Genomic DNA, 56,892 nt, shown 5'->3' with positions numbered 1-56,892 from the left:
CTCCTCGAAGCGCTCGGCGACAGCCCGGCGGCGGCCGGCGAACACGCCGCGGAGGTCGGCGAGAAGCTGCTCGCGAGCCTGCTCGGCAGCTACCAGATCGACCAGCACGAGCTGTCGGTCAGCGCCAGCATCGGCATCGCCCTGCACCCGCTGGGCACCCAGGGCGCCGCCGACGTGCTCAAACAGGCCGACACCGCGATGTACCGCGCCAAGCACGGCGGGCGCAACGCGCTGCACTTCTTCGCCCCGGAAATGCAGGCGGTGATCGACCAGCGCCTGCAGCTGCAGAGCGAACTCCGCCAGGCCATGGCGCGCGGCCAGCTGCACCTGGTGTTCCAGCCGCAACTGGCGCTGGCCACTGGCGAGGTGGCCGGTGCCGAGGTGCTGCTGCGCTGGCTGCATCCGGAGCGCGGCGAGATTCCGCCCAGCCAATTCATTCCCCTGGCCGAGGACACCGGGCTGATCCAGGAACTCGGCGCCTGGGTGCTGGAGAACGCCTGCGCGGTGCGGGCGCGCTGGCACGCGCAGTGGCCGCAACTGGTCCTGGCGGTCAACCTGAGCCCGCGCGAGCTGCGCCAGGCCGGCCTGGTGGCGCGGGTCAGCGACTGCCTGCAGCGCCATCGCCTGCCGGCCACCGCGCTGGAGCTGGAGATCACCGAGGGCGTGCTGCTCGAGGACGTCGACCAGTGCATCGCCGCCATGCACGCGCTGAAGGCGCTCGGCGTGCGCTTCGCGATCGACGATTTCGGTACCGGCTACTCCTCGCTGACCTACCTCAAGCGCCTGCCGCTGGACCGCCTGAAGATCGACCGCAGTTTCATCAGCGACCTGGAGAACGAAGGCAGCGACCGCATGCTGGTGGAGACCATCCTGGTGATCGCCCGCAACCTCGGCCTCGAGTGCATCGCCGAAGGCGTGGAGAACCATGCCCAGGCCGACCGCCTGCGCCTGCATGGCTGCACCCTGGGCCAGGGTTTCTACTTCGGCGAGCCGATGGACGAGGCGCAGTTCGCCGGCTGGCTCGGCGCCTACCGGCGCAGCCCGCTCCAGGTCTGAGGCGGGTGGCTGGCAATCCCTGTTCTTTTTCGATTAGGGTCGGCCCTTGGCATAGGCCAGCGTCGCGGCGAACACCCTCAAAGATGTGGTGCCGGATCAGGACAGCGGCCAGGTCCTGGCGCAGCTGATCATTCGTTAAAACAACAAGATTCCGGGGAGACGGGAATGACCACGATGTTGCTGTACAAGGAAATCAAGGCGCTCAACCGCGACGAGCACAAGACGCTGAAGCTCAAGCCGGCCGCCGACTGCGCCTTCGCCGCGCACACCCACCTGGTACCGCTGGCCGGGCTGGAGTTCTTCCAGGCCGCGCGGCATTACCCGATCATCTTCATCGGCCAGGGCGAGCAGCTGATGCCGATCGCTCTGCTCGGCCTGGCGGAAGGACAGAACACCTTCCTCGACGCCACGCTGCAGTGGCAGGCCAACACCTACGTGCCGGCGTTCGTGCGTCGCTACCCGTTCGTCATGGCGCAGGACGGCAGCGAGAACTTCACCGTGTGCTTCGACGCCGCCTACAGCGGCTGGAACGAGGAGGAGGGCCGCGAGCTGTTCGGCGCCGAGGGCGAGAACAGTGCCTATCTCAACGAGATGATCCAGTTCCTGCAGAACTTCACCCGCGAGATGGAGCGCACCCGCGAGCTGGTCAGCACCCTCAACACCCTGGAGCTGCTCACCCCGCGCACCCTGCAGCTGACCCACCCGAGCGGCGAGAGCTTCGTGCTGCGCGACTTCCAGGCGGTCGACGAGGCCAAGTTCGCCGCGCTGTCCGATGAGCAGGTGCTGAGCCTGCACAAGAGCGGCTTCCTCGGCTGGATCTACGCGCACCTGATGTCGCTGGGCAACGCCAACCTGCTGTTCGAGCGCTTCCTGGCCAACAAGGCGGCCGCCAGCGGCGCGGACGCGACCAAGCACTAAGCGGTTTGCGCCATAAAGAAGCCCCGCCTTGGCGGGGCTTTTTTATGGCGCGGCAGGGCGGTGGCCCTGGGTTGCGGAGACTGCCACTACGGCGCGGAGGGATGCGCTCGGGATGGCGTCCCTGGCGCAGCACCGACCGCCCATGAGGCACCGGCCCGGCCATCCCTGGCCGGTCGTTCGCCGGGGCAACGCAGGCGTTGCCTGATGCGGCTCAGCCCTTGCCCTTGGTGCGGGTCAGGCCGTACTCGGCGTTCTTTTCCAGATACTCGATGATGATCCCGGCGACGTCCTTGCCGGTGGTGATCTCGATGCCTTCCAGGCCCGGCGAGGAGTTCACCTCCATCACCAGCGGGCCGTGGTTGGAGCGCAGGATGTCGACCCCGGCCACCGACAGGCCCATGACCTTGGCGGCGCGGATCGCGGTCATGCGCTCTTCCGGGGTGATCTTGATCAGGCTGGCGGTGCCGCCGCGGTGCAGGTTGGAGCGGAATTCGCCGGCCTTGGCCTGGCGCTTCATCGACGCGATCACCTTGTCGCCGACCACGAAGCAGCGGATGTCGGCGCCGCCGGCTTCCTTGATGTACTCCTGGACCATGATGTCCTGCTTGAGGCCCATGAATGCCTCGATCACCGACTCGGCGGCCTTCTCGGTTTCGCAGAGCACCACGCCGATGCCCTGGGTGCCTTCAAGCACCTTGATCACCAGCGGTGCGCCGTTGACCATCTGGATCAGGTCGGGCACGTCGTCCGGCGAGTGGGCGAAGCCGGTCACCGGCAGGCCGATGCCCTTGCGCGAGAGCAGCTGCAGCGAGCGCAGCTTGTCGCGCGAGCGGCTGATCGCCACCGATTCGTTGAGCGGGAACACGCCCATCATCTCGAACTGGCGCAGCACCGCGCAGCCGTAGAAGGTCACCGAGGCGCCGATGCGCGGGATCACCGCGTCGAAGTCCACCAGTGGTTTGCCGCGGTAGTGGATCTGCGGCTTGTGGCTGGCGATGTTCATGTAGGCACGCAGGGTGTCGATGACCACCATTTCGTGGCCTCGTTGCTCGCCGGCTTCGACCAGGCGGCGGGTGGAGTACAGACGCGGATTGCGCGACAGCACAGCGATCTTCATTCGGCACCTGTGGGGGCGGAAGTGATGATGAGGGGTTTGTCTTGGACGTAGGTGAGTGCCGGGTTGACCACCAGCTGGCCGGCCACCAGCGCCTTGGAGCCGAGCAGTACGCGGTAGCGCATGTTCTTGCGGCAGGTCAGGGTGAAATCGACCGGCCAGGTGCGATCGCCGAGGCACATCTGGGTGTGGATCACGTAACGGGTCTGCGCCTCGCCGTTGGAGCTGCGGATGCGCTTGACCGAGACCAGCGGCGCCTCGCAGCGATGGCGGCGCTGCACCAGGGTGCCGAGGTGCGCGGTGAAGCGCACCCAGTCCTGGCCGTCGCGCTGGAACGGCTGAATCTCGCTGGCATGCAGCGTCGACGTGCTGGCGCCGGTGTCGATCTTGGCGCGCAGGCCGACCATGCCGAGGTCCGGCAGGTTGATCCACTCACGCAGGCCGATCACCGACAGATGGTCGAACGTCTTCAAATTGGGCGTACCAGAACGGACGGGGCGGAGCGCCCGGGGCGGCAGCTGCCGCGCCGAAACGGGCGCCGGGTGTCGGCATTCTAGACGCGCACCGTGACAACTGCACCCGCGCCGCAACGTGGTTTACCGCCGTCGCGAATCGTGGTGCGATGGTCGGTGAAACGCTGGGAGTTGGGCATGAGCGAGAAAGACGACGACAAGGTGCGCCTCGACAAATGGCTGTGGGCGGCGCGCTTCTACAAGACCCGCGCGCTGGCCAAGGCGGCCATCGAGGGCGGCAAGGTGCATTGCCGTGGCGAACGCTGCAAACCGAGCAAGGAGCCGAAGGTCGGCGACGAACTGACCCTGCGCACCGGCTTCGACGAACGCACCGTGGTGGTCGAGGCGCTGTCGGTGGTGCGCCGCGGCGCGCCGGAGGCGCAGACCCTGTACCGCGAGACCGAGGACAGCATCGCCCGCCGCGAAGCCGCCGCCGAACAGCGCAAGGCCGGCGCGCTGGGGGTGAGCACCGACGGTCGGCCGAGCAAGAAGCAGCGCCGCCAGCTGTTCACCTTCCGCGACAGCCGCGATCAATAGACGCGGCCATGCGCGCCGATAGACAGGAGGGCCTTGGTCGGGCCCGGCTTTGCGCCTAAAATCGCCGCCCCTGGTGATACTTGGCGAATCCGGCATGTCTGACTTTACCCAACGCTTCCTGTTCGACGACTTCGACGCGCGCGGCGAACTGGTCACGCTCGAGGGCAGCTATCGGCACGTGCTGGCCAAGCACCCCTATCCGGAGCCCGTGGCGCAGCTGCTCGGCGAACTGCTCGGCGCCGCCGCGCTGCTGATCGGCACCGTCAAGTTCGACGGCCTGCTGGTGCTGCAGGCGCGCTCCACCGGCGCGGTGCCGCTGCTGATGGTCGAGTGCTCGAGTGCCGGCGAACTGCGCGGCATCGCCCGCTACCACGCCGAGCAGATCGGCGACGCGCAGAGCCTCGGCGAGCTGATGCCCAACGGCGACCTGGCGATCACCATCGACCCGGCCAACGGCCAGCGCTACCAGGGCATCGTCGCCCTCGACGGGGCCAACCTGGCGGACTGCCTGTCGACCTACTTCGCCACCTCCGAGCAGCTGCCGACCCGTTTCTGGCTGTTCGCCGATGGCCAGCGCGCCTGCGGCCTGCTGCTCCAGCAACTGCCGGTCGACCGCCAGAAGGACCCCGAGGCGCGCGCCGCCAGCTGGGAGCACGTGGTGACCCTGGCCGACACCCTGACCGCCGAAGAGCTGCTCAGCCTGGACAGCGAGACCCTGCTGTACCGCCTGTACCACGAGGAAGCGGTGCGCCTGTTCGAACCGCGTGCCCTGCAGTTCCGCTGCAGCTGCTCGCGCGAGCGTTCGGCGCGCGCGCTGGTCAGCCTGGGCCGCGAGGACGCCGACCAGCTGCTCGCCGAGCAGGGCGGTACGGTGGTGATCGACTGCCAGTTCTGCAACCAGCGCTATCCGTTCGACGCCGCCGACATCGCCCAGCTGTTCGCCGGCGGTGGTGTCGAGCCGGCATCGGATACGCGGCACTGAGGAAACTTTGCCGCATTTGCCTGTCTGTGTATGACCGCCGATGGCCTGGCCAGCGGCTACACAGCGCGGTTTTCGGGCCCGGGGCGATGATCGCCCGTTGATCGGATCGGAGGCTGCACTTGGCCAGACCTTTTCTGGCATAATCCGCGCACTTTTTTTTCTGTAGTAGTGCTGTGGCTTTTACTACATCTTCGGAAGCCCGGCCCTGGAGCCGATGGGGACTCACATGACGCAAGCCAATACCGCCGTGTACACCGATATCAGCGCCGCCCAACTGGTCGAAGAGGCCATTCGCCGCGGCGAAGGCGAGCTGGCGGCCAACGGCTCGCTGGTGGTTCGCACCGGCCACCGCACCGGCCGCTCGCCGGCCGACCGTTTCATCGTCGACGAGCCGAGCACCAGCGCCGCAATTGGCTGGGGCCCGATCAACCGCAAGTTCCCGGCCGACAAGTTCGATGCCCTGTGGGCGCGCGTCGAGGCGTTCAACAACGCCCAAGACCACTTCGTTTCCCACGTCCATGTAGGTTCGGCCGCCGAGCACTACCTGGCCGTCAAGATGACCACCCAGACCGCCTGGCAGAACCTGTTCGGCCGTTGCCTGTTCATCAACCCGGCGCAGTACAACCCCGCTGGTCGCAGCGAGTGGCAAGTGCTCAACGTCGCCAACTTCGAGTGCGTACCGGAGCGTGACGGCACCAACTCCGACGGTTGCGTGATCATCAACTTCGCCCAGAAGAAAGTGCTGATCGCCGGCATGCGCTACGCCGGTGAAATGAAGAAGGCGATGTTCTCGGTGCAGAACTTCCTGCTCCCGGAAGCCGACGTGCTGCCGATGCACTGCGCCGCCAACATCGGCGAAGACGGCGACGTCACCCTGTTCTTCGGCCTGTCCGGCACCGGCAAGACCACCCTGTCCGCCGACCCGAGCCGTTACCTGATCGGTGACGACGAGCACGGCTGGGGTGAAGGCGTGGTGTTCAACATCGAAGGCGGTTGCTATGCCAAGTGCATCGACCTGTCCGAGAAGAACGAGCCGGTGATCTGGAAAGCCATCCAGTTCGGCGCCGTGCTGGAGAACGTGGTGCTCGACGAGAACCGCGTGCCGGACTACGCCGACGACAGCCTGACCCAGAACTCCCGCGCCGCTTACCCGCTGGAGCTGGTCGAGAAGCGCAGCGAAGAGAACCTCGGCGGCGAGCCGAACGCGGTGATCTTCCTGACCTGCGACCTGACTGGCGTACTGCCGCCGGTGTCGATCCTCAGCGAAGAGCAGGCGGCCTACCACTTCCTGTCCGGCTACACCGCGCTGGTCGGTTCCACCGAAATGGGTTCCGGCGGCGGCATCAAGTCGACCTTCTCCACCTGCTTCGGCGCGCCGTTCTTCCCGCGTCCGGCCGGCGTCTACGCCGAGCTGCTGATCAAGCGCATCAAGGCGTTCGGCTCCAAGGTCTACCTGGTCAACACCGGCTGGACCGGCGGTGGCTACGGTGTCGGCAAGCGCTTCAACATCCCCACCACGCGTGGCGTGATTGCGGCGATCCAGAGCGGCGCGCTGGTCGGCACCGAGACCGAGCACCTGCCGATCATCAACCTCGACGTGCCGAAGTCGGTACCGGGCGTGGAAACCAACCTGCTCAACCCGCGCAACACCTGGGCTGACCAGAACGCCTACGACGAGGCCGCCAAGGCCCTGGCCAAGCAGTTCGTCGACAACTTCACCAAGTTCGACGTCAGCGACGCCATCAAGAACGCCGGCCCGCAGCTGTAAGCTGTACCGCGTGATCTGACAAAGCCGCCCTCGGGCGGCTTTGTCGTTTTTGCGACCTGTATGCGTGGCCTGGCAACGGCGTGCGGAGACTGGGTAGGAGCGAATTCATTCGCGATGTAGCCGGCACCGAGGCACCCCCTTCGCGAATGAATTCGCTCCTACCCAAAGCATGTGCAGCGCGTTACGGTCAGCCACCGCGATTGCCGGCCACGGAGAGCGACACCTTATGTATGAAACCCTCGAACGCGTATTCGGCTTCCGCCAGCTGCGCCCCGGTCAGGCCGTCGCAATCGGCGCGGTGCTGGCCGGCCGCTCGGCGGCGGCGATCTTTCCCACCGGCTCGGGCAAGTCGCTGTGCTACCAGCTGCCGGCGTTGCAGTTGCCGCACCTGACCCTGGTGGTCTCGCCGCTGCTGGCGCTGATGCAGGACCAGCTGGCGTTCCTCGCCCGGCATGGCATCGCCGCGGCCAGCGTCGATTCGGCGCAGAGCCGCGAGCAGGTCGCCGAGACCATGCGCCGCGCCAAGGCCGGTGAGCTGAAGATCCTGATGATCTCGGTGGAACGCCTGAAGAACGAACGCTTCCGCCACTTCATCGCCCAGGTGCCGATCTCCCTGCTGGTGATCGACGAGGCGCACTGCATCTCCGAGTGGGGCCACAACTTTCGCCCCGACTACCTCAAGCTGCCCGACTACCAGCGCCAGTTCGGCATTCCCCAGGTGCTGCTGCTGACCGCCACGGCGACCCCGCCGGTGATCGCCGACATGCGCGCCAAGTTCGCCATCGCCGCCGAGGACGTGGTGACCACCGGCTTCTACCGCGCCAACCTCAACCTGCTGGTCGAACCGGTCAGTGGCGCCGACAAGCCGCGCCGGCTGGTCGAGTGGCTGGGCGCCAAGGCCGGGCAGCCGAGCATCGTCTACGTCACCCAGCATAAGACCGCCGAACAGGTCGCCGCCACGCTCAGCTCGCGCGGCATCCCGGCCAGCGCCTACCACGCCGGCATGGCCCACGAGCAGCGTGAGGCGATCCAGCGCCAGTTCATGGCCGGCCAACTCAACTGCATCGTCGCCACCATCGCCTTCGGCATGGGCATCGACAAGAGCGACATCCGCAACGTGGTGCACTTCGACCTGCCCAAGTCGATCGAGAACTACAGCCAGGAAATCGGCCGCGGCGGGCGCGATGGCCAGCCGTCCGACTGCCTGGTGCTGGCCAACCGCGACAGCCTCAATGTGCTGGAAAACTTCGTATACGGCGATACCCCGGAGCTGGCCGGCATCCGCAACGTGCTCGACGAGCTGCGCGGCGCCGCCGGCGAGTGGGAGTTCATGCTCAATGCGCTGAGCGAGCAGAGCAACATCCGCCCGCTGCCGCTGAAGACCCTGCTGGTGCAGCTCGAGCTGCGCGGCATCATCGCGCCGCGCTACGCCTATTTCGCCGAGTACCGCTTCAAGTACCTGCGCGAACCCGAGGCGCTGCTCGCCCAGTTCGACGGCGAGCGCCGACAGTTCCTCGCTGCCATCGTCGCCACCTCGGCGCGCGCGCGCACCTGGTGCACGGTGGATTTCGAGGCGCTGTACCAGCAGCACCGCGCCGAGCGCAGCCGGGTGGTCAAGGCGCTGGACTGGTTGCAGGAGCAGGGCTGGATCGAGCTGGAAAGCAAACAGATGACCGAGGTCTACGCGCTGCTCGACGCGAGCTTCGATCCCGCGGTGCTGGCCGCCGAGCTGCACGCGCATTTCCGCCAGCACGAGGCCAGCGAGATCGCCCGCATCCAGGCGATGCTCGGCCTGTTCGCCAGCGACACCTGCCTGAGTCAACGGCTGGCCGCCTACTTCGGCGACGCCCAGGCGCCGCAGCGCTGCGGGCATTGCTCGGTGTGCCGCGGCCAGGTCGCGCGGCTACCGGCGCCACCCGCGCTGCCGCCGCTGGCCGGCGACCTGCACAGTCGCTGCGGCGGCTTCCTGCAGCGCTATGCGGAGCTCAAGGGCGAGCCGCCGAGCGGCGAATGCCTGACGCGCTTCCTGTGCGGCATCAGCTCGCCGCTGTTGACCAAGCTTAAGGCGCGCCAGCTGGCCGGCTTCGCCACGCTGGAAGACTACCCCTACGCCACGGTGCGCGAGTGGCTCGCCGGGCAGTTGCTCGGCGCCGACTAAGCGAAGCGGTCAACATCCGGTTACATCTCCGCAAAGGCCCTGCTTATCGGCGCGCGGCCTAGTGCGGCGGGCCTTTCGGTCAGATGACGGGGTCTCGTCACGGGGTGCTGAACTAGACTTTAGTCCCCCCTCATCCCTGGTACCCATTCTCTTCGGGAGGGTTCTACCATGGCGATTTTCACTGGCACACCCAATGAAGACTTCCTGTTCGGCGGCGCGGAAGACGACCAGTTGTTCGGTCTCGGTGGCGCTGATTTTCTGCTCGGCGGCGGCGGCAACGACACGCTGTCCGGCGACGAAAGCTTCTTCGGCGCGCTGGGCGCCGACAGCCTGACCGGCGGGGCCGGCAACGACAGCTTCGCCTAGTCGGTCGGCAGCGGCGAGCAGTCGACCTTCGCGGTGCGTGACACGGTCACCGACTTCCAGGGCGCGGGCGTCGCCGGCGGCGACAGCCTGCAACTGTCGACCGGCTTCATCCTGCAGAGCCGACTGGTGTTCGAAGGCGCGCGCAGCACGCTGCCGACCCTCGGCGCCAACCTCGGTTTCGCCGGCAACGGCTTCACCGAGGTGTTCTATGCGCTCGGCGCGACGAGCACGCTGCTGTTCGCCGACTCCAACGACAACGGCGTGCTGGATGCCACCGACTTCACCGTGCAGCTGAGCGGCCGGCACAGCCTGGTCAAGGGCGACTTCGGCACCACGCCGTTCGTCACGCGCGGCAGCAACAGCGGTGACGTGATCAACGGCACGCCGGACAACGACACCATCTTCGGCCTCGGCGGCAACGACATCATCGACGGTGGCGCGGGCAACGATTCGCTGCTCACCGGTGGCGCCGGCAACGACATCATCAATGGCGGCGAGGGCCGCGACAACCTGACCGGCAACGACGGCAACGACATCCTCGACGGCGGCGCCGGCAACGACTCGCTGCTCTCCGGCGGCAACGGCAACGACATCGTGCGCGGCGGCGAGGGCAACGACACCCTCGATGGCGACGACGGCAACGACATGCTGTTCGGTGGCGTCGGCAACGACGACTTCTTCGGCGGCAACGGCAACGACGCGATCTTCGGCGAGGACGGCGACGACGAGCTGTTCGGCGATGCCGGTGCCGACAGCCTGTCCGGTGGCAACGGCGACGACGAGCTGGAAGGCGACGCCGGTGCCGACCTGCTCACCGGTGGCGCCGGCAACGACGAATTCATCTTCTTCCTCGGCGCGTTCAACCCCAGCTCGACGCTGGCCAGCTTCGACACCGTCACCGACTTCCAGGGCGCCGGAGCGGCGGTCGGCGACCTGCTCGATCTGAATGGCGAGTTCGTGTTCCGCGGCCAGCTGAGCTTCAACCCGCAACTCGGCGCGGCGCTGGGCGGCGCCGGCAACGGCGTCACCGAGCTGTTCTACACCATCCGCCAGGGCAACACCTGGCTGGTCGCCGACGAGGATGACGACGGCCTGCTGGGCAACAGCGACTTCACCCTGAAGTTCCTCGGCGCCCGGCAGCTGACCACCGACGACTTCAGTCGCTCGACGGTGTTCCTCACCGCCGGCACCGAAGGCGCTGACGTCATCGTCGGCACCGATGACGACGACCGCATCTTCGGCCTCGGCGGCAACGACCAGCTGAGCGGCGCGGCCGGCAACGACGTGGTCAACGGCGGCAACGGCGACGACCTGGTGCGCGGTGGCCCTGGCCAGGGTTTCGACGAGCTATTCGGTGGCAACGGTAACGACACCCTCGTCATCGACGGCGACTTTGGTGCCAACGCCTTCGGCGAGGCCGGCGACGACCTGCTGATCGGCAACACCGCGGAGTTCTCGTTCGACAGCCTGGATGGCGGCGACGGCAACGACACCCTGCAGGCCGGGGTATCGGGTGGCTCGCTGAGCGGCGGCGACGGTGATGACGTGCTGATCGGCGGCGCCCGTCAGGACTTCATGAGCGGCGGCGCCGGGGTCGACGTGTTCCAGTTCGGCGCGGTGTGGAGCGAGCCATTCTTCGACGACACCGTGCAGGACTTCGAGGACGGCGTGGAACGCCTCGACCTGAGCACCAGCGGCCTGGCCTTCGAGGACCTGGTGATCGAGGACTTCTTCGGCTTCAGTACGCTGATCAGCTCCTCGGCCGGGACCATCAACCTGGTCGGCGTGGCGGTGGCCAACGTCACCGCCGACGACTTCGTCTTCGCCTGACTGGGTGGGTGCGCCGCGCGCTTCGACACGGCGCGCGGCGGCACTTACAGGCGCACCCGGTAGGCGCGGTCCGAGTCGATTTCGCCGACCCCGCCCGGCGAGCCGAGCAGCAGCTCGTTGCCGTGCTGCACCACGCTGCTGAAGCTCGGCAGGTTGGCGCGTGCCGAGGCCTGCAGGGTTTCGCGCACCTGGCCCTGGGCGTCGAAGCGGAACACGTAGGGATACACCACCGGCTTGGTCAGCAGCGCGCGCGGCAGGCGCGCGGCGACCTGGCGGGCGAACGGCCAGGGACCCAGCGCGTCGAGCACGCGTTTGCGCGGCGAGAAGAACGAGCACCAGTAGCTGCCGTCCGGGGCGATCGACAGGTCGCCGGGGAAGCCGGGCAGGTTGTCGACCAGCACCTCGCGCTGCCCGGTGCGCGGGCCGCTCAGCCACAGGCGGGTGATCCGGTAGGCGCCGGTCTCGGCCACCAGCAGGTACGACTCATCGGGCGCCAGCACCACGCCGTTGGCGAACTCCAGGCCGTCGAGCAGCTGCTCGATGCGCCCGTCCGGATGGCGGACGAACACCTTGCCGTCGCCGCCATGCTCGAGCAGCGCCAGCTTGTTGTCGGCCAGCCCCCAGCGGCTCGAGGCCTCGCTGAAGAACAGCCGGCCGTCGCGGGCGAGGAACACGTCGTTGAGGAAGGTGAAGCGCTGTTGCGCCGAGCTCTGCACCACCACCTCGGCCTGGCCCTGCGGGGTGATCCGCCAGATCTGTGCGTTGGCCTCGTCGGCGGCGTAGAGGTCGCCGTTGCCGGCGAAGTTCATCCCCACCGGGCGGCCGGCCAGCTGCACGAAGGTCTGCGGCGCCTCGCCGGCGCGCCAGCGCACGATGCGCCCGTCGCCGATGCCGCTGTAGCGGCGCCCTTCGGCGTCCACCACCACGGTGTCCGGGCCGGGCAGGCCGGCCTGTTCGAGCACTGCGGCGTCGAGCCGCGCGTTGGGCGCCCACACGCCGCTGGCGTCCGGCAGCGGGCCGGGTTGCCAGGCCACCGGTCGCAGCGGCGTGGGCCAGAACAGCAGGTAGGCGAGGGCGGCGAGGACGAGGAGCAGCAACGGCTTGCGCATGGGCATCCCTTTATTCTTGTGGTCTGCGGCAAGCCTAGTGAAAGCCGGCGCCGTGGCGAATTCCCCGGCAGGCCAAAGCGCTGACTTTGCCGCTGCGCCAGGCGCCGCTTACCCATCCTAGGGTCGGGGACAAACCGTGCGGCGCCGGCGAATCTGGCGGATAGCGCGGCTTCGGTCTTGAATTGGCGGACCGGCCACGGACCCACCTGCCGAGGAGTGCCTCATGTCTGCCGAACACTTGGATGTACTGATCGTTGGCGCCGGCCTGTCCGGCATCGGCGCGGCCTATCACCTGCAACAGCAGTGCCCCGGCAAGCGCTTTGCCATCCTCGAAGGCCGCGCCGCGCTGGGCGGCACCTGGGACCTGTTCCGCTACCCGGGCATCCGCTCCGACTCGGACATGTTCACCCTCGGCTACAACTTCAAGCCGTGGAACGACCCGCAGGCCATCGCCGACGGTCCGTCGATCCGCCGCTACATCGAGGAAACCGCGCGCGAGAACGGCATCGACCGGCACATCCGCTACCGCCACAAGGTGCTCAAGGCCGACTGGTGCAGCGCCAGCGCCACCTGGAGTCTGGAGGTGCAGCGCGGCGACGAGGCCGAGCCGGTCAAACTGAGCTGCCAGTACCTGCTGATGTGCACCGGCTACTACCGCTACGAAGCCGGCTACACCCCGGACTTCCCCGGCCGCGAGCAGTTCCAGGGGCATTTCGTGCATCCGCAGCTGTGGCCGGAGCAACTCGACTACGCCGGCAAGCGCGTGGTGGTGATCGGCAGCGGGGCGACCGCGGTGACCCTGATCCCGTCGATGACCGACCAGGCCGCGCACGTCACCATGCTGCAGCGCTCGCCGTCCTACGTGATCAGCCTGCCCAAGGAGGACGTGATCTCCAACGCGCTGCGCCGCGTACTGCCGGAGAAATGGGTGTACCGCCTCGGACGCGCGCGCAACGTGACCATGCAGATGGTGTTCTTCAACCTGGCCAAGGCCTTCCCCAACCTGGTGCGCAAGGTGCTGCTCGGCCTGGCGCGTCGCCAGCTCGGCGCGGACTTCGACATGCGCCACTTCAGCCCGCGCTACAAGCCGTGGGACGAGCGGGTCTGCGTGGTGCCGGACGGCGACCTGTTCAAGGTGCTGCGCCAGGGCAAGGCCTCGGTGGTCACCGACCAGATCGACAGCTTCACCGCCGGCGGCATCCGCCTGAAGTCCGGCAGCGAGCTGCCGGCGGACATCGTGGTCAGCGCCACCGGCCTCGACCTGGTGCTGTTCGGCGGCATGCAGGTGTCGCTCGACGGCACACCGTTCGACGCCGCGCAGAGCATGGGCTACCGCGGCATCATGCTGCGCGACCTGCCCAACGCCGCGGTGGTGCTCGGCTACACCAACGCCAGCTGGACGCTCAAGGCCGACCTGTCCAGCGAGTACTTCTGCCGCCTGATCAACCACATGGACGCCATCGGCATGCGCCAGTGCACGCCGCGCGCCGGTGCCGACGCGATCGGCGAGGCGCCGTTCCTCAACCTCAACTCCGGCTACATCCAGCGCGTCGCCGACCAGCTGCCCAAGCAGGGCGACCGCTCGCCGTGGAAGCTCTATCAGAACTACCTGCTCGACCTGGCGCTGCTGCGCTTCGGCAAGGTCGAGGATGGCTACCTGCAGTTCAGCTCGCCGCAGGTCGCGAGCAAGCGCGAGGTGCCGCTGGAAGCGCTCGGCTGACCGCCGGTGTGGGCGGCATGACCGCAGGTCGGCTCGCGCCCTGAGGGGCAAGCGCCGGGTCGCGCGCAAGGCGCGGCACGGCAGGGGAGTTTCACTGGTACAGCGCTCGTGCGGCAATCGCGCGGGCGCCGGTGTGGCCGCCTCGAAAGGTGATGGCAGTTTGTATATATTGCCGGCCTGCACCACAGCAGCCTGTTAGCCCTGATCAGCCGCCGCCTTACCCTGCGGGAATTCCCCATGAAAACAACTACAAAGAAACCCGACTCCACTGTTTCCGAGCCGCGCACCACGCTGGCCCACACTGAACTCGAGCCGCGGTTGGCCGAAGCCCTGGCCGTACCGGCGCTGAGTGCCGGCGGCAAGCAGTACATGTACTTCACCGAGCGCGACATCGATCGCATCCTCGAGAACCTCGACGGCCTGCGCACCCGGGTGTTCCCCAAGCTGCCCAACGACAGCAACGACGAGTTGCGCAACAGCCAGCATTTTCCCTCGGTGTGCCTGATCGGCCTCGGCCGCTGCGGCTCCAACATCGCCCTGGACGTCGCCTCGCTGGTGTTCAACGCGCGCAAGTTCTACCTCAACGAGTTCAGCAGCCAGGACAAGCCGGCCACCGAACAGCGTCCGGCCAACTGGATCAAGAGCAGCCTGCGCCTGTCGTCCGGGCGCGGCGCCAAGCCGGTGTTCCTGGTCGAGCCGCTGGTGATGCTCGGCGACCTGGACAAGGACATCGAGGGACGCATCCGCTTCTCGCGCAAGGCCGAGACCGGCGGCTTCCTCGAGGACTACAGCAAGATGAAGATCATGGACCTCTCCGAGGTCCATGCCGGCGGCGCCGGTAACGCGCCGATCCTCGGCCAGTACCTGGCCAAGATCATCCTCAACAAGGACACCCAGCGCTTCTCCAACCCGGACTGGAAGTTCATCCACAGCTACCTGATCGACTCGTGCGGCATCAAGGCCAACCAGTCGCGGCTGTACTTCTACATCTTCAGCGCCGGCGGTGGTACCGGCTCGGGCATGGCCTCGGAATTCGGCCTGGCCCAGCAGTTCGCCTACATGAGCAAGACCTTCGAGACCAAGCAGGAGAGCAGCAGCGCGGACAACCGCGGGCACTCCTTCGTCTTCGAGCCGATCTTCACCAGCGGCATCTGCATCCTGCCGAACATCTCTGACCAGGGCATCGAGATGTCCGAGGCGCTGCACATCAACGCCGGCCGGCTGCTGTGCAAGTACCTGTCCGAGGAGTGGGACTTCTCCTACAACTTCGACAACGAGACGACCGGCGAGGAAAGCGTGATGCGCCGCATCCGCCCGTGGAACGCGATGATGCTGATCTCCAACGACATCATGCGTTACGCCGAGGAAAGCGACGCCGCGCACAGCCACAACATCGACGTGAACGCCATGGAGCGCCACGCCAACCAGTACATCTCGCAGCAGATCTTCAACATCCTCACCGCCCAGGCGGTGACCACCGACTACGACCAGACCTACTTCCGCCGCGCCGGCATCGACATCGGCGAAACCATCCGCCTGGATGCCAACGACCTGTTCATGAGCCTGGCCGGTCCGGTGGCGGTGGCCTACGCCGAGTCGGTGGTGGCCGAGCAGACCGAGAAGGCGCCGACCGAGAAGTTCAAGGTGTTCGAGAAAGAGCCGCCGAAGCTCGACATCGACGACCTGTTCTTCCGTTCCATCGACCTGCCGCACTTCAACAAATCGACCCAGGCCATCGAAGGCATCAGCCTGCTGCCGATCGAGGCCAAGCGCTACCGCGAGGCGCTGGACCGCTACAAGAAGAGCAACTACGACGCCAGCGCGCTGAGCGACCTGCATTTCTTCAAGAACTGCTCGTCGGTGGTGTCGATCGTCTCGCTGCCCAAGGACTACAAGCTCTCCTACATCGACCTCAACCGGCTCAAGACCCACCTCAACAGCCTGTTCCCCAACACCACCCTGAAGCGCTACGCGCTGGTGATCGGCGCCTCGGCGAACCTCTCGCTGACCACCCTGATCGTCAAGAGCCCGTGCCTGTCCGACGACTTCCTGACCCTGATCGTCGCCTTCATCAAGCGCTGCTTCGCCCGCGACCAGTTCCGCTACGACGACAGCCTGGACAACGCCATGCTCGACTTCATCGTCGCCGATGAACTGGATGAAGAGCGCATCGACGCCATGCTCAACGAGCACGAGAACCCGGCGAAGATCCTCGACACCAACTGGTACGCGATCAAGCCGATGTACGAGAAGAAGTACCGCGAGCTGATCCACGACGAGGGCAAGTTCGTCTCGATCAACGACATCCGCCTGTCGCGCGACAGCGTGAAGAAGGCGATCAAGTACCTGCGCGAAATCTACCGCCACCGCGTCGGCAAGACCCGGGTGATCTCGCTCAACGACTATCCGCAGTAAGGCGTCAGCCCGGCAGCGCGCTGCCGGGTGGGCTACGGTGTGCGGCTGGTCGCCGCGATTTGTCCGATCAGCCACTGCAGCGCGGCGTCGCGCTGGCGCTGGGTGAGGCTGACGATGTCCAGCTGGAAGCTGCCGACGTCGAGCGGCAGCGCATGGCGACTGAGCGGCAGCAGCGCGGTGAACTGCTCGGCCAGGCGCGTCGACAGCACCACCACCAGGTCGGTGCTGGCGGCGATGTGCGCGGCCTGCAGGTAGTTCGGCGTGGTGTAGTGGATGTCGCGGCGCAGGCCGTGCGCGCCGAGCCACTGGTCGACCATGCCGCGGGTCTGGCCGCCGTGTACCCACAGATGGCGCAACTGCAGGAAACGCTCGAGGTCCGGTGCTTCGCGCAGCAGCGGGTGGTCGCGGCGCGCCACCAGGCACAGGTTGTCGCTCATCCACGGCTGGCGGGTGAAGCGCTCGGGCAGGCTTTCGAAGCGGCCCACGGCGAGGTCGAGGTCGCCCTTGTCCAGCGCCTCGGCCGGCAGCTGCGGATCGAGCTGCTGGATTGCCAGGCTGATCCCCGGCGCCTGCTCGGCCAGTTCGCTGAGCAGGTGCGGCATGCACAGCAGCTCGGCGTAGTCGGTCATCGCAATGCTGAAGCGCTGGCGGCTGCGCGCCGGGTCGAACTGTTCGGCGCCGCTCAGGCTCTGCTCGATCTGCGCCAGCGCGGCGCGGATCGGCGCCTCCAGGCTCAGCGCTCGCGGGGTCGGCTGCATGCTGCGCCCGGCGCGCACCAGCAGCGGGTCGTCGAGTAGTTCGCGCAGGCGGTTGAGGGCGTTGCTCACTGCCGGTTGACTGAGCGCCAGGCGTTCGGCGGCGCGCGACACGTTGCGCTCGCGCAGCAGGGCGTCGAGCACGCGCAGCAGGTTGAGATCGAAGTTAGAGATATTCATCTGCTAAATATGAAGTATCACAAGACTAAATTTCAAAAATAGTAGCGCCTTCCTCTAAGGTGTCTGCCGGTTTTTTATGCGCGCAGAGCCCTGAGCAAAGGCTCGCGAGCTAGCGCCAGGCAAGGCGCGAGCGGGCGAAGGCGCGGAGTTTACGCTGTGTAAATGAGCGCCTGAGCCCGCTTGCAACGCCGCCTGGCCGACGCGCAGCCGCCTTTGGCAGGACTTACGAGAGGACAACAACAATGAGCCACACCCCCTTCTCCATTCAGCAGGCCGCGGTGATCGGTGCCGGCACCATGGGCCGCGGCATCGTCATGAGCCTGGCCAACGCCGGCGTGCCGGTGCTCTGGCTCGACAACAACCCGCAGATGCTCGAGCAGGCCATGGGCGTGCTGGCCGACACCAACGCGCACAACCAGCGCCTGGGACGGATCGACGAGGCCGAAGCGGCCGCGCGCCTGGCGCGGGTCACCCCGGTCAGCGACTACGCGGCGCTGCAGGGCGTCGACCTGGTGATCGAGGCGGTCTACGAGAACCTCGAACTCAAGCAGCAGATCTTCCGCAGCCTGGACGCCGCCGTGCGCCCGGGTGCGATCCTCGCCAGCAACACCTCCTACCTCGACATCGACGCGATCGCCGCAGTCACCCAGCGGCCCAGCCAGGTGCTCGGCCTGCACTTCTTCAGCCCGGCGCACATCATGAAGCTGCTGGAGATCGTCCGCGGTCAGGCCACAGCGCCGGCCGTGCTGGACGCCGCGCTGGCGCTCGGCAAACGCATGGGCAAGGTCAGCGTGGTGGCCGGCAACTGCCACGGCTTCATCGGCAACCGCATGCTCGAGAAGTACTCCGGCGAGGCGCGCAGCATGCTCCTCGAAGGCGCCTACCCGCATCAGATCGACGCCGCGCTGCAGGGCTTCGGCTTCGCCATGGGCCCGTTCCGCATGTATGACGTGGTCGGCATCGACCTCGGCTGGCGCGCCCGCCAGCTGTCCGGCAAGGGCATGGACGCGCCGCTGGCGCAGGTCGACAACGCGCTGTGCGAGCTCGGCCGCTTCGGCCAGAAGGCGCGCAAGGGTTATTACACCTACGCCGAGGGCAGCCGCCAGGCCGAGCACGACCCGGAAGTCGATGCGCTGGTGCTGCGCGTCGCCGAGGGCCTGGGCTTCCAGCGCCGCGACATTGGCGCCGAGGAGATCGTCGAGCGCTGCGTGCTGGCGCTGGTCAACGAAGGCGCGAAGATTCTCGAAGAGAACATCGCCGCCACCAGCCAGGACGTCGACCTGGTCTACCTCAACGGCTACGGCTTCCCTGCCGCGGTCGGTGGGCCGATGAGCTGGGCCGACGCCCAGGGCCTGGCGACGGTGCGCGAGCGCCTGCTGCAGCTGCAGGCTCAGTTCGGCAGCCACTGGCAGCCGGCGGCGCTGATCGATCGGCTGGTGGCCGACGGCAAGCGCTTCGCTGACGTGAAGGAGGGCCGCGCATGAGCTATCAGGCCCCCCTGCGCGACATGCGCTTCGTCCTGCATGAACTGTTCGACGTCAGCGCGCACTGCGAGCTGCTCGGCAACGGCCTCGACCGCGAACTGATCGACGGCGTGCTCGACGAGGCGGCGCGCTACACCGGCGAAGTGGTCGCCCCGCTGAATCGCAACAGCGACGAGGAAGGCTGCCGCCTGCAGGACGGCGCGGTGACCACCCCGCAAGGCTTCCGCGACGCCTACCGGCAGTTCGTCGACAACGGCTGGGCGAGCATGAACGGCCCGGTCGAGTTCGGCGGCCAGGGCTTCCCGCAGTTGGTCTCGGCGAGCTTCCACGAGATGCTGATGGCCTCGTCGCTGTCGTTCCGCATCTACTCCGGGCTCACCGAAGGCGCCGTACTGGCCCTGCACAAGCATGGCAGCGAAGCGCTCAAGGCCGACTACCTGAGCAAGATGGTCAGCGGCGAATGGACCGGCACCATGTGCCTGACCGAGCCGCAGGCCGGCACCGACCTGGCGCTGCTGCGCACCAAGGCCGAACCGCAGGCAGACGGCAGCTACAAGGTCAGCGGCAACAAGATCTTCATCAGTGGCGGCGAGCAGGACCTCACCGACAACATCGTCCACCTGGTGCTCGCCCGTCTGCCCGACGCGCCGGCCGGGGTGAAGGGCATCAGCCTGCTGCTGGTACCGAAATTCGTCGCCAACGCCGACGGCAGCCTCGCCGCGAAGAACGCGCTGTCCTGCGGCGCCATCGAGCACAAGATGGGCATCAAGGGCGCCTCGACCTGCGTGATGAACTTCGACGGCGCCACCGGCTGGCTGATCGGCGAGGCCAACCAGGGCCTCGCGTGCATGTTCACCATGATGAACGACGCGCGCTTCCAGGTCGGCCTGCAGGGCCTGGCCATCGCCGAAGCGGCGTTCCAGGGCGGCCTGCGTTATGCCCGCGAGCGCCTGCAGTCGCGCGGCCTGGCCGGCGCGGTGCAGCCGGACAAGGCGGCCGACCCGATCATCGTCCACCCGGACGTGCGGCGCATGCTGCTGACCCAGAAGACCCTCACCGAAGGCAGTCGCATGCTCGCCGCCTACTGCGCGCGCCAGCTCGACCTCGAGCACGGCCACCCGGACGCCGCGGCCCGCAAGGCTGCCGGCAAGCGCGCGGCGCTGCTGATCCCGATCGTCAAGGCGTTCTTCACCGACATGGGCCAGGAAGTCGCCAGCCTCGGCGTGCAGCTGTACGGCGGCCACGGCTTCATCCGCGAGTGGGGCATGGAGCAGCTGATGCGCGACAGCCGCATCACCCAGCTGTACGAGGGCACCAACGGCATCCAGGCGCTCGACCTGATCCGCCGCAAGCTGCTCGGCGACGGCGGCGCGGAGCTGTCCGCGCTGCAGGCCGAATTCAGCGCGCTGTGCGACCAGCAACTCGACCGCCCGGCGCTGCGCGGACTGGCGCAGACGGTGCAGGCGCGCCTTGGCGAGTGGCGTGAGCTGAGCAGCGAAGTGATCGCCGCCAGCCAGCGCGACGTGCAGGAGATCGGCGCGATGTCGGTGGACTTCCTCGCCTACTCGTCCTACGTGCTGCTCGCCGGCCTCTGGCTGCAGGCGGCTGCTCGCGCGCAAGATGCGCTGGACGCCGGCACTGGCGAAACGGCCTTCTATCAGGCCAAGCTGCACAGCGCCGAATTCTTCGTGCGCCGCGTGCTGCCGCGCGCCAGCGGCCACCGCGAGGCGCTGCTCGGCGGCGCGGCGTGCCTGATGGCGATGCCGGAGGACAGCTTCGCGTTGTGACCGGGCGCGGCGCGGCGATCCGCGGATCGCCGCGTGGGGGCGCCGCTACTGATTGGGGACGCATGGTGAGAACAATAAGAACGGCCTGGTACATCCTGCTGACTGCCGCGGCCCTGGCGGCTGCGGCCTACCTGTATTTCCTGCATGCGCCGGTCCCGGCCGTGCCGCCACTCAGTGCCAGTCTGCAGCACGACCGGCTCGTGCTCGGCGGGACGGCGCGCGACTACGCCTACTACGTGCCGGCCAAGCTGCCGGCGCACGCGCCATTGGTGTTCGTCCTGCACGGCTCGCTGCAGACCATCGACGACATCCGCACCTTCAGCGGCTACGCCTTCGAGCGCCTGGCCGACCAGCACGGTTTCATCGTCGTCTACCCGCAGGGCTACCAGAACAACTGGAACGATTGCCGGCGCACCGCCGATTACCCGGCGCGCGCCGAGAACATCGACGACAAGGGCCTGATCGCCGCGCTGATCGGCCGCTTCGCCGAGCAGTACGGCGCCGACGCCCGACGCGCCTTCCTGGTCGGCTATTCCAACGGCGGCCACCTCGGCCTGCGCCTGGCGCTCGAGCAGCCGAACCTGCTGGCCGGCGTCGCCGCGGTGGCGGCCAACCTGCCGAGCGACGACAACCAGGCCTGCCAGCCGAGCGGCGGTGCCACGGCGGTGCTGCTGATGAACGGCACGCGCGACCCGATCAACCCGTTCAACGGCGGCGTGGTCACCCTGTTCGGCCTCGGCAATCGCGGCAGCGTGCAAAGCTCCTACGCCTCGGCGTTGTACTTCGCCACCCTCGACGGTTACCCGCGCGAGGCGGTGCGCAGCCGCACGGTGTGGGACGACCCGGCGCAGCCCGAACAGCGCGTGACCCTCGACCAGTGGCGCGCCGAGGGGCGCCCGGAAGTGGCACTGTATTCGGTGATCGGCGGCGGCCATCTGCTGCCCCAGGGCGCGTTCCGCGCGCCGCGCCTGCTCGGCCCGACCCTCTCCGCATTCGACGGCCCCCAGGCCATCTGGGACTTCTTCGCCCGCCAGCGCCCCGCGCCGGCCCAGCCCTGACCCCTTTGGAGGTAGAGCCATGCAGCCCTTCAGTTTCGCCACCACCGCGCAGATCCTCTGCGAAGCCGGCGCCGCCGTGCGCCTCGCCAGCCTGTGCCGCGAGCGTGAAGCCGGCGCGGTGCTGATCGTCACCGACCCCGGCATCAGCCGCTTCGGCCTGCTCGACGCGGTGCTGCCAGGCTTCGCCGCCGAAGGCGTGCGCGTCGCGGTCTACGACCAGGTGCTGGCCGACCCACCGGAAGCCATCGTGCTGGCCGCGGTGGAGCAGGCCAAGGCCATGCACGCCGAGCTGATCATCGGTTTCGGCGGCGGCAGTTCGATGGACGTCGCCAAGCTGGTGGCCTTGCTCGCCCATCCGCAGTGCGCGCAGGGCCTCGCCGACATCTACGGGGTGGGCAACGCCAAGGGCAAGCGCCTGCCGCTGATCCAGGTGCCGACCACCGCCGGTACCGGCTCGGAGGTCACCCAGATCGCCATCATCACCACCGGCGAAACCACCAAGATGGGCGTGGTCTCGCCGCTGCTGCTGCCCGACCTGGCGGTGCTCGACGCCGACCTGACCCTCGGCCTGCCGCCCGCGGTGACCGCCGCCACCGGCATCGACGCCATGGTGCACGCCATCGAGTCGTACACCAGCAAGCTGAAGAAGAACCCGCTGTCCGACCTGCTGGCCCGCGAGGCGCTGCGGCTGCTCGCCGCCAACCTGCACGAGGCGGTGCACAACGGGCGCAACCGCGAGGCACGCCAGGCCATGCTGCTCGGCGCGCTGCTTGCCGGCCAGGCGTTCGCCAACGCGCCGGTGGCGGCGGTGCACGCCCTGGCCTATCCGCTCGGCGGGCATTTCCACATCCCCCACGGCCTGTCCAACGCGCTGGTGCTGCCGCACGTGCTGCGCTTCAATGCGCCCGCCGCCGCGCCGCTGTATGCCGAGCTGGCGCCGCTGCTGCTCGGCGCGCGGCTGCAGCCGGGCCCGGTCGAGCACCTCGCCGAGCAGTTCGTCGCCGAGCTGGCCGAACTCAGCCCGCGCTGCGGCCTGCCCAGCCGCCTGCGCGATGCCGGCGTGCCGGAGGCGATGCTCGCCCAGCTGGCCAACGACGCCATGCTGCAGCAGCGCCTGCTGGTGAATAACCCGCGCGAGGTCAGCGAGGCCGACGCGCTGGCGATCTACCAGGCAGCGTATTGAATTTGCCCATCGCTCACCTGTAGGAGCGAATTGATTCGCGCTGGGGCGCCCATGTGCTGCCCGCATCGCGGATGAATCCGCTCCCACCGCGAGTGCAGATGTCTTCCTCCCGGCGCGCGCCCGGGCCTCCACAAGGACACCCCATGAGCCAACCCCAACACCTGCGTCACGACTACCGCTACTTCCAGCCGATCACCACGCGCTGGCATGACAACGACGTCTACGGTCACGTCAACAACGTCGTCTACTACGGCTACTTCGACAGCGCGGTGAACACCTACCTGATCGAGCGGGGCGGCCTGGACATCCAGGACGGCGCGGTGGTCGGCTTCGTGGTCAGCTCGTCGTGCGACTACTTCGCCTCGATCGCCTTCCCCGAGCGCATCGAGGTCGGCCTGCGGGTCGGCAAGCTGGGCAACAGCTCGGTGCAGTACGAGCTGGCGATCTTCAAGGCCGGCGAAGACGAGGCCTGCGCGGCCGGGCGTTTCGTCCACGTGTTCGTGGATCGGCAGAGCAATCGCCCGGTACCGATTCCCGCGCCGTTGCGCGGCGCGCTGGAGGCGCTGCTGACCGACGGTCAGACGTCGTAACTCAGGCGCCAATAAAACGGCTGGTAGTCGCTACTAGCCTCGTGCCATTATCCAACTGCTGTTTCGTGTGCCGATAACGGAATCACGAGGGTGTTTGCCTCGCGCGCAGGATGCGCCTCTCAACATCCACCAGCAGTAGGACATGGCATGAAGTCGGAACGCATGCACGGCAGGCCCCACCTGTTCGGCTTGATCTGGCCTTTCGTCGGCATCGGGGTGCTGCAGGCCCTGCTGGTGCTGCTCAGTCTGTCGTTGTTGTCGTCGGTGCGTGCCTACATCAACGGCGAGAGCCTCTGGTCCAAGGGCCAGAAGGACGCCATCTACGCCCTCAGCCTGTATGTCGACAGCGGCCGCGAGGCCGACTTCCAGCGCTACCTGACGGCGATCAGCGTGCCGCTCGGCGACCATCGCGCGCGCCTGGCGATGAACGAGCCGCGCCTCGATCGCGCGGTCGCCGAAGAAGGGCTGCTGCAGGGCGGCAACCACCCGCAGGATTTCGCCGGGATGATCGGCCTGTACCGCTATCTGGGGCGGATCAGCTACCTGGAGCAGGCCATCGGACTGTGGGCGGCGGCCGACGAAGGCCTGCTGCAACTCGACAAGCTCGGTTGGGAAATCTACCTCGGTGTGCAGTCCGGTGCGGCCGGCAGCGCCCAGCTGAGCGCCTGGAAGACGCAGATCTTCGCCCTCAACGAACAACTCACGCCGCTCGAGAAGGCCTTCTCCGACACCCTCGGCGAAGGTGCGCGGGCGATCGCCGACGTGCTGCTGGCGGTCAACCTCGGCACCGCGCTGCTGCTGATCCTCCTTGCGGTGCTGCGCACCCGCAACCTGCTGGAGCGCAGCGCCGGTTTCGAGGAGGCGCTGCACCGCGAGCAGGAGCGCGCCCAGGTGACGCTCGCCTCGATCGGCGACGCGGTGCTGACCCTGGATGCCCAGGGGCGCCTCGACTACCTCAACCCGGCGGCCGAGCAGCTGATCGGCTGGCGCGCCGCGCAGGCCTGCGGGCTACCGCTCGGCGAGCTGCTGCAACTCAGCGACGAGCAGCAGCAGGAGCGCCTCGACGAGCTGCTCGAGCCGCTGCTGGACGGCAGTGCGGGCTCCACCTCGATCGGCAGCCGCCACCTGCTGCGCGCCGATGGCAGCGCGGTCAGCGTGTCGCTGGTCGCCGCGCCGATCCACCGCAGCGGCACGGTTAGCGGCGCGGTGCTGGTGTTCCACGACATGACCCGCGAGCGTCAGTACATCGCCAACCTGTCCTGGCAGGCCAGCCACGACGTGCTCACCGGGCTGGTCAACCGCCGCGAGTTCGACCACCGCCTGCGCCGCGCGCTCGACGACCTGCAGCGCCACGCCACCCAGCACGCCTTGCTGTACCTCGACCTCGACCAGTTCAAGGTGATCAACGACACCTGCGGGCATGCCGCCGGCGACCAGCTGCTGCGCCAAGTCTGCGCGCAGCTGCAGGGCTGCCTTCGCGACAGCGACACGCTGGCGCGGCTGGGCGGCGACGAATTCGGCATCCTGCTGGAGAACTGCCCGCCGGAGCCGGCCCTGCGCATCGCCGAAAGCCTGCGCCAGGCCGTGCAAACGCTGCATTTCAGCTGGCAGGGGCGGTTGTTCAGCATCGGCGTGAGTATCGGCCTGGTGTGCCTCGATCAGCGCCGCACCAGCCTCGAGGAGGCGCTGCGCGCCGCCGACGTGGCCTGCTACATGGCCAAGGAGAAGGGCCGCAACCGGGTGCAGTACTACCACCCGGACGATTCCGAGCTGTCGCTGCGCTACGGCGAGCTGGCCTGGGTGCAGCGCATCCACCAGGCGCTCGACGAGCAGCGCTTCTGCCTGTACGCCCAGGAGATCATGGCCGCCGACAGCCTCGACGACGACGGCCTGCACATCGAGCTGCTGGTCCGCCTGCGCGACGAGGACGGTCAGCTGGTGCCGCCGATCCAGTTCATTCCGGCGGCCGAGCGCTACGGCCTGATGCCGCTGATCGACCGCTGGGTGGTCGGCCGCGCGTTCGCCATCCTGGTCGAGCGCCAGCAGGGCGGCCAGGTGCCGATCGCCACCTGCGCGATCAACCTGTCCGGGGCGACCATCGGCGACGAGCATTTCCTCGCCTTCCTGCGCGCGCAGTTCCGCGAGCACGGCATCGCGCCGCCGCAGATCTGCTTCGAGATCACCGAGACCAGCGCGATCGCCAACCTCGACAGCGCGGTGAGCTTCATCCGCGAACTGCAGGAACTCGGCTGCCGCTTCGCCCTCGACGACTTCGGCGCCGGCATGTCGTCATTCGCCTACCTCAAGCACCTGCCGGTGGATTACTTGAAGATCGACGGTGGCTTCGTTCGCGACATGCTCAACGACCCGATCGACCGCGCCATGGTCGAGATGATCAGCCACCTCGGCCGGGTGATGGGCAAGCGCACTATCGCCGAGTTCGTCGAGAACCGCGAAACCCGCGAGGCGCTCGGCGACATCGGCGTGGACTATGTGCAAGGCTTCGGCATCGCCCGTCCGCGGCCGTTCACCCACGACAGCGCGCTGCTGCAGGAGAATGCCACGCTCGGCGTGTAAGCGCCGCGCTCAGCGCGAACCGGCGTCGCGCTTGACGCTGCTTTTGGCGACCAGCGGGGTGTTGGCAGGGGCGGGCTTGGCCGGTTGCGCCTGTGGGCGCGCGTGGCCACTGGCGACGGCGAGGTTGCTGTTGTCATCGGCGACCACGCCTTGGGAAACCAGCAGGGTCATGGCCAGGGTAGAGAGAGCGGTGCGCATGGGAGGTGCCTCGGTCAGTGCATGAACGAGGAATTTTGCGCTGCGAGGTGGGCGGCGATATCGATCTGGATCAATGAAACGGCGCTCAGCCGACCACCGCCGGTCGGCTGAGCGTGTGCAGGCTCAGTGGCCTTTCTTCTTGCCCATGTCGTTGCCCAGCGCACTGCCGGCCGCGCCGCCGACGCCGGCGCCGATCGCCGCACCGGTGCTGCCGCCGAGCTGGTTGCCGAGCAGCGAGCCGCCGGCCGCGCCGAGACCACCGCCGACTGCGGCGCGGGTCTTGTTGTGGCCCTTGGCGGCCACGGCGCCACCGGCCGCGCCACCGAGGCCGGCGCCTATTGCCGCGCCGGTGCTTCCACCCATCTTGTTGCCGATGACGTTACCGAGCGCGCCGCCGAGGCCACCGCCGACTGCGGCGTTGGTGTTGTCGCCGGCGAAGGCCGCCGGGGCAACCAGCAGGGCGAGGGAGAGGGCGAGGTGAGTGGTACGCATGCTGTAAGTCTCTAGTGGAAAAGGGAGGAGGCCATTGTCGGCGATCGCCGCCGGCCGTACCGGACCTGGATCAAGTCCGGCGCTCAATCATCGTGGTGATGACGGTGCTTGCGGTGCTTCCAGTGCTTCTTGTGATGGCCGCGGTGATAGCCGTTGTCGTGGCGGTAGCCGTCGCGATAGCCGCTGCGGTAGTTGCGCGCGTACTTCTCTTCCTGTTCGTCCTGGTAGCTGTTCACCCCGTAGTGGTTGCCCAGCGCGCCGCCGGCGCCGCCACCCAGGGCCGCACCCACGTAACCGCCGGTGGTGCCACCGACCTTGTTGCCGATCACGTTGCCGCCGGCCGCGCCGAGGCCGCCGGCCACCGCCGCTTCGGTGCGGCCGTGGCGGTTGGCGCCGGCATAGCCACCGGCGGCGCCGCCGACGCCGGCACCGATGGCCGCGCCGGTGCTGCCACCGATCTGCTGGCCGACCACCGAACCGAGTACCCCGCCCAAGGCGCCACCGACGCCGGCACGGGTATCGTCACCAGCGAAAGCAGAGCCGCCGACCAGGGTCAGCGAGAGCAGGACAACCGAGGAGAGCTTCATACGAGACAAACCTTTTGTCTTGGGAGATGGGCGCGATCCTGCTGTTGGCCCGGGGCCTCAGCAAGCGCCGCCAGACGGGCGGTAGGGACTTTTTAACAGTCTGTAACCGTATGTTTTATTTGGGAACTTTTCGGTTTTTCGGGGTTCTGAGGTTGATTGGCGAGGGCCCGTTTCAGGGCTTTTTCGCTCTTTCGATACTGGCCGAATAATGGCCTTGGGCGAGGCGCCATTGCAGCGCTCCGCCACCCCTCTCAGGCGCATCCGCCTCTAAGCGATCCGCCCATCATCACGCGCCGGCTCTAGCTTGATCGCCACGAACTTCGAGGTCGGCGTGAAGCTGCCCGCGCCGAAACTGTCCAGCGGCACCAGCGGGTTCATCTCCGGGTAATAGGCCGCCGCCTGCCCGGCCGGCACGTCGAAGGCCAGCAGGGTGACACCGTACACCCGACGCTCGCGGCCGTCGCGCCACAGCGAACGCACATCGACCTTCTGCCCCGGCTTGAAACCCAGGCGCAGGATGTCCGCCTCGTTGGCGAACAGCACCTGGCGCTGGCCCTTGACCCCGCGGTAGCGGTCGTCGAGGCCGTAGATGGTGGTGTTGTACTGGTCGTGCGAGCGCAGCGTCTGGAGGATCAGGTCGGGCGTCTCGCTCAGGCCTGCGTCGAGCAGCGAGGTCGGCAGCGGGTTGGCGTGCAGGCGCGCGCGGCCGCTGGCGGTGTTCCACTGGCGCTGCGCCACCGGGCTGCCCAGGTAGAAACCGCCGGGCTGGGCAAGCTTGGCGTTGAAGTCGCTGAAGCCGGGAATGGTCGCGGCGATCAGTTCGCGGATGCGCGCGTAGTCTTCGATCAGCCAGGCCCAGTCCACCGGCCGCGCGCCAAGGGTGGCGGCGGCGATGCCGGCGATGATCGCCGGCTCCGAGCGCATCTGCGCCGACAGCGGCTGCAGCTGGCCGTGCGAGGCGTGGACCATGCTGAACGAGTCCTCGACCGTTACCGCCTGCTCGCCGCCGGTCTGCTGGTCGATGTCGGTGCGCCCCAGGCACGGCAGGATCAGCGCGTCCCTGCCGTGCATCAGGTGGCTGCGGTTGAGCTTGGTGCTGATCTGCACGGTCAGCGCGCAGCGCTGCAGGGCCTGGTGGGTGCGCGCGCTGTCTGGGGTGGCCTGGGCGAAGTTGCCGCCGAGGCCGATGAACACCCGGCTGCGCCCGTCGAGCATGGCCTGGATGGCTTCCACGGTGTTGTGCCCGGCCTGGCGCGGCGGGGCGAAGGCGAACTGCCGTTGCAGCGCGTCGAGCAGCGCCGCCGGCGGCCGGTCGTTGATGCCCATGGTGCGGTCGCCCTGCACGTTGCTGTGGCCACGCACCGGACACAGGCCGGCGCCGGGTTTGCCGAGCTGGCCGCGCAGCAACATCAGGTTGGCGATTTCCTGGATGGTCGCCACCGAATGGCGGTGCTGGGTGATGCCCATCGCCCAGCACATGATCACCCGCTCGGCGCCGGCGAAGCGCCGCGCCAGTTCTTCAATTTCGGCGAGACGCAGTCCGGACTGCGCTTCGATCTGCGCCCAGTCGCTGGCCGCCACGCTGGCCAGGTAGGCGTCCAGGCCGTCGCTGTGCGCGGCGAGGAACGCATGGTCGAACACCGTGCCGGGCGCTGCCTGCTCCCATTGCTGGAGGAACTTGGCCATGCCGCGCAGCACCGCCAGGTCGCCGCCCAGGGCCGGGCGGAAGTAGCCGGTGTGGGTCGGCCGGTCGCGGTTGCCGAGCATTTCCAGGGCGTGCTGTGGATGCTGGAAGCGCTCCAGGCCGCGCTCGCGCAGCGGGTTCAGGCAGATCACCTGGGCGCCGCGCTCGACCGCTTCGCGCAGCGGTTCGAGCATGCGCGGGTGGTTGGTGCCGGGGTTCTGGCCGAGCACGAAGATCGCGTCGGCGAGGCCTAGGTCGGCGAAGGTCACCGTGCCCTTGCCGACCCCGATGCTCTGCCCGAGCGCCACGCCGCTGGCCTCGTGGCACATGTTCGAGCAGTCCGGAAAGTTGTTGGTACCGTAGGCGCGGACGAACAGCTGATAGAGGAACGCCGCTTCGTTGCTGGCCCGTCCGGAGGTGTAGAACTCGGCCTGGTCGGGGCTGTCCAGGGCCTGCAGGTGCTCGGCGATCAGCGCGAAGGCGGCGTCCCAGCTGATCGGCCGGTAGCGGTCGCTGCTCGGGTCGTAGCGTAGCGGCTCGGTCAACCGGCCCTGGAACTCCAGCCAGTAGTCGCTCTGTCCGCGCAGCGCGCTGACGCTGTGCTGGGCGAAGAACGCCGCATCGACGCGGCGCCGGGTGGCCTCCCAGTTGACCGCCTTGGCTCCGTTCTCGCAGAACTTGACCATGCCGCTCTCCGCCGACTCGCCCCAGGCGCAGCCCGGGCAGTCGAAGCCACCGTGCTGGTTGGTCTTCAGCAGGGTGCGGATGTTCTTCAGCGCGTTGTCGCTTTCCAGCCAGGCGTGCGCCACGCTGCGCAGCGCGCCCCAGCCGCCGGCCGCGCCCTTGTAGGGCTTGAAGCGGCGGGTCGGATGTTCGTCGATACGGTGGCTCATGCGCGGTGCTCCGGGCTGTACACGCGCGGCGCGGCGCGCTGGGGAAGGTGGATCAGGTTGAGCTGGTGGCGGCGCGCCCACTGCACGGCCAGGCCGGTCGGCGCGGAGAGGCTGACCAGGGTGGCGATGCCGGCGCGCAGCACTTTGTGGATCAGCTCCAGGCTGCAGCGGCTGGTGACGATGGCCAGCCCGCCTTCAAGTGGCAGGCCCTGGCGCAGCAGCCCGCCGATCAGCTTGTCCAGCGCGTTGTGCCGGCCGATGTCCTCGCGGGCCAGGCGCAGCTCGCCCTGGGCGTCCATGAACAGCGCCGCGTGCACCGCGCCGCAGTGGCTGCCGAGCGGTTGCCAGGCGGCGATGCGTGCGCGCAGGTCGTCCAGCCAGGCGGCCGGCGGCAGCGGTGTGGCGGGCAGCACCGGGAGGCTCGGCAGCGCCTGCTCCAGCGCTTCCACCCCGCACAGACCGCAGCCGCTGCTGCCGGCCAGCTGACGGCGTTGCTCCTTGAGCTGCCAGAAGCAGCGCTGGCTGATCTGCACCTGGGCGCGCTGGGCGTCGCCGGTGCCTTCGATCTGGATGTCATAGATGTCATCGATGGAGTCGACCACGCCGCTGCCGAGGCTGAAGCCGACCACGAAATCTTCCAGGTCAGCCGGGCTGACCAGCATCACTGCCTGATTGATGCCATTGAAGGCGATCGCCAGCGCGGTTTCCTCAGCCAGCGCGGCATCGCCCGCGCGGCTGCCGGGCAGGTCGAGGTGGGTGTAGCCGCGGCTGGCGGCACTCAGGTCGGGCAGGCGGGAGGCGGACATGGCAAGGCATCGCAGGGCGTGTCTGTTCAGCCTAGGGGCTGGCGCCGAGCGCGTCTAATCGCGACTTTCGATGTACTGATAGAGCCGCTCGATGATCAATCCTCCGCGGCCACTGCCTCGAAGCACGCCGCGGCCAGCGCCGAGCGCGGCTCGCCGCGGCGCATGATCAGGCCGAGCGGCGCCAGCGTGTGGGCGTCCTCGATGGGTTGCAGGCGCAGCTCGGCGTCGAGCGCACTGAGCCCGCTGGGCAACGGCATCACCGCGCAGCACAGGCCGCTCTGCACCGCCTGCAGCAGTTGATGCACGGCGTCGGTCTCCAGCAGCGGGGTGAGGCTCAGGCCGCGGCTGCGGAAGTTGTGGTCGATCGACTGGCGAAAGTGCATGCCGCTGCTGAGCAGGCCGAGTGGCAGCTCGACCAGTGCGTCCCAGTGCAGCGGGCTGGCGTCGAACTGGAAATGCTGCGGGTGGTAGAGCAGGCCCATGCGGGTTTCCGCCAGGGACCGGTAGTCGAACTGCTGCGGGTCGAGGCGGTCGAGGTAGGACAGCCCGAGGTCCAGGCGGTTGCTGGCCAACTGCTCGAGAATCTGTTCGGAACTCAGCGCCGAAAGCACGAAGCGCAGGTGCGGGTGCTGGCGGTGCAGGCGTTGCAGCAGCGGCATCGGGTCGAAGCTCGACAGCGGCACCACGCCAAGGCGCAGGGTGCCGCTGAGGCTGCCACGGCAGGCGGCGGCTTCGACCTGCAGGCCGTCATAGGCAGCCAGCACGCTGCGCGCCCAGGCCAGCACCCGCTCGCCGGCCGGGGTGAAGCCTTCGAAGCGCTGGCCGCGCTGGACCAGTTGCAGCTGCAGCTCGTCTTCCAGGTTGCGCAGGCGCATCGACAGGGTCGGCTGGGTGATGTGGCAGCGCGTCGCCGCCTGGCCGAAATGACGCGCCTCGTCGAGGGCGACGAGGAATTTCAGTTGCTTGATGTCCATGGACCGCTCCGGCCGCGAGGTGGCCCGGCGATTCTAGCGGCTCGGCGGGCTCAGAGCCTGTCCACGATCTAGCGAGCTAGAGTCAGACAAGGAAAAAAACAGCCGAGGAAGCGGAGTTTACGAGCTGTAAATGAGCATTCCGAGGCTGTTTTTAACGCCGTGTGGCCGACGCGCAGCAGATCGTGAACAGGCTCTCAGAGTCCGGCGAGCAACGCGCGGTAGTCGCTCAGCGCGGCGAACTCCTCGGTGTCCTTGGGCCCCTTGCGGCTGTCCGGCTCGCTCACCGCGAGCAGGTGGGCGACGCCGAAACGGCCGGCGCTGCGCAGGATCGGCAGGCTGTCGTCGATGAACAGGCTGCGCGCCGGGTCGAAGCCGAAGTCGGCCTGCAGGGCCTGCCAGAACTGCTGGTCTTCCTTGGGGAAGCCGTAGTCGTGGGAGCTGATCAGGCGGTCGAAGTAGGGCGCCAGCTCGACCCGCTCGAGCTTCAGCGACAGCGAGTCGCGGTGTGCGTTGGTGATCAGTGCGACGCGCTTGCCGGCGCCGCGTAGCGCGGCGAGGAAGGTGTCGGCATCAGGACGCAGGCTGATCAGCTCGGCGACTTCGCGCTTGAGGTCGCGGATCGACAGGCGCAGTTCGCGGCTCCAGAAGTCCGTGCAGTACCAGTTCAGGGTGCCGGCGTGGTCGCGGAACAGCGGCAGCAGCTCGGCGTCGGCCTGTGCGCGGGTCACGCCGTGGTGCGCGGCGTAGCGTTGCGGCAGGTGTTCGAGCCAGAAATGGTTGTCGAAGTGCAGGTCGAGCAGGGTGCCGTCCATGTCGAGCAGGACGGTATCGATGGCGGCCCAGGGCAGTACAGGCATGGCGAAGAATGTCTACGGCTGAAGGAGTGGGCCGATCGGCGCGGCGGACAATCGGCGAAGCCGGGGTATGATAGCTCGCCCGCTCAAGTCACGGAGTCGTCCCATGCGTCAGAAACCCACAGTGCTCGGTCGCGAAATCGTGGCTCGGAGTCGCCTGTTCGCCGTCGAGGAACTGCAGCTGCGTTTCGCCAATGGGGTCGAGCGCACCTACGAGCGGCTGGCCAGCCGTGGCTCGGGTTATGGCGCGGTGATGGTGGTGGCGCTGATCGACGCCGAGCATGCCCTGCTGGTCGAGGAGTACTGCGCCGGCACCGACGACTACCAGCTGTCGCTGCCCAAGGGCCTGGTCGAGCCGGGCGAGGACGTGCTCGAGGCGGCCAACCGTGAATTGAAGGAAGAGGCCGGGTTCGGCGCGCGGCGCCTGGAGTACCTCACCGAGCTGAGCTTGCTGCCCGGCTACATGACCCAGAAGATTCAGGTGGTACTGGCCCGTGACCTCTATGAGGAGCATCTGCCGGGCGACGAACCGGAGCCGATGGGCGTCGAGCGTATCAACCTGCGCGAGCTGAGCAACCTGGTGCAGCACCCGCAGTTCAGCGAGGGGCGCGCCCTGGCGGCGCTGTACCTGGCGCGTGACCTGCTCAGCCAGCGTGGGGAGTTCGTCCTGTGAGCCATCCCTTGCTGCCGGCGGTGATCGACCTGGTGCGCCTGGCCGGCGCCGCCATCCTGCCGCACTGGCGCACCGACGTGGCGGTCAGCGAGAAGTCCGATGCCTCGCCGGTCACCGCCGCCGACCTCGCCGCGCACCGCGTGCTGGCCGACGGTCTGCGCGCGCTGGATGCGAGCATCCCGGTGCTCTCCGAGGAAGAAGACGCGCAGATCGCCTTGAGCGAGCGCGCCACCTGGACGCGTTGGTGGCTGGTCGATCCGCTCGACGGCACCAAGGAGTTCATCGCCGGCAGCGAGGAATTCACCGTCAACGTCGCACTGATCGACAACGGTCGGGTGGTGTTCGGCGTGGTCGGCCAGCCGACCAACGGGCGCTGCTACTACGGCGGCGCCGGCCTTGGCGCCTGGCGCAGCGAGGCGGGCGGTGAGGGCGTGCCGATCGGCGTGCGCAATGTGCCGGCGGCCGGCTTCACCGTGGTCGCCAGCCGCCGCCACAGCAGCCCGGCGCAGGAGCGTCTGCTCAGTGGCCTCGGCGCGCAGTTCGGCGAACTGGCCCTGGCCAACGTCGGCAGTTCGCTGAAGTTCTGTCTGCTCGCCGAAGGCAACGCCGATTGCTACCCGCGCCTGGCGCCGACCTCGCAGTGGGACACTGCGGCGGCGCAGGGCGTGCTGGAAGGCGCCGGTGGCGAAGTGCTGGATCTGAGTGGTACCGCGCTGGACTACGCGGCGCGCGAGTCCTACCTCAATCCCTCGTTCCTCGCCCTGCCGGCACGCGCCGCATGGCGTGGTGCGCTGCTGACACTGGCGCGCGAACTGGCCTGACGCGCCCGCGCTGGGCGGGCGCGGCGGCCTCAGTCGAGCATGTCGCTGAAGCGCTCGTCCTTGCGGTACACCAGCGGCTGCTCGAAGCCCGGCACCTTGATGCCGTCGACGCCCAGCTCGATGGCGCGCTCGTCGATCAGGTCATTGCCGAAGTTGTAGATGATGTCGAACTGCCCGTGCAGGGCGCGCGCGTCGTAGGCCTGCGCGGCGGCGCGGGTCGCTTCGCGCTTGGCCTGGTAGCTGGCAAAGGCCGCCTCGCCGTGGCGCTTGCGCAGCATCTTCTCGACCACGCGCGGGGCTAGCAGCACGCCGCTGGCGTTGTTGCCGCCGAAGCCCTTGGAGTTGACGAAGCACACGTCCAGCTCGGCGTGCGGCACATCGTGGGTGCTCAGGCTCAGGTGGTCCTGGAACACGTCGTCGGCCACCGCGTCGATGGTCTTGATGCCCGGCAGGATGCCGTACTTGAACGAGCCCAGCGCGGAGATCACCTGGTCGGCGCTGGCCGCGGCCAGCGAGTGGCCGACGAAGGCCTTCACCGCGGCAACCGGCCAGGCATCGATGCCGAAGGTCGCCGCGACGCGGTCGAGCAGCTCCGATTCGGTGACCCGGTTGGCCGGGGTGCTCGAGCCGTGGGCGTGGATGAAGCTGCGCTGACGCACGCCATCCAGGCCGACCAGCTGTGCGGCGGCGGCCACCGCCTTGGACAGGGTCAGGTAGTTGCCCGGGCCGGGCGCGGAAATCGATTTCTTGAAGCCGTCGGCGTTGATGAACACGTCCGTCACCGCGCCGTGGATGTCGGCGCCCAGCTCCAGGGCCAGTTCGTCGTCCATCAGCACCAGGTACTGGCTGGATTCGGCCAGGGTGAAGCCGCAGTTCTGTCCGAACGGCCGGCTGGCGCGGGTGAAGTCGACGTCGCCGCCACCTTGCACCTGGCGCAGGCCGTCTTCGGTGGCCAGCGCGCTCATGGCGTTGTAGCCGTCGATGACTTCCGGGGTGATCGGTGCCTCGCTGTTGCCGACCAGCACCACGCGGGACTTGCCGCTGGTGATCTGTTCGATGCCTTTCTGCAGGTTGTAGAGGAAGGTCGCGCAGGCGCCGGTGACGCTGCCAGTGGTGCCGACGCTGCCCAGCACATAGGCGTTGATGAAGTCGGCCGGCATGGTGTTGAGGCCGAGCGGGCACTGCTTGGCGGTGACCCGGGTGCCGCGCAGGCGCGACTGCATCATGCCGCCGAAGCCGTTCTCGTCGAGCTGCGCCATGGCGCTGCCGGAGAACACCGCGACTTCGTCGGGAGCGACGTGGGCGACGATGGTCTGCCAGTCGAGACCGGTGGAGCGCAGCGCATCGGTCGCCGCGACAATGGCCAGCTGCAGGCCGCGCGGGTGGAAGCGCGAGTTGTACAGCTCGGCCGGGTCGAAGCCGCTGGGCAGTTGGCCGGCGGACTTCACCGGCAGGGCGCGGTAGCTGTCGACCTTGAAGTCGCAGCTGTCGTGAAGGATGACCTGCACTTGGCCGTCAGCCAGGGTTTCCACCTGCCAGTTGGCCGGCAGCGGCTCCGGCAGCTGCTTGGCCAGGGTGACGAACTGCAGCGGCTGCCCGTTGCTGCTGCTGAGGCTGAGGTTCTTGTGCCAGTGCGCGGCGTCGACGTCGAGGTACTCCTTGCCGATGCGGCGGACCAGGGTCGAGGCGAGAATCTGTGGGGCGTAGTGCTGTTCGATCTGCGCCGGGCTGAGCACCTGGCCTTCGGCGTTCTGCAGCTGGCCGTCGACCAGCTTGACCAATTTGGTCATCACCGCCAGGCCGACCAGGGTCTCCTGACGGGCCTGGGCATCCAGGGTTTCCAGCACAGTACGGCGGAAGCCGTGGTGAAAGGAGCTACGGCCGGCGGCGTTGTAGCCCCCGAACCCAACAATGACCGGCAAACGAGACATCACTACAACTCCTCAGATAGACCGTCGCTCACGCGCAGGGCGCGAGGCGCACAGCACCAGCGTTTGGCCTCTGAACCACGGAAGGCCATGCACGCGGGTCGCGCATGTGACTAGGGTTCGAATGCTTATGCTGACGAGGGTTGTGACTTTCGAGTCACGCTGGGTGCGTGCGGTCACGACGTGCGGACGGCGAAAACGCCAACGCCCGGCACGGGGCCGGGCGTTGGCGAAGGTGACGCGCGATCAGTAGTAGCTGAGGCCCGAGGCGGCGGTCGATACGCGGGTACCGGCCTTGCCCTGGACGATGGCTTCGATATCGGCCAGCGAGCCGATCACCGCGACCTTGCCGGTGGCCTGGGCGAATTCGCTGGCGGCCTGGACTTTCGGACCCATGGAGCCGGCGGCGAAGCCGAGGCGTTCCAGTTCGTCCGGGTGGGCCTGGGCGATGGCTTTCTGGGTCGGCTTGCCCCAGTCGATGAAGGTCGCGCTGACGTCGGTGGCGATCACCAGCAGGTCGGCGTTGAGTTCCTGGGCGAGCAGCGAGGAGCAGAGGTCCTTGTCGATCACCGCCTCGACACCACTGAGCTTCTTGCCGGATTCGTCGTACATGGTCGGGATGCCGCCACCGCCGGCGCAGATCACCACGGTGCCTTTTTCCAGCAGCCACTTAACCGGGCGGATCTCGAAGATGCGCTTGGGTCGCGGGCTGGCCACCACGCGGCGGAACTTGTCGCCGTCCGGCGCGATGCTCCAGCCCTTCTCCTTGGCCAGGGCTTCGGCTTCTTCCTTGGAGTAGACCGGGCCGATCGGCTTGGTCGGATTCTGGAAAGCCGGATCCTTACCATCGACCTCGACCTGGGTGAGGATGGTCGCGAACGGCACTTCGAAGGGCAGCAGATTGCCCATTTCCTGTTCGATCATGTAGCCGATCATGCCCTCGGTTTCCGCGCCCAGCACATCCAGCGGGTAGGGCGTGACCTTGTCGTAGGCGGCGCCCTGCAGCGCCAACAGGCCGACTTGCGGGCCGTTGCCGTGGGCGATCACCAGTTCGTTGCCCGGGGCCACCTTGGCAATCTGTTCGGCGGCGATTTTCACGTTCAGACGCTGGTTGTCCGCGGTCATGGGCTCACCACGCCGCAGCAATGCATTACCGCCCAAAGCGATGACGATACGCATGGTAGGTACCTCCTGAGAAAAAGACCCCGCGCGACGGCCTCGCGGGCACGTCGGGCGGGGTCAGGGCTGTCAGACGTCTGCCAGGGTCGAAACGAGAATGGCCTTGATGGTGTGCATGCGGTTTTCCGCCTGCTCGAAGGCGATACAGGCCGGCGACTCGAACACGTCGTCGGTCACTTCGATACCGTCTTTCAGCTTCGGATACTTGGCGGCAATTTCCTTACCGACCTTGGTCTCGCTGTTGTGGAACGCCGGCAGGCAGTGCATGAACTTCACGCGCGGGTTCTTGGCGGCTTTCATCAGCTTGGCGTTGACCTGATAGGGCATCAGCAGCTTGATGCGCTCGCCCCAGGCTTCCACCGGTTCGCCCATCGAAACCCACACGTCGGTGTGGACGAAGTCCACGCCTTTGACGGCGGCGGCGGGATCTTCGGTGAGGGTGATACGGGCACCGCTGTCCTTGGCGAAGGCTTCGCACTGTTTGACGAAGTCCGCTTCCGGCCACAGCTCTTTCGGTGCGCCGATGCGCACGTCCATGCCGAGCTTGGCGCCGATCAGCAGCAGCGAGTTGCCCATGTTGTTGCGGGCGTCGCCCAGGTAGGCGTAGCTGATGTCGTGCAGCGGCTTGTCGCTGTGCTCACGCATGGTTAGCACGTCGGCGAGCATCTGCGTCGGGTGGTATTCGTCGGTCAGGCCGTTGAACACCGGCACGCCGGCGAAGGCGGCAAGCTCTTCAACGATTTCCTGCTTGAAGCCGCGATATTCGATCGCGTCATACATACGGCCAAGCACGCGGGCGGTGTCCTTCATGCTTTCTTTGTGGCCGATCTGCGAAGAATTGGGGTCGATGTAGGTGACATTGGCGCCTTGGTCGTAGGCGGCCACTTCGAATGCGCAACGGGTACGGGTAGAGGTTTTTTCGAAGATCAGCGCGATGTTCTTGCGCTTCAGGTGTTGCTGCTCGGTACCGGTGTACTTGGCGCGCTTCAGGTCGCGGGACAGGTCGAGCAGGTAACGCAACTCGCGAGTGCTGTGGTGCATCAGGCTGAGCAGGTTGCGGTTGTGCATATTGAAAGCCATGGATCTTCTCCTTGAAAACAGCTGGAAACTGGCTCCGTCAGTACGGCTGATGGCTGGCGGGGCGGGCGGCCCGGGGAGGGGCCGCCTTGGGTGGGATGCTTAGTAGTCGATCGGGTCGCGGATGATAGGGCAGGTCATGCAGTGACCGCCGCCGCGGCCACGGCCGAGCTCGCCGGCGCTGATGGTGACCACTTCCACCCCGGCTTTGCGCAACAGGGTGTTGGTGTAGGTGTTGCGGTCGTAACCGACCACCACGCCGGGTTCCAGGGCAACCACGTTGTTGCCGTCGTCCCACTGCTCGCGCTCGGCCTCGTAGCTGTCGCCGCCGGTTTCAACGACACGCAGCTTGGGCAGGTTGAGCGACTCGGCGACCACGTCGAGGAAGGATTTCTCCTCGCGACGCACGTCGAGCCCGCCTGGGCTGCTTTCATCCGGACGAATGACGAACGGTACGATCTGGTAGGCGACTTCCGGGAAGACGGTGACCAGGTCGCGGTCGCAGAAGCTGAACACGGTATCCAGGTGCATCGCCGCGCGGGATTTGCCGAGACCGGCGACCACCACGCGTTCGGCGGCGCCTTGCTTGAACAGCGCTTGGGCGACTTGGCCGATGGCCTGGTGCGAAGTGCGTTCGCCCATGCCGATCAGTACGGTGCCGTTGCCGATCGGCATGACGTCACCGCCTTCCAGCGTGGCCGCGCCGTGGTCGACGTCCGGGTCGCCGTACCAGACCTTGAAGTCGGCGTTGACGAAGTCCGGGTGGTATTTGTAGATCGCGGTGGTGAGCAGGGTTTCCTGACGACGGGCCGGCCAGTACATCGGGTTGAGGGTCACCCCGCCGTAGATCCAGCAGGTGGTGTCACGGGTGAACTGGGTGTTCGGCAGCGGCGGGAAGATGAAGCTGGATTCGCCGAGGTAGGCATTGAACATCTTCGCCGCTTCGGAGTCCTTGTGCTTGGCGAGGTCGGCGCCGGATACGCCGCCGATCAGGAACTCGGCGATGCGGCGCGGCTCGAGGCCTTCGATGAAGGAACGGACTTCGTTCTGCAGGCCGAGGCCGACGCTGTTGGGGGTGAGCTTGCGATCAAGGATCCACTTCAGGGCTTCCTTGTTCTGCACGGTCTCTTCCAGCAGGTTGTGCATCTCGACCACGTCGACGCCGCGCTCGCGCATCTTGGTCATGAAGTCGAAGTGATCGCGCTTGGCTTGGCTGACCCAGATCACATCATCGAACAGCAGTTCGTCGCAGTTGTTCGGCGTCAGGCGGAGGTGGGCCAGGCCAGGAGAGCAAACCATCACTTTGCGCAGTTTGCCGGCTTCGGAATGGACGCCAAGTTTCACTTTCTCTTTGGACATGAGCGGTTTCTCCTTACAAATTACAGAGTCAGGAAGCCGTCGTAGAGGCCATAGGCAGCAACTACGGCGCCGATCACCACGGCGGCGAACAGCAGCTTCTCGACATTGGTGAAGATGGGCTGGCCGACCTCGCGCTTGGCCTTGGCGAACAGGATCACGCCAGGGGCATAGAGCAGGGCGGAGAGCAGCAGGTACTTGACGCCACCGGCGTACAGCAGCCAGACCGCGTAGATCAGCGCGATGGCGCCGATGATCAAGTCCTTGTTGCGGTCGGCTGCGTCGGTTTCATAGCTCTCGCCGCGCAGTGCCAGAAGGAAGGCGTAAGCAGCCGACCAGAGGTAGGGCACCAGAATCATCGAGGTGGCCAGGTAGATCAGGCTCAGGTAGGTACTGGCACTGAACAGGGTGATGATCAGGAACACCTGTACGCAGGCGTTGGTCAGCCACAGGGCGTTGGCCGGGACGTGGTTGGCGTTTTCCTTGCGCAGGAACTCCGGCATGGTGTGGTCTTTCGCCGCGGCGAACATGATCTCCGCGCACAGCAGCACCCAGGACAGCAGGGCACCGAGCAGGGAAATCACCAGGCCGACGCTGATCAGTATCGCGCCCCAGTGACCGACCACATGCTCGAGCACGGCGGCCATCGACGGGTTCTGCAGCTTGGCCAGCTCCGGCTGAGTCATGATGCCGAGCGACAGCACGTTGACCAGCACCAGCAGCAGCAGCACGGTGATGAAGCCGATGATGGTGGCCTTACCGACGTCGGAGCGTTTTTCCGCCCGCGCCGAGAAGATGCTCGCGCCTTCGATACCGATGAACACCCAGACGGTGACCAGCATCATGTTGCGGACCTGGTTCATCACGCTGCCGAGATCGGGGTTGGATTTACCCCAAATGTCCGCGGTGAAGATGTCCAGCTTGAAGGCGAAGAAGCAGATCAGGATGAACAGCACCAGCGGCACCATCTTCGCGACGGTGGTGATGGTGTTGATGAAGGCCGCTTCCTTGATACCGCGCAGGACCAGGAAGTGCACGGCCCAGAGCAGGATCGACGCACCGATGATCGCCGCTACCGTGTTGCCTTCGCCGAAGATCGGGAAGAAGTAGCCAAGGGTGCTGAACAGCAGGACGAAGTAGCCAACGTTGCCGAGCCAGGCGCTGATCCAGTAACCCCAGGCCGACGAGAAGCCCATGTAGTCGCCGAAACCGGCCTTGGCGTAGGCATAGACCCCGCCGTCGAGGTCAGGCTTGCGGTTGGCCAGGGTCTGGAAGACGAAGGCGAGGGTCAACATCCCGACCGCGGTGATGGCCCAGCCGATGAGCACGGCGCCGACGTCGGCGCTGGCTGCCATGTTCTGGGGAAGGGAGAAAATGCCGCCCCCCACCATCGAACCGACTACCAGCGCGACCAACGCGCCGAGCCGTAGTTTCTGAGCGGATTCTGACATTGCAAACCTCCAATCCAGGGAAGAATTCGGTGTCAATTAGGCGCGGGTATGGGGGAGGGTGTGATGACATGGATCAATAGCCAACTAACAATCCATGTAGCGCTGATCCCTAAATCGCCCGTTCGTCATTGCGGTTTGATGGCAGACGGACCGGTGATCCAGAGCGGTTGATCACGCACGTCCATGCCGTGTAATCAACCGTAGACAACTTTGGGGACTCTGCAAGGAGGGGGAATGGCGGCGGGTTGCTGGTGAAATGGTGGCTTCTTGTCGGGATCTCTAATGATTTCCGCGGCTGTGGCGCAAGCTGTGCAACGGAAGTCAGTTCTGTTCGGGATTGGTCCTGGCCGAATCGGTGAAATTCAGCTTGTTCTTGCGCAACCGTCATGCACGGCCTTGCGCGGAAGGACTGGGCATTCGCTCAGCAGCCGGCGAGGTCGAGGGTCCGGGCCAAGGCTTGGTGCAGGTGCGGGTCGTCATCGATCAGCAGCACCTGGATGCGTTTGTCGATAGGCATATCTAGGCTCGTGAAAAGATGTCTTCGGGAGGTTGCGGAGTGGCGTCGAGGCAGTGCTGCGCAGGCGCAGGGTCAGTAGTAGCTGTTCGGGAGTATCGCTCCGGAGGGGATCAGCATCGTCCCGACCTGACCATCAGGGTGCCGAGCGCTCCGCTAAGTTAAGTGGCGTGGCAAAGTAATAGCTGCACTTGGCCGAGGTGTGCTGCAGTGGTCAGGGGCGCGGCAATGGCGTTTTGCCGGCGTGGAGCGATTCGGAGAGCCCATTTCGCATTCTGAGCCAATGCGGAGAAATGTTGCATTGTTAGTCCATAAGCGATTCGACACTGGAAACCTTGGCGCGGTTACGAGGCCGGCCAGCTGTCGGGAGAGGGAAGGTGTATTTACCGACGACCGGCTGGCGGCTCCTCAGCGTAGTCACGGAAATGTTCTGCCAATCTGATTGCCAGGTTGCGGGCATGCTGTCTCAACTCCGGGACCGCAGTGGCTTCCCAGAAGTCGGCCTTGAGCATTGGCCCGACATAACTCAACCAGGTGGAAGGCACTCCCTCTGCATTTACCACCGCCAACTGTTCATCAACGTGTAAGCCCAGGCCGTATCGATCAGGCTGTATCAGCCCCGCTTCGCGCAACTGGGTGATCAAAGGCTCGTCAACGACCTGTAGATTCGAGTTGGGGCTCGTACAGTTGACAATCTGAGCTACCTGGAGCTGTTCGCTCCCCTGTGTACCGCGTAACCGGATACTGACACGCAAACCCTCTGCAACGGGGGTTATCGTCTGCACTCTTCCAGCCATAACTTTGATGAGGCCATCTGCCATTGCTCTTTCGAAACATTGGTGTGCTTCAGGTGCGACACGGTGGCGATGCACGTCCCAATAGGGCTGGGCATGGCGCAGAAAGCGACGACGCTCTGCGTCCGGCAAGCGTGCCCACAACTGTGTCGTGATGGGGCGCAAGGCTGCGATCAGGTCCCGCCAATCCATACCGTCCATGGCAGCGTATTCGACCTGCTGCCGTATCGCTCGCCAATAGCCGAGAACGGTTGGTTGCCCATTCAACAAGCGTGCGCTGAATTCGGCCGGCGTCGCGAGTACGCTCCGCTGTTCACGATGTGGCAGCGGTAGCAGTCCCCTCCGCGACAACATATGGATGGTTCCGCGATGCCCTCGCTGTATCATCCCCAAGGCAACATCCAGGGCGGTCAGTCCAGTACCAAGTAGCAGAGCCGGCTTGTCCCTGTTTGTCGTGACAGGTGCAGTGCCGGTCCAAGGATCTTGTTGGTAGCGACCCGCTGTCTGCGCCGCGGCAATGTTTGGCGGATCAAGTGGCGCAAAATGTCCGAGGGCCAGCACCACATGGTTGGCATGCAGCTTCTCGCCACTTGTCAGTTCGATAATTACGCCGTCTTCATGGGGTCTTAGGGACAATACCTCTGCAACCATGCGCTGCAGTAATATCTTGTTCCGGCAACGCCGCTCAACATCGTTCAACAGCGAACTCAGATAGTCACCATAAATCTTGCGCGGAATGAACGAAGATGCCGTGATGGACGGAAGTCTCTCTTGGCAGAAAGACAAGAAAGAGTCCGGCTCCTCGGCTAAAGCCGTCATGTTTCCAGCAGGAACGTTCAGCAAGTGCAGTGGGCTGTTGGTACCGTAAGCCAGGCCGCGTGCCATGCTTCCTGAGCGGTTGATCAGGATCACACGAATACCAGGCGGGGCATATCGCAGAAACTGTACAGCGGTGACCGCCCCGCTAAACCCTGTACCGATTATGGCCAGGGTTTTCATTGATGCTCTTCCTCTCCCAAATAGGCGAGAATCCGGCCGACTGCAGTGGGCAAGTCGTCTACCAGGGTGTCGATGCGGATATCCGGGCTGACAGGAGGCTCGTACGCCGAGTCAATCCCGGTGAAGTTCTTGATTAGCCCGGCACGGGCTTTGCTGTACAGCCCCTTAGGATCGCGCCGCTCGCACTCGGCCAGTGGTGTGTCAACAAATACCTCGATGAATCTGTCAGTTCCGATTATCTTGCGGGCCATTGCGCGGTCATGTCGAAACGGGGAAATGAATGCCGTGATTACTATCAGCCCAGCATCCACAAACAAATGAGCCACTTCGGCTGCGCGACGAATATTCTCCTCTCGGTCGGAATCACTGAATCCAAGATCGCGGCACAGCCCCAAGCGTAGATTATCGCCGTCGAGCAGATAAGTATGTCGCTTCCACTTAACAAGAGCTATCTCAAGTGCATTGGCTATCGTCGACTTGCCGGTGCCGCTCAAGCCAGTTAGCCAGATGGCAACAGGCTGCTGATTTTTCAGACTTGCCCTCGTTGTATGGTCAACTGCACCAGGGCTGGAAGATATATTTGATGGCATATTCCGCTGCGTCCTGTGAAGCTCCAGTTTGTGCCAGGGTTAAGAAATGTCTCTGGAGATTTAGGCTGTGACCTGTTATCTAGTTGCTAGAATCAATTCTTCGGGTGGGGTTGGTTGAAGGCTACTTTTTACCAGGTAAGGCTTGGTCGTTAAATCTGAGTATATGATTCAAAGTAGGGAAATTCCACTTCGGCGCTTCGGCTCTAAAGCCCGCGGCGAAGAGTTTTCACGCACAATTGGCGGAAAATCCGTACTAATGGAACCATGGTTCGGTAAAGCCATGGGCGGCGAACAATAATTAATTTGAGGGTTCCCACCATGGAAGATCCATGATAATTGCAGATCTCAACCAGGTCGCGCCAGAAAGCGCGTCGTATATCCTTCGCGGAAGAAGGTAAGCTGGTGTCAGGGAAGCTTTCAAATCTACGGAGCCCTTTTTTAGCATTAAGAGTTGCTTGCAGGAATCCATGTCCAAACCAGCGATCAGGCTCTAGATGGCACCCTTCTGCCCACTCATTCCATGCGTTGATGAAGACCAGTTGATCCTTTTGAGGGGGGCTAGTGGAAATGTCTATTGTTGAGGATAGCCAATGCTCGTAGTTGTCAGGCACTCCGTTCAGAACTACTAGAGCACGCTCTTTGGTACGTGCTGTATTGTCCCAGGAAGGGAAGACAGTCTTGAAGATCCGGGGGCTTTCATACTTTCTGTTGATATAGGAGCTTGCAATGGTTGCGTACTGCAGCACATTCCCTTTGAATGGATTGAAAAAATCAATCTGTTCATTGATGTTGTCTGAGCGCAGGTTGTGCGGTGGGAATTCGACGCCGCTATCAAATCCATACTGCATGTAATTCTCGTTTCCATGCGTCAGCGCTGCGCAAATATGGATCTCGCCAAGTCCAATGCTTCTGCAGTATTCCCGCCATGCGTTTGCAGTTTTCTTGGCGTCTGGTAAATGCTGAGGGCGATAGACGATAAGAAATGGTTGGCCGTCAACTCGAATGTAACGGTCATCTTTGAAGTATGGAATCAGTGACTTTATGAAGTTCAGGTCATCGTCTGGAAGATACTTCTGTGCGATAAGGATTTCATGGTCGGCAGCATCCCAGCGACGTGTCCAGTTTTCATTGGCCCAACACAGGCAGAATGGCATTTCGCTGTCTGGATCAGCCAGCATGTCATCAAGTGGCCGATTCAAAATCCTCTGGCCAGAAAACCAATAATAATGATAGCAAAATCCATCAATGCCATATTGTTTGGCTGTTTTTATCTGGTCGTGCCGGGTTTCTCGTACTCGCAGGTCATAGAAGCCAAAGTCGCTAGGCAGGTGGGGTTGCCGATGCCCTTCAAATAAGGGAGAGGTTTTGGTTACATTTGTCCATTCGGTAAAGCCTTTTCCCCACCACTTGTCGTTCTCTGCAGTGGGGTGAAATTGTGTTAGATAGAAGGCGATTAGCTTGGTTGATTTACCTTCGTTTGCGGTTTTGTCAGTGCTGCGAAAATTCATTGCTCCTATTCCTTAAACTGTGCAGGATCAACTGTAGGGGTTTTTAGAACTTTATCCCGACGACTCCAAAGCTCTTGCGGATGAATTGCTTGAGTTGCGGACTCAAGTGTCTACCGACACGTGCTTTGAGTGTCCGACGTTTCATAGTTTGCTGCCGCAGTGGCGAAAGTAGGACAAGGGAAACGGCGGGCTGCGGGCGTTCCAGTGGGACAGCCTTTACCACCACCTGATAAACATGGGCGTGAGGACTGCTATTGAGTGCGTTCTGAATAGTGCCGGGCAGTGCCGACCAACTGGCAGCAAACTCCGTATCTTGTGGGGGCTTGATCACATAGCGTGCCTCGATCAGTTTCAGGCCAGCGCGTGAGAATAGATCCTCAATGTTCTTCAGACCGAAGAATCGAATATGAGTGCGGTCGAGCAGTCCCCAGTCGCGGTACTGGAAGTCTCCGTTAAAGAGGCAGGAAGCGATAGCAGCATGCCCTACATGGGGTAGAGAGATCACCAGGTATCCTTCGGGATTGAGGAAGTCAACCATGCGCTCCAGTGTAATCCAGGGGTCATACAGATGTTCCAGAACATCGGCGGCGACTACCACATCGAAGCGATCTTCTCCGTTGAGTAGGGTCGGCCATTCAGCGGAGTTGAGATCTGCTTGAAAGATCTTCTGGCAATAGGGAGAAGCTTTCTCTATGGCTTCTGGATCGAGTTCCAGTGCGGTCACCGAACAGTCGTTTTGACTGGACAGCAGTTTGGTGATCGACCCTGGGCCACAGCCAATTTCCAGAACACGTTTACGCTGACCGACCAGTCGCAGTACGTTGGCAGGTGCGGTATCGGATGCGGGATCAACGTCGTATTCGTAGTTATGACGCCTGCCAGCCATGCTGTTCTCCTGGATTTTCAGTAGTTCTTGGGGGTTGCCGAGACAACCGAGTGTGCTCAAGTTCTGCCTACTTCTAGGCGGAGGTGCCGGATGCCGCGGCGATAATGCCCCTGTGGCGGTTGCTCAAGGCATCCACTTCGTCCAATAGCACCTTATAGGCGCACAGGTAGGACTCGTAGCCGTGTCTGTACAACGCAACCAACTCTTCGAGTTTTCTGGTTTCATGCAGCAGATCGCTGTTGAGATTCGATAGTAGCGAATACGAACTCTTCGTGATGCGAATGTCGTAGATTTCTCTGGACGCTACGTTTACAAAACCTTCAATCGCCATACTGGCGCGATTGAGGACAGCGATGCTAGCGCTATCCGCTTGGGGGGCCGTCTGAGTGTTACGCGAGAGGCTTAGGCCTGCGTAAATCTTGGTTGTACCAATCGCTAGCCCTCGGACATAACCGGGTAACTGTATCTTCTTAAGTAACTCTTGGCCGCGGTAGATTCGTAGTTCTTGGTCTTCCGAGCTGCAAAGATAGAGAAGATCTTCTACCACAGTCAGTGAGTGCGGTTGAGACAGTCCACGGATGAAACTGTTGCCGGTTTGTATATCGATGACCTCGCCGATGCCCTGGGTGCCGTTCTTGTATTCACGATGCTTCTGGAATCTGCCAAATATTGAAGCAAGTAACTTTCCTTGATACCAGGTTGTGCTGTTCAAGTGGGCAGAATCATTTTCGCCGGGAAGCCCCCATTGGGATATCTGCTTAAGATCCTTGTTAAGGCATAGCACGCTGTTTGTTTCGGTGGCTGCGAGATAAGTATTTTCTTCCTTGCAGAATACGTCATGCAGATCAAGTGCTGCATTCGTCAGGGTTATTTCTTTTGTGAGGCCGTTATGGATATGCTTTAAGGTATTGCCGCCATTGTCTTGGAAAGCATATAGCAGTGTGTGATCGTTTAAGCAGATGCCGGTGATGGGTCTATTGATTATTCTAACCTGGGAGTGCTGATCAATCAGTATCAGGCCTCCATCTTGGCCAGGGCTACTTACCAGCAGTGTGTCTGTGATCATTGTTTATCCTGCGATTATATATCTAGGCTTCTACTTCTACTTCTACTTCTACTTCTACTTCTACTTCTACTTCTACTTGTGTCTATGGCATGCCATGTGGTATCTGGTTGAACTAAGTAATTCCCCAGTTGGTGAAGCTGTTGGAGTGCTCATGGGGGCAATAATATTTAGCCTTCTGCGGGCCATATCTCCATGAATAGCCACATTGGAGTGGGCGCAGGGTTGAGTGGATGTCCATGCGATCAAGGCGCCAGCGGCTTTCTGCGCGTGCAGAAAGCTCGCTGGAAATATGTCCTTTCGCGCGTAAGCCATAATTTTACGTAAGTAAGGTGACTTTTTTCCCGCGGTTTAGATAGGCTTCCGAGATGTTAAATGTTTCATTTCTATCCATTTGCCTGCCGTAACCTTTCTTTATGATTGCATAGGCTGGAAATAGCTGAATTGAGGCTACAAGATCAGGCCTTGATGCCAGAAGCATGGTGAGTTCGAAGATGAGGTTCGTCAGGGGAGGGTCGCCTTCCCATGGGCCGCCGTTGTCTTGCCATTGTGCTCCCTCCCAGTGAGCCCAGCCCCAGTCTTCAATAATGTAATATCCACCGGGAGCAAGATGAGGGAAGAGAATATTAAATGATTCTCTGGTTTGTTTTAGAAAATGACTTGCGTCATCCACAATGAGGTCGAATTGTTCTTGGCCTAGTTCGCGGGCAAGGATTGATTCGATTTTAATTCGGTCGGATTGGTCAGTGTTGTAATAGGTTTTTATATTCTCTTCTAGAGCGTTAATTTTTATGTAGCTCTCAAGGGCTGGGGCTGGGTCTGGGCTGAGTTCGATTGCTATTATTTTCTGGGGGTCAAATAGTTTGTGATAAAAAGCAACGCTGCCGCCCTTGTATATCCCTATGTCGCAAATTCTTGTGGTTGGTCTGTCGAACGGTATTTCTAAAAGTGCCTCCAGCATGTTGCGTGCTTTTCCAATAATGAAAGAGTTTTGGTCGCGAGAGGTGCCGGAGTATAGCTTTTCGCCAAATTCTACTTGGAATTCCACATCGTCAATGCTGCAGCTGTTATCATTTTTCCATTTTATCTTATTCTTTATCATGCGATTTCCATCCATTTTAGAGGTGGCTTTCGGATTGTGCTTTTAACTATATTTCCAGGTTTGTCTGTTTGCTCTTTGCTCGAGGTTTGTTTTTCTGGTGATGTTTTAGGTGTCATGTCGGGTGGCGTGCGCAGCCATTGTGTTCGGTGTGATTCAAATGTATCTGGCCGTGCTGGAGGCGCGCAGGGAGGCTTGGGAGGGGAGGCCTCAAACTGGTGTCCTCCAGAGCTAATAATGCTCTCAATGTTATTCCTCTATTGATAGCACAGCAGGAGAAGCTGTCAGGTTGCAATAGCCAAATGCGTTCTGTGGGCCGCTGCTCTGTACTCTGAACATTATTGCGTCAAGAATTCTATGGGCGCAGGAGGCACTGTTTTCTGACCAAACTCCTCCGCCAACAAAATAAGTTCCGGGGAGCAGGTTCATGTTGAACGAGAACTCTACTCTAAAGCGTTTTCCAGCCTGTGAGCGGTCTATGTACTTTCCGTCTTCAGGGTGTCGTTGGCCTGATATTACTGCGCCGGAGATCGAGCGAATATGAATACCAAAGAACAGCCTTTCCAGATCCTCACTAAAATCTCCTTCTGAAACGATCCGGTATTTCTTCATGGGCTCAAGGATATTAACGGCGTCACCGTTGCAGTCATGTATTGCAATACGCTTAATCCTTGCGCCTTGCTCAGGATAAATAGTAGTTGTTTCTGGGGTCAGATTTGGATCGTAGTGGTTAAGAACAGCGGTCTCTTTGGACGCCTCTTGGAAACTATCGGTTGGGCTGGTGGGAGAGGATGGCGCAGAGTCGTAGAGTGGATCGTTTCTCTTATATTTTTCTAAGAGTGCAGCTTGCTCAGCTTCTGGGGCGTAAATGAGTCTTTGATATGATCGAACTATCTGCAAGGGAGAAGCGTTCATGATGAGCTCTCCATGATCAATTAAAAGGGCATGGTCGCAGAGTTCGATTATTTGTGTCTCAGAGTGGGAGACAAATAATATTGAGGTTCCTCGATTTTTGAGCTCTTCAAGGCGAGAGAAACACTTCCGTTGAAATTTTTCGTCGCCTACGGCAAGTGCTTCGTCGACGATAAGTATGTCTGGCTCAATCATGGCCTGGACAGAGAATGCCAATCTCACTAGCATGCCGCTGGAGTAGGTCTTTGTTGGTTGATCAATAAAATCTCCTATTTCCGAGAATTTTACGATCTCGCTGAAACATTCGTCGACCTCGTGCCTATCGAGGCCCAATACAGCAGCATTCAGGTATACATTCTCTCGGCCTGTGAACTCTGGGTTGAACCCTGAGCCCAGCTCTAGCAATGCTGCTATTCTCCCTTGAGTTTCAATGCTTCCGCTGGTTTGGTTCAGGGTTCCACAAATCATTTGAAGCAACGTGGATTTTCCACTCCCATTGCGCCCCACGATTCCTACTGTTTCACCTTTTTTTATTTCAAATGATACATCGCGAACCGCCCAGAACTCGCGAAAGTACTGCTTGTGTCCCCGCATCAGCATCTGCATCAGGCGGTCTCGCGGTTTGTCGTAAATTTGGTAGCACTTGCTGAGGTTTGCTACCCGGATGGCAAGCTCAGAGGACATCTGCGAATCCTTTTCTTGTTCTCTGGAACCAAGCGAACCCTGCCCAGGCAGTCATTGCAGCCGCCAGGGTATAGAGAGCAAGGGCGGCATAGTTCGGGAATTTTCCCCAAAGTAAGATATCTCTGGCTTGCTCTATTACCAGCGTCAAGGGGTTCATGTAGAGATACTTTTGATACTCATCAGGCAGAGCAGCTGCGGGATAGAAAATTGGCGAAATAAACATCATGGTCGAGGTGATGATGCCAATAAATTGTGCGACATCACGAAGATACACGCCCAGTGAAGCTAGAATCCAAGAGAGGCCCATTACCATCAGTACCAGAGGGGTGATTATCACCGGTAGCAGAGCAATGCTGGAGTGAGGGGGGCCGAACAATATGATGTAGGCAATAAGCCAAACGGTAAGGCTAATAAGTGCGTGAAATAGAGATACGCCAACTGACACCCAAGGTAATATTTCCAGAGGGAAAACGACTTTCTTGACATAATTTGCGTTAGATAAAATTAGTCCGGGAGCTCGGTTTACGCATTCTGCGAATAGGTTGAAGATCATCAGGCCGCAGAACAGGACTAGGGCAAACTCAGTTTTCGAGTCCCCCCCTGCGCTCCAGCGTGCTTTGAACACATAGCTGAAGACAAAGGTATAGACGGTGAGCATAAAGATCGGATTGAAGAATGACCAAAGAATGCCTAGAAGTGAGCCACGATAACGGCCGACCACTTCACGCTGGATCAGGGTCTTGATCAGGCTGCGATTACACCAAAGGCTAGCAACCATTGCCTTGGGTGATACGGGGAATTCTTGCATCAGACGAAAACCTCGGCCTGGTCCAGAGGGAGCCCAAGAGCGTCCTTGCAGGACAGTGTAGGGGGCGCGTTGGTTGGCCACTTTATGCCGAGAGTCGGATCGTTCCAGATGAGGCAGCGTTCATGTATGGGGGAGTAATAAGCGGTGGTTTTGTAGAGAAACTCTGCGCTGTCGCTTAGTACTAGGAAGCCGTGAGCAAAACCTTCTGGGACCCAGAGTTGCTTCTTGTTTTCCGCAGTCAAGAGTTCGCCAACCCACTTTCCAAAGGTTGGAGAGCTCTTCCGAATATCTACTGCGACGTCGAATACTTTGCCTGTTACTACCCGGACCAATTTTCCTTGGGGGTTACTGATCTGGTAGTGAAGCCCACGTAATACGCCTCTTATTGAGCGGGAGTGATTGTCCTGCACAAATGTCGCTGGGCGACCGATGATCTCTTCGAACTGACAGTGATTGAAACTCTCAAAAAAGAATCCTCTCTCGTCACCAAAAACTCTGGGCTCTATCAGTACGACATCGGGAATGGCGAGGTGAGTGGCTTTCATCGGTACACGGTCTCGGCCAGTAGGCGTTGTAGGTATTGGCCATAACCGTTCTTGGTCAGCGGTGTGGCGAGCGCTTCGAGTTGCTCGGGGCTGATCCATTTCTGACGGAAGGCGATTTCTTCAGGGCAGGCAACTTTCAGGCCTTGGCGGTTTTCCAGGGTGGCGATAAAAGCGCTGGCCTCAAGCAGTGAGTCATGGGTGCCAGTGTCCAGCCAGGCGTAGCCGCGACCCATGATCTCCACGGAAAGCTGACCCATTTCCAGATAAGCGCGGTTCACGTCGGTGATTTCCAATTCGCCGCGCGCAGAAGGCCGGAGGCTCTTGGCAATGTCGACCACCTGCTGGTCGTAGAAGTAAAGGCCGGTTACAGCATAGTTGGACTTGGGGTGCTTGGGCTTTTCTTCCAGGCTGATGGCCTTGCCGCCTTCGTCGAACTCCACCACGCCGTAACGTTCCGGGTCTTGTACGTGGTAGGCGAACACGCTGGCACCGGCTTCTCGGTCCATGGCGTGGTACAGCAGGTCTTGCAGGTCGTGGCCGTGGTAGATGTTGTCGCCCAGTACCAGGGCGCTGAGGTCGTTGCCGATGAACGACTCGCCGATCAGGAAGGCCTGCGCCAGACCGTCCGGGGATGACTGGACCGCATATTGAAGGTTGAGCCCCCACTGACTGCCGTCGCCCAGCAACTGCTCGAAGCGAGGAGTATCTTGTGGGGTGGAGATGATCAGGATGTCGCGGATGCCTGCCAGCATCAGGGTGCTGAGCGGGTAGTAGATCATCGGTTTGTCGTAGATTGGCAGGAGCTGTTTGGAGATCGCCAGTGTCGCCGGATGCAGGCGGGTGCCGGAGCCGCCGGCGAGGATGATTCCCTTGCGCTTCATACTGCCTCCATTTCGATCAGTTCTCTGATCATGCGCTGGGCGTGGTATTCCCATTGTGGTAGAGCCACGGCAAAGGTGCGTTGCAATTTGCGGTTGGTCAGTCGGGAGTTTGCCGGGCGCTTGGCCGGTAGCGGGTAATCGCGGGTGGTGATCGGGTGGATGCGCTCGGGGCTGGTTTTCAGCGCGCAGCCCAGGCGCTGCGCCTCGCCGATGACGAAGCGGGCGTAGTTGTGCCAACTGGTTTCGCCGCTGGCCACCAGGTGATAGGTGCCGCTGGCGTGCTCGGCAAGGGATGCGTCGTGCTGCAGCCGGTACAGCGCAAGTGCCGTGACGTCGGCGATCAGTTCGGCGCTGGTCGGGGCGCCGATCTGGTCGGCGACTACGCTCAGCTCCTCGCGCTCCCTGGCCAGGCGCAGCATGGTCTTGGCGAAGTTGCCGCCACGGGTGGCATAGACCCAGCTGGTGCGGAAGATCAGGTGCCGGCAGCTGCTTTCGCGGATTGCCAGTTCACCTTCCAGTTTGGTCTGGCCGTAGACACCGAGTGGGCCGGTGGCGGCGTCTTCATCGAAGGGGCTGCTGCCGCTACCGTCGAACACGTAATCGGTGGAGTAGTGCACCAGCCAGGCCTCCAGCTCTCTTGCGGCGGAAGCCAGTACGGCAACCGCCTCGGCGTTCACTCGGCGAGCGCTGTCAACATCGCTCTCGGCCTTGTCCACGGCGGTATAGGCACCAGCGTTGACGATCACATCCGGCCGTTCGCGATTCACCAGCGCTGCCAGTCCTTGAAGGTCTGCCAGGTTTCCGCGTTGCCGGTCGCAGATGACCAGCTCGCCCAGAGGCGCCAGGGAGCGCTGCAGTTCCCAGCCGACCTGGCCGTTGGCGCCGAGCAGAAGAATCTTGTTCATGCGTAGTGCTTTCCTACCCATTCCCGGTATGCGTCGCTGGTGACGTTGGTTACCCAGTCCTGGTTGTCCAGGTACCAGCGCACGGTCTTGCGGATGCCGGTCTCGAAGGTCTCTGCCGGCTTCCAGTTCAGCTCGCGTTCCAGCCGCGTGGCGTCCATGGCGTAGCGGCGATCGTGACCGGGACGATCCTTAACAAGGGTGATCTGTTCGCGATAGCTGTGTCCGTCTTCTCTGGCCTTTTCCTGATCGAGAATGTCGCAAAGAGTATGGACCACATCGAGGTTGGCCTTTTCGTTCCAGCCGCCGACGTTGTATGTCTCGCCCAGCTGGCCGGCTTCCAGTACCCGGCGGATGGCGCTGCAGTGGTCCTTCACATACAGCCAGTCGCGGATCTGCTGGCCATCGCCGTAGATCGGCAGCGGCTTGCCGGCCAGGGCGTTGTGAATGACCAGTGGGATCAGCTTCTCCGGGAAGTGGTACGGCCCGTAGTTGTTCGAGCAGTTGGTGGTCAGCACCGGTAGCCCGTAGGTGTGGTGATAGGCGCGCACCAAGTGGTCGGAGGCGGCCTTGGAGGCCGAGTAGGGGCTGTTCGGCTCGTACTTGTTGGTTTCCCTGAAGGCGGGATCATTCGGGCCGAGGGAGCCGTAGACTTCGTCGGTGGAAATGTGCAGGAAGCGGAATGCTGCTGCGTCTGCTTCCGATAGGGAGTTCCAGTATGCGCGTACCGCTTCGAGCAGGCGGAAGGTGCCGACGATGTTGGTCTGGATGAAGTCTTCCGGGCCATGGATGGAGCGGTCGACGTGGGATTCCGCGGCGAAGTTCAGGATTGCGCGGGGGCGATACTCTTTGAGCAGCCGATCGACAAGCTCGCCATCACCGATGTCGCCATGCACGAAGGTGTGGCGTTCGTCGTTGTCCAGGCTGGCGAGATTCTGCAGGTTGCCGGCATAGGTCAGCTTGTCCAGGCTGATCACCGGTTCGTCATTGATGGCCAGCCAGTCGAGCACGAAATTGGCGCCGATGAAGCCGGCACTGCCGGTCACGAGAATCGTCATGGGGTTCAGATCCTTTGAAGAAGAGTGGCGGCGGCAAGGCCAAGATTGCCGGTCAGCGTTTGCCGATAGACGCCGGAGCGTTGCAACAGCAGTGCCCGTTGCGGCAGCGAGGCATGCCGGGCCTGCTCGAAGAGTTCCAGGGTGGTCTGGTTGTCGCGGGTCAGCAGGTTGCGGAGCGGGGCGAGGGCGTGGAGGTTGGCATCGTTCCACTCGCGGAAGGTGCCGGCGAACATTTGGCCGAGGCGCTTGAGCCGGTCGTTGAGGCTGGAGTTCGAGCCCATCAGGTTGCGCTCATGTTGCCGGTAGCGGATGGTCGGTTCGGGATTGTAGAAAACCTGGCCACCGCAACCGGACACCAGGATGTACGTCCACCAGTCGTGGGAAATGATGCGCGCAGTGCGGTCGGTGCCCTGCAGCAGGGCACGCGTCGCCTGGTTGAATAGCATGGTGTTGCCGCCGGCAATGCTCTGCACTAGGGCATTCCTGAAGCTGGGGGCTTCGCTGAACAGGGGGGAAAGCCCCAGTGGCTGTCCTTGCGCATCGACCAGTTGCGTGCGGGAGCAGTACAAGGCGGGTTGCTCGTCTGGGATGTTGCGCATCCACGCGATACCCAGGGCGAGGCGATCCGGCTGCCACAAGTCGTCCTGGTCGCAGAAAGCATAGTACTGGGCCTGGAACTCTTGACGCTGGAGCGTTCCCAGGAAGTTGGCTGCAAACCCCTGGCGCGGGCCCTCGAAGAGGGTCAGTCGGTGCCCGCCCAGTTGATGCTGGTAGTGCCGGAGGATCTCCAGCGTGGCATCCCCTGAGCCGTCGTCGGAGGCATAGATCTGCCAATTCGTGTGGGTCTGCGCGACCAGGGAATCGAGTTGCTCGGCCAGGTACGCGGCGCCGTTGTAGGTCGAGAGCAGAATCGCGACCTTTTCTGTCTGGGTTGCCGTCCTCGGCTGATCATCCAGTAACAGGGAATGCTTCATCTGAAAGCCCATGCTGGTTTCATCCATGTCATGCGGGTGTTTCGAACATCAGAGCGCAGTGATAAGGGCGACCAAGGCGGGCGAAACATGACTGCGTATCAGAGAGCCAACATAGTTCAGGGAGAGCACCAAGTAAATCAACGACTTGGGGTCATGGGCGAACCCCATGGGTTCCCTTGGAGGGGGACTTTATGACCGACCATGATGCGAGGATTAAGTTCCGGTAGGTATGTAATTGTGAATATCGGTTGAAACTCAGTGAGTTAGTTTTATTAATAGAAGCGCTGGTCGCATTGGTCAAATTTTTGGCTTTGGCTGCAGGGCACCAGTGTCAACCGATGGGTGGCGTTGTTAGCGGGGTGATCAGTCGTCTCCTAGCGATCAGGGCGTTATTCATGGGCCCGAATGGATTCCCTAATTACCGCCGCTGCCCACGCCTTGGCCGCCGGTGACGCGCTCCGCGCGCTGAGTCTCGTGGCGCTGCGCGAGGATGCGCCGGGCTTGGCGATGCGTGGGATTGCCATGGTGCAGATCGGCGAGTTTGCGCGGGGAAGGGGGGCGCCGGGAGGTGCGGGCGTTTAGGGTTCGGGCGGGGCTAGCGCGGGCGCGCTCTGTGGTGACGGAGATAGAGTAATAGCCCTGATTCTAGGCTCGGTGATGCACTACCCGCTCGATCCCGCCGCGGTTTGCTCGACGCTACCTGTCGGTCTAATCCAGCAGCCCCCTGCTGCGGGCGATGGCAAGCGCTCCCGTTCGGCCTTGAGCACCGAGCTTGGTGTTGATCTTGCGCAGGTGCGATTTCACCGTGAGTTCGGACAGGAACATCTTTTCCGCGATTTCGCGATTGCGATAGCCGAGGGCAAGTAACCGCAGTACCTGCAGCTCGCGGGTGGTGACGGTGTGGGCCTGGTCGCCACGACCTTCTTGGGTCGACGTTGGGCGCGGCACCATGTGTTCCTGCAGTCTGGCGAGGAACTCCGCTTGAATGCCGAAGCCTGCTTCCTGGCCGTGCAGGGTGCCGTATTCGCGGCGCATGACGCGGCTGCCGATGGTCGTGGTGAGGATGTCCGCAATCGACTGCGACAGGTGCGCGCTGCTGGTGAGGGTGCGCCCGGTCTTGGCGCTCATGCCGATCATGCTGGCACCCCCGTCTGGGCGCCGCCGACCTGCACGCCGCTGTGCTTGTGGCCGATCAGGCTGACGGAGCCCGGGCCGGCGACGACGTCTTGGCTGACGGTGACTTTGCCGGTGACCTGCTGATTGCCTTCCTGGGTGTAGTCGCCCTGGTGATTGATCGGCCCAACGATGTTGATGCCGCCGGTGCTGGTCAGGAGGGTTACGCCGCCCTCGGGCAGTACGGCGCGGAGCACATGCGCGACGAAGTCGTACTCGACGACCGCCCCATCCGGGTAGGTCCTGCGGTGCAGGCCTTCGCGGTCGCCGTTGGCCGGGGTGGCGTCACTGAACAGGCCAGCCAGGGCGACACCCTGGGCGAGCATGAGTATTCGCATGAAAACCGTCAGGCATTCGCACTAACCGACATCATTCAGTCGCATGCAAAATCGACAGGCTTTCGCATGGTTCGCCACTAGGATCTGGGGCT

The 56,892-nt window shown here is 63.8% G+C and carries 48 protein-coding genes and 2 pseudogenes (1 of these 50 only partly in view); 19 read left to right on the top strand and 31 right to left on the bottom strand.

Translation table 11 applies throughout. The features are described 5' to 3' along the window. Together JQX08_RS22395 and JQX08_RS20980 are read left to right on the top strand one after the other, a co-directional pair. On the top strand, nt 1-1,056 hold the 3' portion of the coding sequence (locus tag JQX08_RS22395) for a bifunctional diguanylate cyclase/phosphodiesterase (protein WP_205350378.1). The gene continues 2,718 nt to the left of window position 1, outside the view; 1,056 of the gene's 3,774 nt are visible here — the last part of the coding sequence; the start codon falls outside the window, past its left edge; it ends in the stop codon at nt 1,054-1,056. Between the two features lie 165 nt (nt 1,057-1,221). Further along, the gene (locus tag JQX08_RS20980; protein WP_205350377.1) at nt 1,222-1,974 is read left to right on the top strand and encodes a SapC family protein; all 753 of its coding nucleotides are present in this window, start codon (nt 1,222-1,224) and stop codon (nt 1,972-1,974) included. 211 nt (nt 1,975-2,185) lie between these two features. On the opposite strand, the gene rimK is transcribed toward JQX08_RS20980, so the two are convergent. Further along, nucleotides 2,186-3,091, bottom strand: coding sequence for a 30S ribosomal protein S6--L-glutamate ligase (rimK, locus tag JQX08_RS20975; protein ID WP_205350376.1), 906 nt, complete (start codon nt 3,089-3,091; stop codon nt 2,186-2,188). Beyond that, entirely contained in the window at nt 3,088-3,561 is a 474-nt protein-coding gene (gene rimB / locus JQX08_RS20970; protein ID WP_205350375.1) for a retropepsin-like aspartic endopeptidase RimB, read from the bottom strand. Before rimB ends, rimK begins: the two co-directional genes overlap by 4 nt. 177 nt (nt 3,562-3,738) lie before the next feature. On the opposite strand from rimB, the gene JQX08_RS20965 reads away from it, so the two are divergent. The 6 genes from JQX08_RS20965 (at nt 3,739) to JQX08_RS20945 (ending at nt 11,241) form a co-directional block, all read left to right on the top strand. Next, nucleotides 3,739-4,137, top strand: coding sequence for an RNA-binding S4 domain-containing protein (locus tag JQX08_RS20965; protein ID WP_205350374.1), 399 nt, complete (start codon nt 3,739-3,741; stop codon nt 4,135-4,137). A gap of 94 nt (nt 4,138-4,231) precedes the next feature. Continuing rightward, complete coding sequence (hslO, locus tag JQX08_RS20960) at nt 4,232-5,119, top strand: Hsp33 family molecular chaperone HslO (RefSeq protein WP_205350373.1); 888 nt, start codon at nt 4,232-4,234, stop codon at nt 5,117-5,119. A 226-nt stretch (nt 5,120-5,345) separates the two neighbouring features. Further along, nucleotides 5,346-6,887 (top strand): phosphoenolpyruvate carboxykinase, encoded by a 1,542-nt coding sequence (locus JQX08_RS20955; RefSeq protein ID WP_205350372.1) that lies wholly within the window; start codon nt 5,346-5,348, stop codon nt 6,885-6,887. Between the two features lie 226 nt (nt 6,888-7,113). Next, nucleotides 7,114-9,045: a RecQ family ATP-dependent DNA helicase gene (locus tag JQX08_RS20950; protein ID WP_205350371.1), complete on the top strand. Its 1,932-nt coding sequence runs from the start codon at nt 7,114-7,116 to the stop codon at nt 9,043-9,045. 168 nt (nt 9,046-9,213) lie between these two features. After that, nucleotides 9,214-9,411, top strand: a complete 198-nt coding sequence (locus JQX08_RS22290; protein ID WP_239482307.1) for a calcium-binding protein — start codon at nt 9,214-9,216, stop codon at nt 9,409-9,411. A gap of 33 nt (nt 9,412-9,444) precedes the next feature. Beyond that, complete coding sequence (locus JQX08_RS20945; RefSeq protein WP_346727629.1) at nt 9,445-11,241, top strand: calcium-binding protein; 1,797 nt, start codon at nt 9,445-9,447, stop codon at nt 11,239-11,241. A 44-nt stretch (nt 11,242-11,285) separates the two neighbouring features. Here JQX08_RS20945 and JQX08_RS20940 read toward each other — a convergent pair whose 3' ends face one another. Next, complete coding sequence (locus tag JQX08_RS20940; protein WP_205350370.1) at nt 11,286-12,350, bottom strand: SMP-30/gluconolactonase/LRE family protein; 1,065 nt, start codon at nt 12,348-12,350, stop codon at nt 11,286-11,288. A gap of 223 nt (nt 12,351-12,573) precedes the next feature. Between JQX08_RS20940 and JQX08_RS20935 the strand changes: the two genes are divergently transcribed. After that, entirely contained in the window at nt 12,574-14,070 is a 1,497-nt protein-coding gene (locus tag JQX08_RS20935) for a flavin-containing monooxygenase (RefSeq protein ID WP_205350369.1), read from the top strand. Between the two features lie 369 nt (nt 14,071-14,439). Continuing rightward, entirely contained in the window at nt 14,440-16,485 is a 2,046-nt protein-coding gene (locus tag JQX08_RS20930; protein ID WP_205350571.1) for a hypothetical protein, read from the top strand. A 32-nt stretch (nt 16,486-16,517) separates the two neighbouring features. Here the strand turns inward: JQX08_RS20930 and JQX08_RS20925 are convergent, their stop codons facing one another. Then, a complete protein-coding gene (locus JQX08_RS20925) occupies nt 16,518-17,420 on the bottom strand; it encodes a LysR family transcriptional regulator (protein WP_205350368.1) in 903 nt (300 codons plus the stop codon). 242 nt (nt 17,421-17,662) lie between these two features. Here JQX08_RS20925 and JQX08_RS20920 point away from each other — a divergent pair, with 242 nt between their 5' ends. From JQX08_RS20920 to JQX08_RS20895, 6 genes are all read left to right on the top strand, one after another. Continuing rightward, nucleotides 17,663-18,904, top strand: coding sequence for a 3-hydroxyacyl-CoA dehydrogenase (locus JQX08_RS20920; protein ID WP_205350367.1), 1,242 nt, complete (start codon nt 17,663-17,665; stop codon nt 18,902-18,904). Beyond that, on the top strand, nt 18,901-20,691 hold the full coding sequence (locus JQX08_RS20915) for an acyl-CoA dehydrogenase C-terminal domain-containing protein (protein WP_205350366.1): 1,791 nt from the start codon (nt 18,901-18,903) through the stop codon (nt 20,689-20,691). The genes JQX08_RS20920 and JQX08_RS20915 overlap by 4 nt, the downstream gene beginning before the upstream one ends. A gap of 65 nt (nt 20,692-20,756) precedes the next feature. After that, nucleotides 20,757-21,749: a PHB depolymerase family esterase gene (locus tag JQX08_RS20910; protein ID WP_205350365.1), complete on the top strand. Its 993-nt coding sequence runs from the start codon at nt 20,757-20,759 to the stop codon at nt 21,747-21,749. A 19-nt stretch (nt 21,750-21,768) separates the two neighbouring features. Next, nucleotides 21,769-22,932, top strand: a complete 1,164-nt coding sequence (locus JQX08_RS20905) for an iron-containing alcohol dehydrogenase (protein ID WP_205350364.1) — start codon at nt 21,769-21,771, stop codon at nt 22,930-22,932. Between the two features lie 143 nt (nt 22,933-23,075). Next, nucleotides 23,076-23,522, top strand: coding sequence for an acyl-CoA thioesterase (locus JQX08_RS20900; RefSeq protein ID WP_205350363.1), 447 nt, complete (start codon nt 23,076-23,078; stop codon nt 23,520-23,522). Between the two features lie 147 nt (nt 23,523-23,669). After that, entirely contained in the window at nt 23,670-26,099 is a 2,430-nt protein-coding gene (locus tag JQX08_RS20895; protein ID WP_205350362.1) for an EAL domain-containing protein, read from the top strand. Between the two features lie 9 nt (nt 26,100-26,108). On the opposite strand, the gene JQX08_RS20890 is transcribed toward JQX08_RS20895, so the two are convergent. The 7 genes from JQX08_RS20890 to yrfG all read right to left on the bottom strand — a co-directional run bounded on the left by JQX08_RS20890 (nt 26,109) and on the right by yrfG (nt 32,590). Next, the gene (locus tag JQX08_RS20890; RefSeq protein ID WP_205350361.1) at nt 26,109-26,297 is read right to left on the bottom strand and encodes a hypothetical protein; all 189 of its coding nucleotides are present in this window, start codon (nt 26,295-26,297) and stop codon (nt 26,109-26,111) included. 123 nt (nt 26,298-26,420) lie between these two features. Further along, the gene (locus JQX08_RS20885; RefSeq protein ID WP_205350360.1) at nt 26,421-26,789 is read right to left on the bottom strand and encodes a YMGG-like glycine zipper-containing protein; all 369 of its coding nucleotides are present in this window, start codon (nt 26,787-26,789) and stop codon (nt 26,421-26,423) included. 83 nt (nt 26,790-26,872) lie between these two features. Further along, nucleotides 26,873-27,376, bottom strand: a complete 504-nt coding sequence (locus JQX08_RS20880) for a YMGG-like glycine zipper-containing protein (protein ID WP_205350359.1) — start codon at nt 27,374-27,376, stop codon at nt 26,873-26,875. Between the two features lie 267 nt (nt 27,377-27,643). After that, nucleotides 27,644-29,953 carry an FdhF/YdeP family oxidoreductase gene (locus JQX08_RS20875; RefSeq protein WP_239482305.1) on the bottom strand — a complete coding sequence of 770 codons (2,310 nt, stop codon included), beginning with the start codon at nt 29,951-29,953 and terminating at the stop codon, nt 27,644-27,646. Next, entirely contained in the window at nt 29,950-30,759 is an 810-nt protein-coding gene (fdhD, locus tag JQX08_RS20870; protein WP_205350358.1) for a formate dehydrogenase accessory sulfurtransferase FdhD, read from the bottom strand. The genes JQX08_RS20875 and fdhD overlap by 4 nt, the downstream gene beginning before the upstream one ends. 95 nt (nt 30,760-30,854) lie before the next feature. Further along, on the bottom strand, nt 30,855-31,733 hold the full coding sequence (locus JQX08_RS20865) for a LysR family transcriptional regulator (RefSeq protein ID WP_205350357.1): 879 nt from the start codon (nt 31,731-31,733) through the stop codon (nt 30,855-30,857). A gap of 194 nt (nt 31,734-31,927) precedes the next feature. Then, nucleotides 31,928-32,590: a GMP/IMP nucleotidase gene (gene yrfG, locus JQX08_RS20860; protein ID WP_205350356.1), complete on the bottom strand. Its 663-nt coding sequence runs from the start codon at nt 32,588-32,590 to the stop codon at nt 31,928-31,930. A gap of 103 nt (nt 32,591-32,693) precedes the next feature. Between yrfG and nudE the strand changes: the two genes are divergently transcribed. Together nudE and cysQ are read left to right on the top strand one after the other, a co-directional pair. Then, a complete protein-coding gene (nudE, locus tag JQX08_RS20855) occupies nt 32,694-33,260 on the top strand; it encodes an ADP compounds hydrolase NudE (protein ID WP_205350355.1) in 567 nt (188 codons plus the stop codon). Then, nucleotides 33,257-34,081: a 3'(2'),5'-bisphosphate nucleotidase CysQ gene (cysQ, locus tag JQX08_RS20850; protein ID WP_205350354.1), complete on the top strand. Its 825-nt coding sequence runs from the start codon at nt 33,257-33,259 to the stop codon at nt 34,079-34,081. Before nudE ends, cysQ begins: the two co-directional genes overlap by 4 nt. A gap of 29 nt (nt 34,082-34,110) precedes the next feature. Here cysQ and JQX08_RS20845 read toward each other — a convergent pair whose 3' ends face one another. The 18 genes from JQX08_RS20845 to JQX08_RS20760 form a co-directional block, all read right to left on the bottom strand. After that, nucleotides 34,111-36,012, bottom strand: coding sequence for a beta-ketoacyl synthase (locus JQX08_RS20845; protein ID WP_205350353.1), 1,902 nt, complete (start codon nt 36,010-36,012; stop codon nt 34,111-34,113). A gap of 243 nt (nt 36,013-36,255) precedes the next feature. After that, nucleotides 36,256-37,188: a carbamate kinase gene (arcC, locus tag JQX08_RS20840; RefSeq protein WP_205350352.1), complete on the bottom strand. Its 933-nt coding sequence runs from the start codon at nt 37,186-37,188 to the stop codon at nt 36,256-36,258. Nucleotides 37,189-37,257: 69 nt separating this feature from the next. Further along, on the bottom strand, nt 37,258-38,268 hold the full coding sequence (locus tag JQX08_RS20835) for an ornithine carbamoyltransferase (RefSeq protein ID WP_205350351.1): 1,011 nt from the start codon (nt 38,266-38,268) through the stop codon (nt 37,258-37,260). Between the two features lie 99 nt (nt 38,269-38,367). Further along, nucleotides 38,368-39,624: an arginine deiminase gene (gene arcA, locus JQX08_RS20830; RefSeq protein ID WP_205350350.1), complete on the bottom strand. Its 1,257-nt coding sequence runs from the start codon at nt 39,622-39,624 to the stop codon at nt 38,368-38,370. A 20-nt stretch (nt 39,625-39,644) separates the two neighbouring features. Then, complete coding sequence (gene arcD / locus JQX08_RS20825) at nt 39,645-41,072, bottom strand: arginine-ornithine antiporter (protein WP_205350349.1); 1,428 nt, start codon at nt 41,070-41,072, stop codon at nt 39,645-39,647. A gap of 897 nt (nt 41,073-41,969) precedes the next feature. Next, nucleotides 41,970-43,379: an FAD/NAD(P)-binding protein gene (locus JQX08_RS20820; protein ID WP_205350348.1), complete on the bottom strand. Its 1,410-nt coding sequence runs from the start codon at nt 43,377-43,379 to the stop codon at nt 41,970-41,972. After that, nucleotides 43,376-43,969 carry an adenylyl-sulfate kinase gene (cysC, locus tag JQX08_RS20815; RefSeq protein ID WP_205350347.1) on the bottom strand — a complete coding sequence of 198 codons (594 nt, stop codon included), beginning with the start codon at nt 43,967-43,969 and terminating at the stop codon, nt 43,376-43,378. The genes JQX08_RS20820 and cysC overlap by 4 nt, the downstream gene beginning before the upstream one ends. 203 nt (nt 43,970-44,172) lie before the next feature. Beyond that, nucleotides 44,173-45,477, bottom strand: a complete 1,305-nt coding sequence (locus JQX08_RS20810) for a glycosyltransferase WbsX family protein (RefSeq protein WP_205350346.1) — start codon at nt 45,475-45,477, stop codon at nt 44,173-44,175. Between the two features lie 43 nt (nt 45,478-45,520). After that, nucleotides 45,521-46,423, bottom strand: a complete 903-nt coding sequence (locus JQX08_RS20805) for a class I SAM-dependent methyltransferase (RefSeq protein ID WP_205350345.1) — start codon at nt 46,421-46,423, stop codon at nt 45,521-45,523. Between the two features lie 13 nt (nt 46,424-46,436). Then, nucleotides 46,437-47,429, bottom strand: coding sequence for a DUF4915 domain-containing protein (locus tag JQX08_RS20800; RefSeq protein ID WP_205350344.1), 993 nt, complete (start codon nt 47,427-47,429; stop codon nt 46,437-46,439). A 316-nt stretch (nt 47,430-47,745) separates the two neighbouring features. Then, entirely contained in the window at nt 47,746-48,528 is a 783-nt protein-coding gene (locus JQX08_RS20795) for a class I SAM-dependent methyltransferase (protein WP_205350343.1), read from the bottom strand. Nucleotides 48,529-48,774: 246 nt separating this feature from the next. Further along, the gene (locus JQX08_RS20790) at nt 48,775-50,121 is read right to left on the bottom strand and encodes an ABC transporter ATP-binding protein (protein ID WP_205350342.1); all 1,347 of its coding nucleotides are present in this window, start codon (nt 50,119-50,121) and stop codon (nt 48,775-48,777) included. Then, entirely contained in the window at nt 50,111-50,929 is an 819-nt protein-coding gene (locus JQX08_RS20785; RefSeq protein ID WP_205350341.1) for an ABC transporter permease, read from the bottom strand. Before JQX08_RS20785 ends, JQX08_RS20790 begins: the two co-directional genes overlap by 11 nt. Next, nucleotides 50,929-51,474 carry a dTDP-4-dehydrorhamnose 3,5-epimerase gene (gene rfbC, locus JQX08_RS20780; protein ID WP_205350340.1) on the bottom strand — a complete coding sequence of 182 codons (546 nt, stop codon included), beginning with the start codon at nt 51,472-51,474 and terminating at the stop codon, nt 50,929-50,931. The genes JQX08_RS20785 and rfbC overlap by 1 nt, the downstream gene beginning before the upstream one ends. Further along, nucleotides 51,471-52,355, bottom strand: a complete 885-nt coding sequence (gene rfbA, locus JQX08_RS20775; protein WP_205350339.1) for a glucose-1-phosphate thymidylyltransferase RfbA — start codon at nt 52,353-52,355, stop codon at nt 51,471-51,473. The genes rfbC and rfbA overlap by 4 nt, the downstream gene beginning before the upstream one ends. Continuing rightward, complete coding sequence (gene rfbD / locus JQX08_RS20770; protein WP_205350338.1) at nt 52,352-53,260, bottom strand: dTDP-4-dehydrorhamnose reductase; 909 nt, start codon at nt 53,258-53,260, stop codon at nt 52,352-52,354. Before rfbD ends, rfbA begins: the two co-directional genes overlap by 4 nt. Further along, nucleotides 53,257-54,315, bottom strand: a complete 1,059-nt coding sequence (rfbB, locus tag JQX08_RS20765) for a dTDP-glucose 4,6-dehydratase (protein ID WP_205350337.1) — start codon at nt 54,313-54,315, stop codon at nt 53,257-53,259. Before rfbB ends, rfbD begins: the two co-directional genes overlap by 4 nt. Nucleotides 54,316-54,320: 5 nt before the next feature. Further along, nucleotides 54,321-55,316: a glycosyltransferase family 2 protein gene (locus JQX08_RS20760; RefSeq protein WP_239482304.1), complete on the bottom strand. Its 996-nt coding sequence runs from the start codon at nt 55,314-55,316 to the stop codon at nt 54,321-54,323. A 378-nt stretch (nt 55,317-55,694) separates the two neighbouring features. Between JQX08_RS20760 and JQX08_RS22455 the strand changes: the two are divergent. Then, a pseudogene (locus tag JQX08_RS22455) lies at nt 55,695-55,920 on the top strand (helix-turn-helix domain-containing protein); the annotation flags it as partial. A gap of 77 nt (nt 55,921-55,997) precedes the next feature. On the opposite strand, the gene JQX08_RS20755 reads toward JQX08_RS22455, so the two are convergent. Together JQX08_RS20755 and JQX08_RS20750 are read right to left on the bottom strand one after the other, a co-directional pair. Then, the gene (locus JQX08_RS20755) at nt 55,998-56,426 is read right to left on the bottom strand and encodes a LuxR C-terminal-related transcriptional regulator (RefSeq protein ID WP_239482303.1); all 429 of its coding nucleotides are present in this window, start codon (nt 56,424-56,426) and stop codon (nt 55,998-56,000) included. After that, nucleotides 56,423-56,785, bottom strand: a pseudogene (locus tag JQX08_RS20750) (phage baseplate assembly protein V); the annotation flags it as partial. The gene JQX08_RS20755 and the pseudogene JQX08_RS20750, both read right to left, overlap by 4 nt. Nucleotides 56,786-56,892 lie beyond the last annotated feature (107 nt).

The sequence above is a fragment of the Zestomonas insulae genome (assembly GCF_016901015.1).
GTDB classification, from domain to species: Bacteria; Pseudomonadota; Gammaproteobacteria; order Pseudomonadales; family Pseudomonadaceae; genus Aquipseudomonas; species Aquipseudomonas insulae.
This window is presented reverse-complemented; position numbering and strand designations above follow the sequence as displayed.

What these genes read in the sequence shown, in the direction of transcription:
- JQX08_RS20980 (WP_205350377.1), top strand. Translation starts at nt 1,222, where the DNA reads ATGACCACGATGTTGCTGTACAAGGAAATCAAGGCGCTCAACCGCGAC.
- rimK (WP_205350376.1), bottom strand. Translation starts at nt 3,091, where the DNA reads ATGAAGATCGCTGTGCTGTCGCGCAATCCGCGTCTGTACTCCACCCGC.
- JQX08_RS20965 (WP_205350374.1), top strand. Translation starts at nt 3,739, where the DNA reads ATGAGCGAGAAAGACGACGACAAGGTGCGCCTCGACAAATGGCTGTGG.
- hslO (WP_205350373.1), top strand. Translation starts at nt 4,232, where the DNA reads ATGTCTGACTTTACCCAACGCTTCCTGTTCGACGACTTCGACGCGCGC.
- JQX08_RS20955 (WP_205350372.1), top strand. Translation starts at nt 5,346, where the DNA reads ATGACGCAAGCCAATACCGCCGTGTACACCGATATCAGCGCCGCCCAA.
- JQX08_RS20950 (WP_205350371.1), top strand. Translation starts at nt 7,114, where the DNA reads ATGTATGAAACCCTCGAACGCGTATTCGGCTTCCGCCAGCTGCGCCCC.
- JQX08_RS22290 (WP_239482307.1), top strand. Translation starts at nt 9,214, where the DNA reads ATGGCGATTTTCACTGGCACACCCAATGAAGACTTCCTGTTCGGCGGC.
- JQX08_RS20940 (WP_205350370.1), bottom strand. Translation starts at nt 12,350, where the DNA reads ATGCGCAAGCCGTTGCTGCTCCTCGTCCTCGCCGCCCTCGCCTACCTG.
- JQX08_RS20935 (WP_205350369.1), top strand. Translation starts at nt 12,574, where the DNA reads ATGTCTGCCGAACACTTGGATGTACTGATCGTTGGCGCCGGCCTGTCC.
- JQX08_RS20930 (WP_205350571.1), top strand. Translation starts at nt 14,440, where the DNA reads ATGTACTTCACCGAGCGCGACATCGATCGCATCCTCGAGAACCTCGAC.
- JQX08_RS20925 (WP_205350368.1), bottom strand. Translation starts at nt 17,420, where the DNA reads ATGAATATCTCTAACTTCGATCTCAACCTGCTGCGCGTGCTCGACGCC.
- JQX08_RS20920 (WP_205350367.1), top strand. Translation starts at nt 17,663, where the DNA reads ATGAGCCACACCCCCTTCTCCATTCAGCAGGCCGCGGTGATCGGTGCC.
- JQX08_RS20915 (WP_205350366.1), top strand. Translation starts at nt 18,901, where the DNA reads ATGAGCTATCAGGCCCCCCTGCGCGACATGCGCTTCGTCCTGCATGAA.
- JQX08_RS20905 (WP_205350364.1), top strand. Translation starts at nt 21,769, where the DNA reads ATGCAGCCCTTCAGTTTCGCCACCACCGCGCAGATCCTCTGCGAAGCC.
- JQX08_RS20900 (WP_205350363.1), top strand. Translation starts at nt 23,076, where the DNA reads ATGAGCCAACCCCAACACCTGCGTCACGACTACCGCTACTTCCAGCCG.
- JQX08_RS20895 (WP_205350362.1), top strand. Translation starts at nt 23,670, where the DNA reads ATGAAGTCGGAACGCATGCACGGCAGGCCCCACCTGTTCGGCTTGATC.
- JQX08_RS20890 (WP_205350361.1), bottom strand. Translation starts at nt 26,297, where the DNA reads ATGCGCACCGCTCTCTCTACCCTGGCCATGACCCTGCTGGTTTCCCAA.
- JQX08_RS20885 (WP_205350360.1), bottom strand. Translation starts at nt 26,789, where the DNA reads ATGCGTACCACTCACCTCGCCCTCTCCCTCGCCCTGCTGGTTGCCCCG.
- JQX08_RS20880 (WP_205350359.1), bottom strand. Translation starts at nt 27,376, where the DNA reads ATGAAGCTCTCCTCGGTTGTCCTGCTCTCGCTGACCCTGGTCGGCGGC.
- JQX08_RS20875 (WP_239482305.1), bottom strand. Translation starts at nt 29,953, where the DNA reads ATGAGCCACCGTATCGACGAACATCCGACCCGCCGCTTCAAGCCCTAC.
- fdhD (WP_205350358.1), bottom strand. Translation starts at nt 30,759, where the DNA reads ATGTCCGCCTCCCGCCTGCCCGACCTGAGTGCCGCCAGCCGCGGCTAC.
- JQX08_RS20865 (WP_205350357.1), bottom strand. Translation starts at nt 31,733, where the DNA reads ATGGACATCAAGCAACTGAAATTCCTCGTCGCCCTCGACGAGGCGCGT.
- yrfG (WP_205350356.1), bottom strand. Translation starts at nt 32,590, where the DNA reads ATGCCTGTACTGCCCTGGGCCGCCATCGATACCGTCCTGCTCGACATG.
- nudE (WP_205350355.1), top strand. Translation starts at nt 32,694, where the DNA reads ATGCGTCAGAAACCCACAGTGCTCGGTCGCGAAATCGTGGCTCGGAGT.
- JQX08_RS20845 (WP_205350353.1), bottom strand. Translation starts at nt 36,012, where the DNA reads ATGTCTCGTTTGCCGGTCATTGTTGGGTTCGGGGGCTACAACGCCGCC.
- arcC (WP_205350352.1), bottom strand. Translation starts at nt 37,188, where the DNA reads ATGCGTATCGTCATCGCTTTGGGCGGTAATGCATTGCTGCGGCGTGGT.
- JQX08_RS20835 (WP_205350351.1), bottom strand. Translation starts at nt 38,268, where the DNA reads ATGGCTTTCAATATGCACAACCGCAACCTGCTCAGCCTGATGCACCAC.
- arcA (WP_205350350.1), bottom strand. Translation starts at nt 39,624, where the DNA reads ATGTCCAAAGAGAAAGTGAAACTTGGCGTCCATTCCGAAGCCGGCAAA.
- arcD (WP_205350349.1), bottom strand. Translation starts at nt 41,072, where the DNA reads ATGTCAGAATCCGCTCAGAAACTACGGCTCGGCGCGTTGGTCGCGCTG.
- JQX08_RS20820 (WP_205350348.1), bottom strand. Translation starts at nt 43,379, where the DNA reads ATGAAAACCCTGGCCATAATCGGTACAGGGTTTAGCGGGGCGGTCACC.
- cysC (WP_205350347.1), bottom strand. Translation starts at nt 43,969, where the DNA reads ATGCCATCAAATATATCTTCCAGCCCTGGTGCAGTTGACCATACAACG.
- JQX08_RS20810 (WP_205350346.1), bottom strand. Translation starts at nt 45,477, where the DNA reads ATGAATTTTCGCAGCACTGACAAAACCGCAAACGAAGGTAAATCAACC.
- JQX08_RS20800 (WP_205350344.1), bottom strand. Translation starts at nt 47,429, where the DNA reads ATGATCACAGACACACTGCTGGTAAGTAGCCCTGGCCAAGATGGAGGC.
- JQX08_RS20795 (WP_205350343.1), bottom strand. Translation starts at nt 48,528, where the DNA reads ATGATAAAGAATAAGATAAAATGGAAAAATGATAACAGCTGCAGCATT.
- JQX08_RS20790 (WP_205350342.1), bottom strand. Translation starts at nt 50,121, where the DNA reads ATGTCCTCTGAGCTTGCCATCCGGGTAGCAAACCTCAGCAAGTGCTAC.
- JQX08_RS20785 (WP_205350341.1), bottom strand. Translation starts at nt 50,929, where the DNA reads ATGCAAGAATTCCCCGTATCACCCAAGGCAATGGTTGCTAGCCTTTGG.
- rfbC (WP_205350340.1), bottom strand. Translation starts at nt 51,474, where the DNA reads ATGAAAGCCACTCACCTCGCCATTCCCGATGTCGTACTGATAGAGCCC.
- rfbA (WP_205350339.1), bottom strand. Translation starts at nt 52,355, where the DNA reads ATGAAGCGCAAGGGAATCATCCTCGCCGGCGGCTCCGGCACCCGCCTG.
- rfbD (WP_205350338.1), bottom strand. Translation starts at nt 53,260, where the DNA reads ATGAACAAGATTCTTCTGCTCGGCGCCAACGGCCAGGTCGGCTGGGAA.
- rfbB (WP_205350337.1), bottom strand. Translation starts at nt 54,315, where the DNA reads ATGACGATTCTCGTGACCGGCAGTGCCGGCTTCATCGGCGCCAATTTC.
- JQX08_RS20760 (WP_239482304.1), bottom strand. Translation starts at nt 55,316, where the DNA reads ATGGATGAAACCAGCATGGGCTTTCAGATGAAGCATTCCCTGTTACTG.
- JQX08_RS20755 (WP_239482303.1), bottom strand. Translation starts at nt 56,426, where the DNA reads ATGATCGGCATGAGCGCCAAGACCGGGCGCACCCTCACCAGCAGCGCG.